The 57,671-nt window shown below is 47.8% G+C and carries 40 protein-coding genes, 4 tRNA genes, 1 pseudogene and 1 riboswitch; of the genes and pseudogenes, 23 read left to right on the plus strand and 22 right to left on the minus strand.

Annotation, left to right across the window (positions count from 1 at the left end; genetic code table 11):
• The 5 genes and pseudogenes from H9626_RS10230 to H9626_RS10250 all read left to right on the plus strand — a co-directional run bounded on the left by H9626_RS10230 (position 1) and on the right by H9626_RS10250 (position 2,644).
• A tRNA-Arg gene (locus H9626_RS10230) sits at positions 1–74 on the plus strand.
• 26 nt (positions 75–100) lie between these two features.
• Positions 101–174: transfer RNA gene (locus tag H9626_RS10235), tRNA-Arg, on the plus strand.
• A gap of 568 nt (positions 175–742) precedes the next feature.
• Positions 743–1,059 (plus strand): annotated as a pseudogene (locus H9626_RS10240) (type II toxin-antitoxin system RelE/ParE family toxin).
• 8 nt (positions 1,060–1,067) lie between these two features.
• On the plus strand, positions 1,068–1,403 hold the full coding sequence (locus H9626_RS10245) for a HigA family addiction module antitoxin (protein ID WP_191710439.1): 336 nt from the start codon (positions 1,068–1,070) through the stop codon (positions 1,401–1,403).
• A gap of 80 nt (positions 1,404–1,483) precedes the next feature.
• Positions 1,484–2,644, plus strand: coding sequence for a DUF4934 domain-containing protein (locus H9626_RS10250; protein ID WP_191710440.1), 1,161 nt, complete (start codon positions 1,484–1,486; stop codon positions 2,642–2,644).
• Positions 2,645–2,765: 121 nt separating this feature from the next.
• On the opposite strand, the gene H9626_RS10255 is transcribed toward H9626_RS10250, so the two are convergent.
• Positions 2,766–2,836: transfer RNA gene (locus H9626_RS10255), tRNA-Gln, on the minus strand.
• 54 nt (positions 2,837–2,890) lie between these two features.
• Positions 2,891–2,961, minus strand: a tRNA-Gln gene (locus H9626_RS10260).
• 251 nt (positions 2,962–3,212) lie between these two features.
• Here H9626_RS10260 and rsfS point away from each other — a divergent pair.
• From rsfS to H9626_RS10275, 3 genes are read left to right on the plus strand one after another with little or no spacing between them, the layout of a single operon-like run.
• A complete protein-coding gene (gene rsfS / locus H9626_RS10265; RefSeq protein WP_191710441.1) occupies positions 3,213–3,572 on the plus strand; it encodes a ribosome silencing factor in 360 nt (119 codons plus the stop codon).
• 21 nt (positions 3,573–3,593) lie between these two features.
• On the plus strand, positions 3,594–5,639 hold the full coding sequence (gene ftsH, locus H9626_RS10270) for an ATP-dependent zinc metalloprotease FtsH (RefSeq protein ID WP_191710442.1): 2,046 nt from the start codon (positions 3,594–3,596) through the stop codon (positions 5,637–5,639).
• An 18-nt stretch (positions 5,640–5,657) separates the two neighbouring features.
• Entirely contained in the window at positions 5,658–6,497 is an 840-nt protein-coding gene (locus H9626_RS10275) for a phosphatidate cytidylyltransferase (RefSeq protein ID WP_191710443.1), read from the plus strand.
• Positions 6,498–6,561: 64 nt separating this feature from the next.
• On the opposite strand, the gene H9626_RS10280 is transcribed toward H9626_RS10275, so the two are convergent.
• From H9626_RS10280 to panC, 5 genes are all read right to left on the minus strand, one after another.
• Positions 6,562–7,179, minus strand: a complete 618-nt coding sequence (locus tag H9626_RS10280; protein WP_178257109.1) for a LutC/YkgG family protein — start codon at positions 7,177–7,179, stop codon at positions 6,562–6,564.
• Positions 7,180–7,182: 3 nt separating this feature from the next.
• Positions 7,183–8,550: a lactate utilization protein B gene (locus tag H9626_RS10285; protein WP_178257108.1), complete on the minus strand. Its 1,368-nt coding sequence runs from the start codon at positions 8,548–8,550 to the stop codon at positions 7,183–7,185.
• The gene (locus H9626_RS10290; protein WP_178257107.1) at positions 8,547–9,287 is read right to left on the minus strand and encodes a (Fe-S)-binding protein; all 741 of its coding nucleotides are present in this window, start codon (positions 9,285–9,287) and stop codon (positions 8,547–8,549) included. Before H9626_RS10290 ends, H9626_RS10285 begins: the two co-directional genes overlap by 4 nt.
• Before the next feature lie 405 nt (positions 9,288–9,692).
• Positions 9,693–10,043 (minus strand): aspartate 1-decarboxylase, encoded by a 351-nt coding sequence (gene panD / locus H9626_RS10295; protein ID WP_191710444.1) that lies wholly within the window; start codon positions 10,041–10,043, stop codon positions 9,693–9,695.
• Positions 10,044–10,049: 6 nt separating this feature from the next.
• Positions 10,050–10,895, minus strand: coding sequence for a pantoate--beta-alanine ligase (gene panC / locus H9626_RS10300; RefSeq protein WP_191710445.1), 846 nt, complete (start codon positions 10,893–10,895; stop codon positions 10,050–10,052).
• 325 nt (positions 10,896–11,220) lie between these two features.
• Here panC and H9626_RS10305 point away from each other — a divergent pair, with 325 nt between their 5' ends.
• From H9626_RS10305 to H9626_RS10315, 3 genes are all read left to right on the plus strand, one after another.
• The gene (locus H9626_RS10305; RefSeq protein ID WP_178257104.1) at positions 11,221–12,042 is read left to right on the plus strand and encodes a glycogen/starch synthase; all 822 of its coding nucleotides are present in this window, start codon (positions 11,221–11,223) and stop codon (positions 12,040–12,042) included.
• A 23-nt stretch (positions 12,043–12,065) separates the two neighbouring features.
• On the plus strand, positions 12,066–13,526 hold the full coding sequence (locus H9626_RS10310) for a DUF4270 domain-containing protein (RefSeq protein WP_178257103.1): 1,461 nt from the start codon (positions 12,066–12,068) through the stop codon (positions 13,524–13,526).
• Positions 13,527–13,737: 211 nt separating this feature from the next.
• Entirely contained in the window at positions 13,738–15,240 is a 1,503-nt protein-coding gene (locus H9626_RS10315) for a glycoside hydrolase family 10-like protein (protein ID WP_178257111.1), read from the plus strand.
• Positions 15,241–15,352: 112 nt separating this feature from the next.
• Here H9626_RS10315 and H9626_RS10320 read toward each other — a convergent pair whose 3' ends face one another.
• The 5 genes from H9626_RS10320 to H9626_RS10340 form a co-directional block, all read right to left on the minus strand.
• A complete protein-coding gene (locus H9626_RS10320; RefSeq protein WP_191710446.1) occupies positions 15,353–17,602 on the minus strand; it encodes a S9 family peptidase in 2,250 nt (749 codons plus the stop codon).
• 82 nt (positions 17,603–17,684) lie between these two features.
• Entirely contained in the window at positions 17,685–20,093 is a 2,409-nt protein-coding gene (locus H9626_RS10325; RefSeq protein ID WP_191710447.1) for a glycoside hydrolase family 127 protein, read from the minus strand.
• 20 nt (positions 20,094–20,113) lie between these two features.
• Positions 20,114–22,522, minus strand: coding sequence for a family 43 glycosylhydrolase (locus tag H9626_RS10330; RefSeq protein ID WP_191710448.1), 2,409 nt, complete (start codon positions 22,520–22,522; stop codon positions 20,114–20,116).
• A 24-nt stretch (positions 22,523–22,546) separates the two neighbouring features.
• Entirely contained in the window at positions 22,547–25,267 is a 2,721-nt protein-coding gene (locus H9626_RS10335; RefSeq protein ID WP_191710449.1) for a retaining alpha-galactosidase, read from the minus strand.
• A 214-nt stretch (positions 25,268–25,481) separates the two neighbouring features.
• Positions 25,482–26,189, minus strand: a complete 708-nt coding sequence (locus tag H9626_RS10340) for a TapB family protein (protein WP_191710450.1) — start codon at positions 26,187–26,189, stop codon at positions 25,482–25,484.
• Between the two features lie 156 nt (positions 26,190–26,345).
• Here H9626_RS10340 and H9626_RS10345 point away from each other — a divergent pair, with 156 nt between their 5' ends.
• Positions 26,346–28,439: an alpha-L-fucosidase gene (locus tag H9626_RS10345; RefSeq protein WP_191710451.1), complete on the plus strand. Its 2,094-nt coding sequence runs from the start codon at positions 26,346–26,348 to the stop codon at positions 28,437–28,439.
• Positions 28,440–28,696: 257 nt separating this feature from the next.
• Here the strand turns inward: H9626_RS10345 and rfbB are convergent, their stop codons facing one another.
• The 10 genes from rfbB to H9626_RS10395 form a co-directional block, all read right to left on the minus strand.
• A complete protein-coding gene (gene rfbB, locus H9626_RS10350) occupies positions 28,697–29,836 on the minus strand; it encodes a dTDP-glucose 4,6-dehydratase (protein WP_191710452.1) in 1,140 nt (379 codons plus the stop codon).
• A 69-nt stretch (positions 29,837–29,905) separates the two neighbouring features.
• Positions 29,906–30,397, minus strand: coding sequence for a metallophosphoesterase family protein (locus H9626_RS10355; protein ID WP_191710453.1), 492 nt, complete (start codon positions 30,395–30,397; stop codon positions 29,906–29,908).
• Positions 30,398–30,416: 19 nt separating this feature from the next.
• Positions 30,417–30,968 (minus strand): IbrB-like domain-containing protein, encoded by a 552-nt coding sequence (locus H9626_RS10360; RefSeq protein ID WP_191710454.1) that lies wholly within the window; start codon positions 30,966–30,968, stop codon positions 30,417–30,419.
• Positions 30,959–32,266: a DUF3440 domain-containing protein gene (locus tag H9626_RS10365; RefSeq protein WP_191710455.1), complete on the minus strand. Its 1,308-nt coding sequence runs from the start codon at positions 32,264–32,266 to the stop codon at positions 30,959–30,961. The genes H9626_RS10360 and H9626_RS10365 overlap by 10 nt, the downstream gene beginning before the upstream one ends.
• Positions 32,247–32,672, minus strand: coding sequence for a hypothetical protein (locus tag H9626_RS10370; RefSeq protein WP_191710456.1), 426 nt, complete (start codon positions 32,670–32,672; stop codon positions 32,247–32,249). Before H9626_RS10370 ends, H9626_RS10365 begins: the two co-directional genes overlap by 20 nt.
• An 84-nt stretch (positions 32,673–32,756) precedes the next feature.
• Positions 32,757–33,770 carry an ABC transporter ATP-binding protein gene (locus tag H9626_RS10375; RefSeq protein ID WP_191710457.1) on the minus strand — a complete coding sequence of 338 codons (1,014 nt, stop codon included), beginning with the start codon at positions 33,768–33,770 and terminating at the stop codon, positions 32,757–32,759.
• 1 nt (position 33,771) lies between these two features.
• Positions 33,772–34,803, minus strand: a complete 1,032-nt coding sequence (locus H9626_RS10380; RefSeq protein WP_191710458.1) for an iron chelate uptake ABC transporter family permease subunit — start codon at positions 34,801–34,803, stop codon at positions 33,772–33,774.
• An 11-nt stretch (positions 34,804–34,814) separates the two neighbouring features.
• Positions 34,815–35,954 (minus strand): ABC transporter substrate-binding protein, encoded by a 1,140-nt coding sequence (locus tag H9626_RS10385; RefSeq protein WP_191710459.1) that lies wholly within the window; start codon positions 35,952–35,954, stop codon positions 34,815–34,817.
• Between the two features lie 10 nt (positions 35,955–35,964).
• Entirely contained in the window at positions 35,965–37,062 is a 1,098-nt protein-coding gene (locus H9626_RS10390; RefSeq protein ID WP_225230959.1) for a YncE family protein, read from the minus strand.
• Between the two features lie 11 nt (positions 37,063–37,073).
• Positions 37,074–39,086, minus strand: coding sequence for a TonB-dependent receptor plug domain-containing protein (locus H9626_RS10395; protein WP_191710460.1), 2,013 nt, complete (start codon positions 39,084–39,086; stop codon positions 37,074–37,076).
• A gap of 64 nt (positions 39,087–39,150) precedes the next feature.
• A riboswitch (cobalamin riboswitch) is annotated at positions 39,151–39,371 on the minus strand.
• A 796-nt stretch (positions 39,372–40,167) separates the two neighbouring features.
• Between H9626_RS10395 and H9626_RS10400 the strand changes: the two genes are divergently transcribed.
• The 11 genes from H9626_RS10400 (at position 40,168) to H9626_RS10450 (ending at position 57,452) form a co-directional block, all read left to right on the plus strand.
• Complete coding sequence (locus tag H9626_RS10400) at positions 40,168–43,098, plus strand: SusC/RagA family TonB-linked outer membrane protein (RefSeq protein WP_191710461.1); 2,931 nt, start codon at positions 40,168–40,170, stop codon at positions 43,096–43,098.
• 26 nt (positions 43,099–43,124) lie between these two features.
• Positions 43,125–44,642, plus strand: coding sequence for a RagB/SusD family nutrient uptake outer membrane protein (locus H9626_RS10405; protein ID WP_191710483.1), 1,518 nt, complete (start codon positions 43,125–43,127; stop codon positions 44,640–44,642).
• Between the two features lie 14 nt (positions 44,643–44,656).
• Positions 44,657–45,565 carry a DUF4984 domain-containing protein gene (locus H9626_RS10410; RefSeq protein ID WP_191710462.1) on the plus strand — a complete coding sequence of 303 codons (909 nt, stop codon included), beginning with the start codon at positions 44,657–44,659 and terminating at the stop codon, positions 45,563–45,565.
• A gap of 29 nt (positions 45,566–45,594) precedes the next feature.
• Entirely contained in the window at positions 45,595–47,568 is a 1,974-nt protein-coding gene (locus H9626_RS10415; RefSeq protein ID WP_191710463.1) for a DUF8476 domain-containing protein, read from the plus strand.
• A 30-nt stretch (positions 47,569–47,598) separates the two neighbouring features.
• On the plus strand, positions 47,599–50,337 hold the full coding sequence (locus H9626_RS10420; protein WP_191710464.1) for a DUF4458 domain-containing protein: 2,739 nt from the start codon (positions 47,599–47,601) through the stop codon (positions 50,335–50,337).
• Positions 50,338–50,351: 14 nt separating this feature from the next.
• Complete coding sequence (locus H9626_RS10425; protein WP_191710465.1) at positions 50,352–52,337, plus strand: hypothetical protein; 1,986 nt, start codon at positions 50,352–50,354, stop codon at positions 52,335–52,337.
• Between the two features lie 35 nt (positions 52,338–52,372).
• Positions 52,373–54,490, plus strand: coding sequence for a S8 family serine peptidase (locus H9626_RS10430; RefSeq protein WP_191710484.1), 2,118 nt, complete (start codon positions 52,373–52,375; stop codon positions 54,488–54,490).
• Between the two features lie 16 nt (positions 54,491–54,506).
• Positions 54,507–55,334, plus strand: a complete 828-nt coding sequence (locus H9626_RS10435) for a DUF1573 domain-containing protein (protein ID WP_191710466.1) — start codon at positions 54,507–54,509, stop codon at positions 55,332–55,334.
• A gap of 6 nt (positions 55,335–55,340) precedes the next feature.
• Positions 55,341–55,823, plus strand: coding sequence for a lipocalin family protein (locus H9626_RS10440; protein WP_191710467.1), 483 nt, complete (start codon positions 55,341–55,343; stop codon positions 55,821–55,823).
• A gap of 289 nt (positions 55,824–56,112) precedes the next feature.
• Complete coding sequence (locus H9626_RS10445) at positions 56,113–56,646, plus strand: peroxiredoxin family protein (RefSeq protein WP_191710485.1); 534 nt, start codon at positions 56,113–56,115, stop codon at positions 56,644–56,646.
• Positions 56,643–57,452, plus strand: a complete 810-nt coding sequence (locus H9626_RS10450) for an N-acetylmuramoyl-L-alanine amidase family protein (protein WP_191710468.1) — start codon at positions 56,643–56,645, stop codon at positions 57,450–57,452. The genes H9626_RS10445 and H9626_RS10450 overlap by 4 nt, the downstream gene beginning before the upstream one ends.
• The last annotated feature ends 219 nt before the right edge of the window (positions 57,453–57,671 follow it).

Consider the following 57,671-nt stretch of genomic DNA (forward strand, 5'->3'; position numbering starts at 1 on the left):
GGTTCCGTAGCTCAGCTGGATAGAGCAACGCCCTTCTAAGGCGTGGGTCCTGCGTTCGAATCGCAGCGGAATCACTGAAAGCTTTACAAATTACAGGGATGGTTCCGTAGCTCAGCTGGATAGAGCAACGCCCTTCTAAGGCGTGGGTCCTGCGTTCGAATCGCAGCGGAATCACTGGAGCAAAAGAAATCCGGTGCAGATGTGGCATGGATTTTTATCGGTGGAAGGCTGTTTCAAAGATGATTTGAAGCAGCCTTTCATTTGTTATGGTGGGGGCGTGAATTTCTTACCGGACGGTTAGGATTCCAGACGTATGGGCATAAAAAAAGGAGTACCGCTGTACTCCAACCTTTGTTAACCTTAAATCTAATACTATGAAAAACACAATGCAAAGATACGCACTTCCGCCAACGTTGCAAATATTTCCGCCCTAAAACTGTGTTTTATAACATGTTTTAAATGTTAGGTTGTTAAATTTAAGATAAACGCGCGCTTCGCACCCGGTGCCCGCCTCTCTTTCAACCCTATTTTCCAATCTGTTTCCAACCCATCCTCCCGACCGGAAAAATTCTACCGCTTAGACGGACGAGTCCTACGAATAGAATCGGATGGCTTAAGCGGTAGGATTGCAGGACGCAAGCCGTAGCGTTTCTTTGTGTTTTTAATGCAGGTATTTTTTTGAATGTTCGATTATTTGCGAATATCTGAAAAAAACTACCTTTGCATGTATAACGGACTGAGTATGTATATAGAATTTGATAAGGACTATTTGCGAGAGCTTTATACGGAAGGAAAGACGAATGATAAGAAATACCGCTATCAGCCAGAGGTAATAAAAGGTTATCAAAAGGTGGTTTTTGTATTGTTGTCGGCAAACACTGTTAATGATTTGTTTCGTTACAATTCTTTGAATTATGAGGTTTTGCAAGGTGATAAAAAGGTATTTCATCTGTTCGGATAAATCGTAAATACCGTCTTGAATTTACTGTTCGAGATATTATGGGAGAGCAAATAGTAACCGTGTGCCGTTTGTTAGATATTAGTAATCACTATAAATAACTGAGATTATGGAAACAGCAAGAAAAATTTATGCTCTGCACGAATTGCAACCGTCAGTGCCTATACATCCCGGTGAAATTCTTAGAGACGAATTGGAGGCGCGTGGGATGTCGCAAAGAAAGTTTGCCGATATCATCGGTGTTTCTTACTCTGTCCTTAACGAAGTGATAAACGGTAAACGTCCTATAACGACCGAATACGCACTGAAAATTGAGGCGGCTACAGGAACTCCTGCCTGTCTGTGGATAAACATGCAGTCTGCTTATAATATGCAGGTGGCACGCCGTGACAGCAGATTATCTGCAATTTTGGATAATATACGTAAGGCGGTTGCGGTTTTATAAGCAGGGACGGAAATGTCCCTCTACGAGTTCTGCTATAAATAGGGAGTGGAATCTATTATTAATTAAAACCATTATGTCTTATGAAAAAAGCAATTATTTCGGTGCTTTGCCCATTTCTTTTATTGGGACTGGGAATGACGGGATGCAAACAGGCCGATAAGACCGACACGCTCCTTACCGTGGATGTGAAAGCTGATTATCCGGAAAAGGAAGTGACCCTTCAGGAGTTTATGGACGTGGAATATATCCCGCTGGAAACGAACGATGAATTTGTGACTCAAGGTGCTGTAATGGCAATAGGCGATAAGTACATCTTGGTGAAAAACTACGCCAACGATGGGGATATTTATGTTTTCGACAGGGCAACGGGCAAAGGGATAAGAAAGATAAACAGAAAAGGACAAGGGGGTGAAGAATACCCTTTCATTGTCAGTGCTGTTCTGGACGAGGATAACGAGGAAATGTTTGTCAACTCTTCGCAAAAGATATTGGTGTATGATTTGTCCGGCAATTTCAAACGGAGTTTCAAACCCGTAGGAGGTGCTACTTATATGGATGTATTCAATTACGACAAAGACAATCTTATTTGTTATGATATGTCTGTATATTATAAAGACGGGGAAGAGAAGGATAAGGAATTTTATCACGCGGTCATATCGAAGCAAGACGGCAGTATTACGCGGGGGATTCCCATACCTTTCAAGACAGTAAACGCTCCTTATGTGCAGCAAGGGGATGTTGTAGCCGTGGCATCAGTGCGCTCGCTGATTCCGTGTCGGGATAGCTGGCTTCTTGTAGAAACCTCTTCCGATACGGTGTACAGTTATCAGCCTGAAAATAACCGGCTGACTCCTTTTCTTGTGAAGCAATCTTCGGGCGAACCTGAGGTGCTGATTACCATGGGCCCCGTAACAGAGCGTTATTGTTTTATCCGGACAATGGAAAAGAAGTTTGATGTTGCGAGTGGAAGGGGATTCCCTGTTGCGGATCTGATGTATGACAAGCAAGAAGATGCCTTATTTAAACCAGTGGTTATCAACGCCGACTATACCGGGAAGCAGGAGGTGGACTTGACGCGCAATGTCGGGAATGGGGAGGTTGCCACCTATCAGGCTTTGGCGGCCGACGGGCTTGTGGAGGCATATACGGATAACGGGCTGAAAGGTGAGCTGAAAGAAATTGCCTCTACGCTGGATGAGGAATCTAATCCGGTTATTATGCTGATGAAGTATAAGAAATAGAAATTGTAAATACAATACTGGTCAAGACTATTAACGTACAGATACAGTTATGGGGGCAAGGGGGAGTATACGCTCCTGCTCGCACCAATAACAAATAAAAAACATAGGGGAAATAAAGAAGTTGGGCTACTCGGACTCGAACCAAGAAAAACAGGACCAGAATCTGTTGTGTTACCATTACACCATAGCCCAAACTAACGGTCGGCAGTATTTTCTCCGTGAAAACTTCTGTCGCCATAAATGAAGTTGGGCTACTCGGACTCGAACCAAGAAAAACAGGACCAGAATCTGTTGTGTTACCATTACACCATAGCCCAAAATCATGTCAGCGTGTCATCTTTTTGAAATGACGGTGCAAAGGTACAACTTTTTTGGAACAAACAAAGGTTTTTCGGCTTTTTTATGCGAAAAAACCGTTTAAAAACTTTGCAAAGGCAGTATTTTTCTAATAAAAGCATCTAAAAAATACAAAAAGAGCGAGAAAACATCGGCTTTCTTTCGTGAAATGCAGAAAAGCAAGTATCTTTGCCCCACTAACGATTTCAATTTTATTTAAGATTTAAGAAGAATGAACGAAACGAATACACTGGTAAAAAAAATAACGGAAGGCATTCAGGAAAAGAAAGGGAAAAAAATAATCATAGCAGACTTAACCGGCATTGAAGATACGATTTGTAAATATTTTGTAATATGTCAAGGGAATTCTCCTGCTCAGGTTCTTGCCATTACCGATTCGGTGAAGGAATACGTGAGAAAAGAAACGGGAGACAAGGTTTCTGCAGTAGAAGGAACACGGAACGCCCAGTGGGTAGCGATGGATTACAGCGACGTGATGGTTCATGTATTCTTGCCCGAAATGCGCGAATTTTATAATTTGGAACATTTGTGGGCGGACGCGAAACTCACGTCAATCCCTGATATTGATTAATTTTATTTTGAAGAACAAACTATGAATCAAACTCCTAACAACTCTGATAACAACCCGAACAAACCGAAAATCAACGTGCCGCGCCCTAACTTGACGTGGCTGTATGTGGTGATAGCGCTGGTTTTCGCATTCCTTTATTTCTCCAGCGACGGAGGCAGTATGAGCAAAGAGGTTTCTTATACTGAGTTTAAGGAAATGGTGAGCAAGGGGTATGCAAGCAAAATCGTTGCTTACGATAACAATACGGTGGAAATGTATATCAAGCCGGAACATATCGTCGATGTGTTTCAGAAAGATGCCTCGAAGGTGGGACGCAGCCCTGCCGTAAAAGTACAGGTAGGCTCGATAGAAACATTAGACAAGTTTTTGGACGAACAGACCGCCAAAGGTAACTTTACGGGCGATATTAATTATGACAAGAAGGGTGATTACCTCGGTGCCATCTTCTGGAACATCATGCCGATTGTGTTTTTCATCGGACTGTGGTTCTTCCTCATGCGCCGCATGGGTGGAGGAGGAGGTGCAGGCTCGCCCGGAAATGTGTTTAACGTAGGGCGGAGCAAAGCACAGCTCTTTGAAAAAGGAGCTAACCGGATTACGTTTAAAGACGTGGCTGGTCAGGCTGCCGCCAAGCAGGAGGTACAGGAAATCGTAGACTTCTTGAAACAGCCTCAGAAATATACCGAACTGGGTGGAAAAATCCCTAAGGGAGCGTTGCTTATCGGCCCTCCGGGAACGGGTAAAACCTTGCTGGCGAAGGCGGTGGCAGGCGAGGCGGATGTGCCTTTCTTCTCGATTTCGGGTTCCGACTTCGTAGAAATGTTCGTAGGTGTGGGAGCTTCGCGTGTCCGTGACCTCTTCCGTCAGGCGAAAGAAAAGTCGCCCTGTATCATCTTTATCGACGAGATAGATGCCGTGGGGCGTGCGCGTGGAAAGAACCCCAGCATGGGTGGTAACGACGAACGCGAAAATACGCTGAACCAGCTTCTTACCGAAATGGACGGTTTCGGCTCGAACAGCGGGGTGATTATTCTGGCGGCTACCAACCGTGTCGACATCTTGGACAAGGCATTGCTGCGCGCCGGACGTTTCGACCGTCAGATTTATGTTGATTTGCCCGACTTGAACGAACGAAAAGAGGTGTTTGGCGTACATCTCCGTCCGCTGAAGTTGGATAGTACCGTTGATGTTGACCTGCTGGCACGGCAGACACCGGGATTCAGCGGTGCAGATATAGCCAACGTATGTAACGAGGCTGCCCTGATTGCGGCTCGCCATCAGAAAAGTGCCGTAGGAAAAGAAGATTTTCTGGCTGCGGTCGACCGTATCGTGGGTGGATTAGAGAAGAAGACCAAAGTGATGACAGCCGACGAAAAGCGTGCGATAGCCCTCCACGAAGCCGGTCACGCTACGATATCTTGGTTCTTGGAACATGCCAATCCGCTGATTAAGGTAACCATCGTTCCGCGCGGTCGTGCGCTCGGCGCTGCATGGTATCTGCCCGAAGAACGCCAGATTACCACCAAAGAACAGATGTTGGACGAAATGTGTGCCACACTGGGAGGACGTGCTGCCGAAGAGGTATTCATCGGACACATCTCTACCGGTGCCATGAACGACTTGGAGCGTGTTACCAAGCAGGCATACGGCATGATAGCCTACGCCGGCATGAGCGACCGCCTGCCCAACTTGTGTTATTATAATAACGACGAATACGCTTTCAACAAGCCGTATAGCGAACATACTGCCGAGGTGATAGACCAAGAGGTGCAGATGCTGATAAACGAGCAATATGCCCGTGCGAAAGCCTTGCTGAGAGAACATCAGGAGGGACATAACCAGTTGGCACAGTTGCTGATAGAAAAAGAAGTCATTTTTGCCGAAGACGTAGAACGTATATTCGGTAAACGTCCGTGGGCGTCTCGTTCGGAAGAAATCATGGCGTTAGAGGCAGCAGACTCGAAGCCGGAGGCATTGCCCGAACCTTCTCAGCCGTCGGATGGAGACACGAAGGAAGAAGAACCGGAGAATACGCAAGAAGGCGGTGAAAACGACATGAAAAAGTAACCATAAATACAGACGAAAGTGAAAAATAATTTCATCCAAAGAACAATAACGGGAATAGTTTTCGTTGCGGTGCTGGTAGGATGTATCTTGGGAGGTCCCATTCCGTTTACCATCCTGTTCGCCCTTATCTCTGCACTGACGATCCGAGAATTCGGAAGCATTGTCGGCAAAAGCGGTGAGGTGATAATCAACAAACCTATCTGTATGCTGGCAGGCGTGTTTTTGTTTTTTGGATTCGCTTACCTCGGCGTGGCGCCCGGCGATTCGTCGGTGTTGATACCCTACTTGTTTCTCGTCATTTACCTGCTGGTGAGCGAGCTTTATCTGAAGCGTAAGAATCCACTGCATAACTGGGCGTACACCATGATGAGCCAGATGTACATCGCCCTGCCGTTCGCGCTGCTTAACGTGCTGGCTTTTCATACCAACGTAACCGGAAGCGCATCGGAGTATAATCCGATACTTCCGCTGTCTATCTTCATCTTCAACTGGGTGAACGATACGGGTGCTTACTGTACGGGCGTGTTGTTCGGTAAACACCGTCTGTTCGAGCGTATTTCTCCCAAAAAGTCATGGGAAGGCTCGATAGGCGGAGCAGTGTTCTGCGTGATAGCCGCATTCGTGATGGCACATTTCTTCCCCTTCCTGAGTCTCGGCGTATGGGTAGGTTTAGGATTGGTTATCGTGGTTTTCGGTACGTGGGGCGACCTGACCGAATCATTGCTGAAACGCACGCTGGGCATCAAAGACTCCGGTAATATACTTCCCGGACACGGCGGAATGCTTGACCGATTCGACAGTTCCCTCATGGCGATTCCCGCTGCCGTGGTTTACTTTTACATTATTTCATTGGTATAATAAAATTCCCTTGCAGTTCAACGCATCTGCAAGGGAATTTTGTATCTGTATGTATCCTGCCTCCTTACACCAAAATCACCGTGACGCTGCGCGCTCCGTGCGCTCCCATCACCAATGCCTGTTCGATGTCGGCAGTTTTCGACGGACCTGAGATAAATACCCCGTAACCGTATTCGCCTGTGTCGATGCGCTTGTAAGCCTCGTGCATGTTGCTTACGAGGTTGCGGCGGTCGAGCAGAATCACCAACGCTTCGGATATGAAATAAATGGCACGCTGCTCTACGTCCTGCTGAATCCATACCGCACCGTTTTCGCCCACACCGATGCGTCCGTCGATGATGGCAAGGTCGGTTCCGTCCAGCTCGCCCGGAGTCTCCACGTCGTCCGGATGGAAAGTGGCGCAGGTGATAGCCAGCTTCTTCCCATCAGAGGTCGTTACCTCGTCGACGGTCGATGCGATGCGCCGTGCTTCAGGATATAAACTCTTGATTACTTGGTTGATGTCATCTCCTTTTTTCAGCGTGACAGCCTGTCCGCCTACCTGCGTCATGATTTCCTTGAAGCGAGCCTCCAAGTCGGGATACCGCGTAGCTTCTTCCTCTAACGGCGCATAGTCAGGCTTCTCATAGCGCACCCGCGTGTTCCGGCGGATGCTCTGTAATATATCTTCTCTGCTGCTCATGGTTTACTTCACTTTGTTTTTCTTCCACATATCGTTAAAGCTCTCTTTGGCAAAGCGGGGCATTTCGTGTTCCTTTCCCCAGTCGTTCAAGCTGTTATACAGCATCCAGCGAGGCATGGCGTTTACTATCGGCGCGTTTTTCAGAGCGAAGTTGAACAACTCCGGACGCTCCATCAGGAACTTCATGCCGCCCGACATGGTTTTCTTCGCCGAACTTGCCACGCCTAATGAGTCTAACTTCTGCCTCCAGCGGTAGATTTGGTCTGCCAAGTCCACCTTAGCCGGACATACGTTCTGGCAAGAGTGGCAGAGCGAACAAGCCGAAACATTGTCGTAATAATGCAAAGGAGCTTTCAGCATCCCCAAGTTAATACCGATAGGGCCGGGGATAAAGTACGTGTACGAGTATCCCCCGCTGCGGCGATACACCGGACAGGTGTTCATACACGCCCCGCAACGCAGGCAGTTCAGCGTTTTGATATGATCTTGTTCGGCAAGGATGCGGCTGCGCCCATTGTCAACGATGATGATGTGCAACTCTCCTCCCGGACGCGGCTTGCGGTAGTGCGACGTGTAAGTGGTAATGGGTTGCCCCGTGCCGGAACGAGCCAGCAGGCGGGTGAATACGCCCAGCGAATCGCGGTCGGGCACAATCTTTTCCATCCCGAACGCCGTAATCTGGAGCTTCGGTTGCGAAGTACCCATGTCGGCGTTGCCCTCGTTCGTACATACCACACACTCACCCGTCGATGCCACGGCAAAGTTGGCCCCCGTCATGGCAGCCTCCGCCTCGATAAACTTGTGGCGCAGGTTCTTGCGTGCGGCGTGCGTCAGATACGTCTGGTCATTGTTTCCCGGTTCGGTATTCATTTCGCGCACAAACAGTTCGCCTATCTCTTCTTTCTTTATATGAATGGCAGGCATGACGATGTGGCTCGGCTTCTTGTGCATCAGTTGGAGAATACGTTCGCCGAGGTCGCTTTCCACTACCTCTACGCCCTTTTCTTCCAGAAACTCATTCAGTCCGCACTCCTCCGCCAGCATCGATTTGCTCTTGATGAAATGCTTCACGTTATGCCCCTTCAGGATGTTATACACGATGGAACAATACTCCGTCGCATCTTTAGCCCAGTAGACATGCGCCCCGTTTGCCTGCGCATTTTTCTCAAACTCGGTGAGGAGTTGGTCAAGGTGACTGTTGCTGTACATCTTGATGGCACAAGCCATGTCTCGCAGGTGCTCCCATTCAGGAAGCTGCTTGCTCATCTTGTCACGTTTGGCACGCACCATCCACAGCGTTTCGTCGTGCCATGCCGCCAAGCCCTTGTTGGCTTGGAACTCTTCGGCTGCTTTTGAATGTTTCGTACTCATAGTCCTGAAGCTAATATTTCAACAACGTGTATGGTCTTTATCGGGAGATTTTCGCGTGCGATGATGCCACTCTGGTGCATGAGGCACGAGCTGTCGGCACCCGCTATGTATTCGGCTCCCGTGGCAATGTGGCGGTTTACTTTGTCGCGTCCCATCTGTCCCGAAACGGCATGTTCTTCTACGGCAAACATACCGCCAAAGCCGCAGCACTCGTCAGGGCGTTCCGGTTCAACTATTTCGATGTCTTTTACCAGCGACAGCAAGTCGCGCAGCTTGTTGTAATACGGGATGTTGAGTTCGCTGGGCGATGAAAGGTGCATCAGCCTCACGCCGTGGCAACTGTTTTGTATACTTACCTTGTGTGGAAACGATGCAGGCAGCGACGCGGGCTTTATCACGTCATGGATAAACTCGCAGATGTCGTAAATTTTTCCTTCGCTCTGGCAGCGATGTTGCTCATTGCTTAAAAGGCGTCCATAATTATCGCGTACGAAAACCACGCAGCTTGCCGAAGGGCCTACGATGTAATCGTATTGTTCGAACAGATGGTCGAATCGTTTCGCCAGTTTTACGGATTCGTCTTCAAATCCTGCGTTAGCCATCGGTTGTCCGCAGCAGGTCTGGTCTAAGGGGTAGTCAACGTTTACGCCCAGACTTTTCAGTAATTTATAAGAAGCAACGCCTACTTGCGGATAAACGGCATTGATGTAGCAGGGAATAAATAATCCTACTTTCATTAGTCTATCAGTTATTAGTTTTTCACTGACAAAAGTAGGGTTAATTCTCGAAAAAAGAAAGTATCGGTAAAGAAATATGCTGAAAAGAAGATTTTGTTCAGAGCGGGTTTCCGTCCGTGGCAGAAGCGGGGAGAGACGAAAAAGCTCCGCCCGGTGTCTTGCTCCCGATAGGGAAGGGCAGACGCTCGGCGGAGCTTTCTGTCATGGTTTTAAAGCCGATGGTTTGAATCAGCCGATAACTCCGGCTGCATGACCTGTGCTCAGATGTTTGAAACAGGTCGGTTTGTCGATGTAGGGGCGTATCGCATACGCCCGAAAACATCCACGGTGGATAAATAGTTGGTGTATTCAGGGCGTATGCGATACGCCCCTACGAGTATTTCTTTGGATATTACAGCCTCCTACTCAGAGCAACCGGTTGGTTTCGGTGTCGGGAAATATTACTGACGGTTTGAAGCTTTTCGCCTCCTCAAAGTCCATCAGCGCGTATGACATGATGATTACCACGTCGCCCACCTGCACCTTGCGTGCCGCCGCACCGTTGAGGCAAATGCAGCCCGAACCACGTTCGCCCTTGATGATGTAAGTTTCAAACCGTTCGCCATTGTTGTTGTCTACAATCTGCACTTTTTCGCCCGCAATCATGTTTGCAGCGTCCATCAAGTCCTCGTCGATGGTGATGCTGCCCATATAGTTCAGGTTCGCCTCGGTTACAGTCACACAGTGGATTTTCGATTTCAGCACCTCTATCATCATATCGCTTTACTCCTTGTATTTTATATTGTCAATCAATCGGACTTCACCGCAGAAGACGGTAATGCAACCTACTATGTACGCACTGTCTTCCCATTGCGTTACGGTTTGCAGCGTGTTGCCGTCTACCACTTCGAAATACTCCAGTCGCAGCCCTTCGGCGTTGTCGATGCGGTTTTCCACGTAGCGGCGCGTTTCCTCCAGTGTGTGTGTCCGGGCGTATTCCTTGCTGTCGAACAGCGTTTTCGAAATCTGCAAAGCCTGTTGGCGCTGCTCCGCGTTCAGTCGCGTGTTACGGCTGCTCAGCGCCAGCCCGTCTGCCTCGCGCACGATGGGGCAACCCACGATTTCTATCGCAAACGGATAGCGGCGCACCATTTCGCGGATGATGGCAAGCTGCTGGAAGTCTTTTTCGCCGAAGTAAGCACGTGTAGGTTCAACGATAAGGAACAGCTTGCTCACTATCTGGCACACCCCGTTGAAGTGTCCCGGGCGGTATTTGCCTTCCATCACCGTGTCTAACGGCGCGTAGCTGAACCGGCGTGTGTCCGGCTCGGGATAAATCTCCTCCACCGAAGGAGCAAACACGTAAGCCGCTCCGCACGCCTCAAGCAAGGCACAGTCGGCATCCAGCGTACGCGGATATTTCAACAAATCGTTTTGGTCGTTAAACTGGGTAGGATTAACGAAATCGCTCACCACTACTACATCGTTTTCTGCAACGGCACGTTTCACCAGCGAAGCATGACCTGCATGTAAAGCCCCCATCGTAGGAACCAGTCCGATGGTTTTTCCTGCTTTACGAAGCCCGTCCAACTCGGCACGCAACTCCTTAATAGTTTGAATTAACTTCATTATCTTTTTGGTTTTTAACCGTTTTAATTTTAAAGCGGCGCAAAGTTAAGTATTATTTTGTTACGATAACCTTGCAGGTGCCGAAATTTCTTTTTTGCCGGCTTCTGACGCTACGGCTACCGCAGTGAGACACATGCGGAAGTTTTCGTATGTTTTACCGCATGGAACGAGGGGTTTATCGCGATAAAATTATGATACATAAAACCCTGTATCATAATATATTAACAAACTATAAACATTTATTCGCAGACGCAAATGGGGGTTCGCGTCCATTTTTTTTATATCTTTGCACGAGTTTATATATAAGAGCAACAACTAATTAAAAATGAGCGCGAAGAAAGTTTTATTCATTACACAAGAAATTACTCCTTACGTACCGGACAGCGAATTGTCTGTAATCGGTCGTGATTTGCCGCAGGCTATTCAAGATAAAGGCAGAGAAATCAGAACCTTCATGCCTAAGTGGGGAAATATTAACGAACGCCGTAACCAGCTTCACGAGGTTATCCGCCTCTCAGGGATGAACCTGATTATCGACGACACAGACCATCCCCTGATTATTAAGGTAGCATCCATACAGGCAGCCCGCCGGCAAGTTTATTTCATTGATAATGACGATTATTTTTCTCATCGCCAGATGACTACGGACGAGGATGGCAATGATTACGACGACAACGGCGAACGGGCGATATTCTACGCACGGGGCGTATTGGAGACGGTAAAGAAATTGCGCTGGTGTCCGGACATCATCCATTGCCACGGCTGGATAAGCGCGATGGTTCCTTTATATATTAAGAAAGCGTATAACGAAGAACCCTCGTTCAGAGATTCGAAAGTGATATTCTCGGTTTACGGCGACGGATTCAAGTCTGACTTGGATGCCAACTTTACGCAGCAGCTTCTGCTGAAGGGAGTTACGCCGGAAGACGTGAATATGATAAAGACGCCGGTAAACTATGACGAACTGTGTAAACTGGCAGTGGCTTATTCAGACGGGGTGATACAGAACAGCGAAAACGTAAACCCGCAGGTGATGGATTACGCGCGTAGCTTAAACATCCCTGTGCTGGATTATCAGGCTGGCGATGCGTATGCCGATGCTTGCGATGCGTTCTACGACCAAGTGTGGGAAGCTGCTGCAAAATAATAATTCAACTAAAGAAATATAACATGAAATTCAAGTTCTTGGCGATAATCGGACTTACCGCCACTCTATATAGCTGCGACGACAGTACAACGGGTATTGGTGACTTTGTGGCTGATGAAGACCAGATAAAGGCATACGCCACTACGTATAACGTGGAAACCAAAACGGTGAAGGTGTCGGACATATCAGACGGGAGAGGTGTTTATTCACGTACGAGCAGTGCTTATCTGGGTAAGATTACCGACCCTGATTTTGGCGAATTTACCGCCGATTTCATCACGCAGGTAAACTGTCCGGAGGATTTTGCTTATCCGTCGACATTCCAGAAAATCACCTCAACCCAGCTCGAATTGTATTATATGAGCTATTACGGCGATTCGCTCGCACCGATGAAGGTGGGGATAAACCTGCTGAAAGACGATGTGGAAATCAACGACGACGGTAATGATGCGGATATTTATTACACAACGTACGACCCTTATCAGTACGCGCAGACTCAGGTTATCGGCGAGAAAGATTATGCAGCTTATGACAAGTCGGTAAGCGACTCAATCCGTAATGCCACGAACTCAAGCGGACAAAAGACTTATTATCCGAGCGTGGTTATCGATTTGGACAAGACCAAAGTGCCGGGAACGGACATGACTTTCAGCGAGTATCTTCAGGATATGTATGTAAACCATCGCGAATATTTTAAGGATGCCAATACGTTTATCAACAACGTGCTGAAAGGATTCTACGTCCACAATACAAGCGGAGAGGGAAGCGTGCTTTACATTCAGGACATCTGGCTGCGCACGTATTTCGATTATACCATCAAAGGTTCACAAGACCAAGACTCAACGGTTAGTTCGTATTATGCTTTCGCGGCTACGAAAGAAATTTTCATGAGCACCCGTCTGAATAACGATGAAAAGCTGGATGACTTTGTGACGGATGCCAACAAGACGAAAGATACTTACCTGAAAACGCCTGCCGGACTGTGGACGGAGATTACACTGCCTTTGGAGCAGATGTATGACGACTTGAAGACGGATACGCTGAACTCTGTGTCGCTCACCTTGACAAAGTATCGTAACACCATCGAAAACCGTGAAAACGGCATCGAAATGGGAACGCCCCAATACTTGTTGCTGTTGCGCAAGAACGATTTGAAGGAGTTCTTCGAAGGAAACCACTCGTACGACAACCGTACTTCTTTCCTTGCTACTTATAACAGCACTACCAACTCTTATTCGTTCTCATCGCTGAACCGTTTGATTAGCTACATCTTTGCCGAAATGAGAAACTCTGATGAACGTCCCGAAGGGTGGGATAAACTGTTGCTCGTTCCCGTTCAGGTAGAAAAGGACTCTCAGAACAAAGTGATTGGTATTTCGTCTCACGACCTTGAAGTCAATTCGGCACGTCTGTTTAAGGGTTCGGACGACAACCCGCTGCAAATTACGGTGATTTACACCGAACCGCATGGGCTTAAAGATTAGAGCGTTTAGAAACTGTTTCTGAAATTTATAATAATAATCTCCATAGTTGCGGGTTACCACTGACGGATATCGTTGTGGTAACCCGCTTTGTTTTTTGGGTATAGTCGTGCCGATATTTCCTTTTTTACAGATAAATCGGTAGCTGCTTTGGTTTTTTCCCTATCTTTGCCGTTATATATAAACTAAAAACAGATTTTTAAACCTATTCATGATGAAAACGAAAGTATTACTCTCATTCATACTTTTTATTTTTCTTGGTGTGACGGTCTCCCGTGCTTCCGAGCGATACCCCAAGCGGGAATTTCGCGGAGCATGGATTCAGTGTGTAAACGGACAGTTTCAGGGGATGCCTACGGAGAAAATGCAAAAAATGCTTATCTCCCAGCTCGATAACCTGCGTCAGGCAGGCATCAATGCCGTGATATTTCAGGTGCGTGCCGAGGCGGATGCCCTCTACCGTTCGCCCTACGAGCCGTGGAGCCGTTTCCTTACCGGCGTGCAGGGTAAAGCCCCTTCGCCTGCATGGGACCCGCTTGCGTTTATGGTGGAAGAGTGTCATAAACGCGGGATGGAACTTCATGCGTGGATAAATCCTTATCGTGCCAAGACGAAAGGAACTACCGCCCTCTCGCCCCTGCATCCTTATAAGAAGCATCCCGAATGGTTCGTAAGCTACGGAGGTCAGCTTTATTTCGACCCCGGACTTCCCGAATCCCGTCACTACATCTGTAAGATAGTGCGCGACATCGTGAACCGTTACGACATCGATGCCATCCACATGGACGATTATTTCTATCCCTATCCCGTGCCCGGCGAGTCGTTTCCCGACGATTTGAGCTTTGCGGCATACGGACGCGGTTTTATCCACCGTGACGACTGGCGGCGCGATAATGTGAATATCCTGATAAAAGAATTACACGAGGCTGTGCGCGAGGTAAAGCCGTGGGTAAAATTCGGTGTGTCGCCTTTCGGCATCTACCGCAATCAGAAAAGCGACCCGAACGGAAGCCGTACGCGCGGACTTCAGAATTACGACGACCTGTATGCTGACGTGCTGCTGTGGGTAAACAACGGTTGGGTAGACTATAACATTCCGCAGGTATATTGGGAAATAGGACATGCCGCTGCCGATTACGATACGCTGGTGCGCTGGTGGGCGAAAAACGCCGCAGCCCGTCCGCTGTACATCGGTCAGGACGTAGGGCGTACCGTTGCGGCTGCCGACCTTCAGAATCCTTCACAGAGCCAGATTCCCGCAAAGTTCAGTCTCCAGCGTTCGCTGCCCACCATAAGCGGCAGTTGCCTGTGGTATGCTGCAGCCGTGGTCGAGAATAAAGGACGCTACCGCGATATGCTTGTAAACAAGTATCATAAATATCCGGCTTTGCCTCCCACCTCACCTTTTATCGACGATAAGGCTCCCGGTAAGGTGCGTAAGGTAAAACCCGTTTGGACGGAAGACGGATACATCTTGTTCTGGACGGCTCCGAAGGCAAAGACCGAGATGGACCGCGCCGTACAGTACGTGGTTTACCGCTTCGACCGGAAAGAGAAAGTCAACCTGAACGACCCTTCGCATATCGTAGCCGTTACGCGCGATACATATTATAAACTGCCGTATGAAGATGGGCGGACGAAATACCGTTACGTAGTTACTGCACTCGACCGCCTGCACAACGAATCGAAGTCGGTATCAAAGAAAGTAAAATTATAATAGTCTGCCGGGTGCGATAAAATAACAAGAAGCCCGCGTCATGCCTGTCCGGAGAAATCCGGCGCATGACGCGGGCTTGCCGTTTCCTTGTGGGAGAGGAGAAAGCAGAACACTAACGGGTTCCGGTATTCACCTCGCTCCATGCAGGCGGATTAACTCCTATCAGATTCCGCACGAAGAAATCATAACGTTTGTGTTCGCCGAAATCTTCACCCATCGTGTGGTGTGCACCGGGGATAACCACCAGTTCAAAATCTTTGTTCGCCTTGATAAGCGCGTTGACCACCTGCATGGTCGAAGCCGGGTCAACGTTATCATCCATCTCGCCTACCACTAACATGAGCGGACGCTGGAGCAAGTGCGCATTTTCCATATTCGAACATTCCTTATACGAGTCGTCTACCGGATAACCCATCCACAACTCGTTCCACCAGATTTTATCCATACGGTTATCGTGGCAGCCGCAAGCCGAGTAAGCAGCCTTATAGAACTCCGGATGAAGCAGTACGGCAGTAGTCGATTCTTGTCCACCTGCCGAGCATCCGAAGATACCCACGCGGTCGATATCCATATACGGATACTTTTGGGCGGCAGCCTTTATCCATGCGATATGGTCGGGCAGTCCGGCGTCCTTCAGGTTCTTGTAACATACCTCTTCAAACTCTTTCGAGCGGAACGAAGTAGTCATGCCGTCTACCTGAACCACGATGAAGCCCAGTTCGGCGAGCGACGTCATCCACCAGTTATACGAAGAAAACGTTTTCGGAACATATTGGTCGCCCGGACCTGAATAAATATATTCGATAACCGGATACTTCTTTGCAGGGTCGAAGTTCGACGGGCGGTAAATGATGCCCCACATGTCGGTTTTTCCGTCACGCCCTTTGGCTGTAAACACCTCCGGAGCCTTCCATCCGTTGGCAGTCAGTTGCGCGATGTCTGCCTTCTCTAAGGGCATGACTATTTTCCCGTCGGCAGCACTGCGAACCACGGCAACGGGCGCTTGGTCTACTTTCGAGTAAACATCCACCAAGTATTTATAGTCCGATGAATACCAAGCCTTGTGCATTCCCTCCTCCGGAGTGAGCGCCGTCAGTCCCTTGCCGTCGAACCCGATGCGGTAATAATGAATCAGGTACGGGTCTTCATCCTTGTTCATCCCGTTAGCCGAGAAGTAAATCTGTTGGTTTTCCTCATCCACGTATTGCACCTCGCGCACATACCATTCCCCCTTCGTAATCTGATGCGTGGGGCGAGCCGTGGCACGGTCGTACATGTACAAGTGGTTGTAATTATCCCGTTCGCTCGACCAGATGATACGTTTGCCGTCTGCCAAAAAATGGCGGAAAATGCGCGGATAGTTTACATATTTCTCTTCTTTCTCTTCGATGAGCGGGCGCACGCTGCCATCCTCGGCAGAGACTTCGAGTACGCGGTAAACCTTATGTCCGCGTTCGTTATATTCGAAAGTAATTCCCTTGCTGTCGCTGTTCCACTGCAACGCATAGATTTCATACTGATGACTGAATAAATCAGTCGACGGAATCAGCCGTTTGCCATTCTCCACGCCATAGATGCAAGGCACTTTAAATGCCAGCTCATCACCCGGCTTTGCATACTCTTGCTTATGTAATTTCGGTTGAAGCTGATCGGCGGGCGAAGATTCCACATAATATACGTAACGCTTTTGGGCAGGACGGATGCGGAAAGCAGCCACCAGCTTCGAGTCGGGCGACCACTGAATGTACGATGAATAATAATTGCCCGGCGTTCCGTCTTGACTCAACTGCGTTTCTTTTCCGGTAGCCACTTCGCGCACGCAGATGTTATCATTTTTAATGAAAGCCACATACTTGCCGTCGGGCGATGTAACCGGCGCTCCGCCCTTCTCGTCGTCTACCTCCATCCAGTGACGCTGACGTCCCGGAGCTGGGAGCTGTCCCTCGTCCGTCAGGCGATTCCGGCGGATGTCGAAACACCAGCGTTTGCCCTCATACACAAAGCGCAGGGTGTCCGCCCCCGGCGTAACGTGGCAACGCTGGATAGGCAGTTGCATCGGGTCGATGTCTTTCCCCGTACTGCTTTCGAGGGCAGCCGATAGCTTCTGCTGGTCGAACAGAGCCGTTCGTTTCTGTTTGCCGGCATCTACCTTTACGTATTCATTTCCTTCGGGCGTATTACGCACATACCAGAACAGGTTTGTACCATCTATCCACTGCGGATTCACATTGCTGTAAAATACATGTTTCGAATTGTACTTTTCGCGCAGCTCGTATGCACGGTTGTAATCCTCCACCGTGCCCTGCGCCAGTGCCATGCCCCCGGTAAGAAGGGCAATTCCGATTGATGCGATATGTTTCATGCTGTTTTACTAAAGAATACCGATGATACAAAGAGTATTTTCGCTCATCTGTATCATCGGCAACATAATACGAATCATTTATTTATTTCACTTCCCATTCATAAAGTCCGGAAGAGTTCTTTTCAGGTTGAACCACCTCTAACTTCACCGCTTTCGTTTTTACAGGTTCAAAGTCGACAGTGTTCGGATTACCCTTCCGTACGCCATACTCGTTCAGATTATCTACCGGCGTCCAGTTGCCCGAAGCATCTTTATAGTAAATCTTCCAAGTCTTCGGAACACGGCATCCTCCCCACGGAGCATCGTCGTACCAGTAAACGGTAGCACTTGAAACGGTCATCTCTTCAGGAAATTCGTAGGAAATCCATTCCGTAGTGCCTTCTTTGGGCCACCAGTGATAGTAAGGAATGGTACGGTCGTTTTCATCTTTCGGAACCAGTCCGTCGGTAATGGATGACAATGACGATACCTTATGTGAAGCGTCTACCTTGCTCTTCGAAGCCAATGTAGGAATAGCCGTGGGGCGCGTAGCGCTTACCTCGTTGGGCAACCATACTGCCATGTTTCCCGCTCCCCGGTGCGCCCAAGCATAATACGGGATAAGTGTCAGCGTATGGTCTTTCGCTACGAGGCGTCCGTTATCGTCGTACTCCAGTGTCTGGGCTTGCGTCTTGATTTGGTTGATTCCGTAAAGCAGGTCGGGCTTGCTGACTACCTCAAATTTCGGTGTGCGGTTCATCAGTACGCTCAACACATCGAAATCGTTATCAGGCCATTCGGCACAGTAAACTATCGGACCTCTTTCTACCGAGATGCGTCCACGGTCGGCTTCCACCTTGTTATTGGCTTTCACCGTACGGGTTTCCATATCGAAATGCACCTCTACCTTGTCGCCTTTCTTCCATTTGCGGTCGATGGTGAAATAACCCTGTTGCAAATCGGCTTTCACTTCCTCGCCGTTCACCTTAACCGAATACTTCGGACGCAACCCGTCGGTGTACGTATAAAGGTCGCTTGGCACCACCTGATTCTGCACCCATCCCGGAATACGAATCTTCATGGCGAACTGTCCGGCAGCGTTACGGTCTACTTGGATAGCGATGTCGCCGTTCCACGGATACGATGTGGTTTGTTTCAGCGACACCTTCTTTCCGTTTACTTCGAGCGTAGCCTCGTTTGCCATAAACAGGTTTACATATACATTTTTGTCTTTAACTGCATACACGTATCCCGGCAGTGAAGGAATGAAACGGCAGATGTTAGACGGACAGCAGGCGCATCCGAACCACGGCTGGCGCTGATGCTGGCCCATTGACTCCAGCGGGTTGGGGTAGAAGAATCCGCCACCGTCGAGCGACACGCCCGAAATCAATCCGTTATACAGCGTACGCTCCAGTACATCGTAATACTTCGAATCGCCGTGAAGCAGGAAAAGGCGGTAGTTTACATACACGTTTCCGATGGCAGCACACGTTTCACAGTAAGCCGACATGTTAGGCAGTTCGTAGTTGGCACCAAACGCTTCACCGTTGCTGGTCGCTCCGATACCGCCCGTTATATACAACTTTTTGCCTACGATGTTATCCCAGATGCGGTCGATGGCATGTACGTACGACGTATCTCCCGTCAGTGCAGCCACGTCTGCCATTCCGGCATACATGTAAGCGGCACGTACGGCATGACCTACCGCTTCATCTTGTTCGACAACCGGTTTGTGAGCTTGGCTATACTCATCGCGGCGTGAAGTATATCCGCGTTTGTCGAGGAAGAACTTGGCCTGTTTCAAGTATTTCTCATCACCGGTTACAAGATAGAGTTTAGCCAATGCCATTTCAGCAATCTGGTGTCCGGGAACACGTACCACTTGGTTCGGTCCGTCGCCGATTTCACGGCACACACAGTCGGCATAACGGATGGCAATATCAAGGAAATTGCGCTTTCCGGTAGCCTGATAATGCGCGATGGCACCCTCAACCATGTGTCCGAGGTTATAAAATTCGTGGCTCAGTTCCTCCACCTTTTCCCAGCGTTTGCTGCCTGCCCATTCGTGCGGATGCTTCGGGTTCATGGTACGTGCCGTATACAGATAACCGTCCGGTTCCTGTGCGGCGGCTACGATAACCAATACACTGTCGATGTATTTCTGCAACTTCTTGTCAGGATAAGTCTGGAGCAGATAGCTCGCTCCTTCGATGGTTTTATATACATCTGTATCGTCGAACGAATATCCGGTCACTTTGTTCGATTCGCTGGGATGAGCAGCCATTTCGAAGTTTTTATAACGTCCCGTTTCCTCACACTTGCTGAACGCCAGCGGGATAGTGGTTTCGCGGCTCGCTTTCAACCGTTGTCCCCAAAACGAGTCGGTAACCTTTACCGAAGTAAAAGGCACGGGGTCGATGGGATAACCGTGAGCTGTGGTTTTCTTTTGTGCATATACTCCTCCGAACGTTATCGAGAAGAGCAAAGCTGAAATCATTAGTTTCTTCATGGTTAAATGGATTATAATAATTAATGTTCTTTCTTATAAGGAATGTATTCATCCCACAACTTGAGCGAATGCAGATAACCGCTGAAAGCCCATTCGCCTTCTGCATTTCGTCCCAAAGTTACAAATTGTATCGGTTTTATCAATAACTGGATGTCTTTACTGCTGATAAGTTTTCCGTTTACATAGACACATTCCGTTCGTCCGTCGAAACATACATACACGTGCAGCCATTGTCCGGCGTTTGCGGCAGCCTCCTTGAATCCTACGTCTTCATACCATCCGTAGTGGTTCACTATGCCGCAGCGGGGTTCTGTTCCGCTGATAAGCATGATTTTCTCTAATTCATCGTGACTGCTCGTAAAGTCTGCCACACATTCGTTTTCTGCCACTTCCGGATTCAGTATCCATGCTTCGAGCGTATAAGGCGCATTGTCGCGCAGCGTGGCGGGAAGCGGGAATCCGGAACGGAAATACTGCTTGCCGTCGAAACGGAAGGCTTTCTTGCCTTGCATCTCTTCTACCACGACAGGCTCGTTCTGCGATTCGAATACTCCCTCCATTCCCTTGTTGAGAATATACATCACGGTATCGCCGGCGGTAAAATCGTTGGCATCGACCGAAACCACCAATCCTTGTTTGTGGCGTGCCGAAGGCTCTATACGCACTAATCCCGTAGTAGCGTCATACTGCTTTTCTGCTTCCTCCTGTTTCCAGTTATAATATCTGAAGTTGGTCAGCGTCAGAGGCTCTGTCCCTGCTTCGATGCGAACTCCGTCCGTAGTCAGGTAACCATCGGCACTCACCGATGTCCATTTGCCGTTTTCGTGTTTCCATACGCTGGCAGTGTGTTCGCGGTCTTTCGTCAGGACCGGAGACGTATATTCCAACACGCTTCCCGGACTCAGAACGATAGCTTCCTGCCCGTCGATGCGTTGGAGGCTAACCTGTCCTGCTTTCAGTTGGAACGAACCGCCCAACATACCGCCGTCGTTCCGCCACTCCGTACCATTCCAGTCGGCTCCCGAAAGTCCCATCCACAGTTGCGGAGAAGAAGTCTCATAAGCCCCGAACACCTTGATGTTCCACAGCGCACCGGCAAATCCGTTTTTCTGTGTGCCCGTGGTGGTGAGACGCACGTAACGCGCCTTTACTTTCCCAAAGTCGACCATCGGACTGCCTGCCAAGTAGTTCGAACGGCGGTCGGCAAAGATGCTCCAATGTTTTCCGTCGGTCGATGTTTCGATAACATACTGATAATACGACGTGCCGTACTCGAATTGCGTCCAAACGGTACGGATGGTTTCTTCACGCTGCAAGTCGATTTCAATCCATTCCTGACCCATCGTGAGCGGACGCCACAGCGTTCCGTTATTATCGTCTACGGCATATTCGGGAAGGAAGTTCTCATCGTAATACGAAGAAGCCTTTACGGGCTTTCCGAATGCCAGATTCTTCGAGGTCAGCACACTCTTGGCAAACCGCCCTACGCCGCTGTGCGTTCCTTCGATGGGCTGAATCGTTCCGTCGGCGTTAAACGTCAGTCGGTCGATACATACCTGACGGTGGAATCCGCGTGTAGAGTGGGGGTTATCGTGGCGGTGATATACAATGTAGTAATCGTTTCCCTCTTTCAGTATGCTGTGATGCCCCGGTCCGTGAATCGTTCCGTCGGCAGAAGTTTTCAGTATCGTACCCTTATACGTGTAAGGGCCTAAAGGATGAGTAGCCGTGGCATACTGTACGTGATACGTACTGTCGTGACACGAGTCGGACGAATACATAAAATAATATACGCCGTCTTTTTTCATCACGAAAGGAGCTTCGAAAAAGTCGGTCACCTCGGTGTTCGGAATCAGACGTGTTTCGGTGAATCCCTTCAGGTCAGGAGTCATCTTTCCGGCTCCGCAGCCGAATCCCTTGTAAATGCCCCACGTACCCCAGTAAAGATACACCGACCCATCGTCGTCGACGAACGTCTGCCCGTCCAGCGTGATGGCATTCTTTACGAAACGGTCGGGAACCAGTACTGCCTCGCTTTCGCCCAAAATGTTTTTCCACGGGCCGCGCGGCGTTTCTGCCACCCCTTCGTAGAGGTTGCACGGCTGGCAGTAAAACAGGCGGTACGTTCCGTCGGTATGCTGCATTACGTCCGGCGCCCAAATCCAATGGCTGTCGGGCCAGTTCATGGGCATGAGCGTCCAGTTCTCAAAATCCTTGCTGCACCACAGTTGCGAAGGACCGAATCCCGCTCCGCTGCCGTCGGTGGTGGCATAGATATAATACGTGTCGCCGAACTTCTTCACCGTAGGGTCGGCAAAATAGCCGGGGATGAAAGGATTACCAGCTCCCGGCGTGTTCCATCGGATTTCCTGAGCCTGCGATGCAAGGAAACTACCCGTCAGGAAAAGCGTGTATATCAGTTTGTTCATAACAGTAAAGTTTTATCAATAGAGTTAAGGATGAACCTCGTTATACAGAGGCAAATCAAGTTCGTAGAAATATTCTTTCAGTAACTGGTACATGTCGGGGTCGTATGCTTTCAGCTTCGTGCGGCGGTTCATGGCGTTATGCACCCCGTCTGCCGGCTCGGCATAGCGGTTGCAGTTGAAAAACGACTGGACACACTCGGCAAAATACTCCTCCTTGTTGCTGATGCAGTACGTATCTTTCCACAACCCCTTGCGGATGGCATTCTGCCTGCACGCTTCCAAGCGTTCGTTAAAGTCCGGCTCTACTTCGGCGATACCCACCGTGTGGATAAGGTGAGAAAACTCATGCACCATGATGCTTTCGCCCTCGTAACGGTCGCCCGGCAATGCCAGTACGTTCTCCTCGCCGAAACTTGCCGACAGCGTATCTTCGGGTGCACCCCCGAATCCGCGGGCACGCTTGTTCCAGAAAGCGATGTTTTCGGGCGTGTCGCAGATGTGAGCATACTCCGGGAGGTCGCATACCTCTTCCTTTTCGCCCAATATCATGACGTGACAGCCCCGCTCCGCCATGTGTTTCTTTACGTCCGGACGTTTGGCAAGCATCAGTGATACCACCTCGTATGCTTTCAGTAAGGCTTCATCGCGCACCTTGTCTGATGAAACGATGTACAGCCCGTCTACATCTAAATATTTCTTGTAAAAATCCGGAATGTTTTTTCCTGCCGGAACTGCCGTCGGATGCGTATCGCTGACAAACTCAGGTTCTAACTTGAGAGCGAACCCACCGCCCGAAGCCAAATGAATATCCAGCCGGGTGTCGCGCGTTACGCTTATCTGCTGACATACGTAATCTTCTGCCTGCTTCGAAGCATTGATGCCGTCTTTTATCAGCGTGCAGCGGTAAGTCCTGCCTTCGGGGAGGAATGAAAATGCGACCGTTAGTGTTCGCTCATCCCAATTGGTCAACCCTCCCACATACCAGTTTAAATCTTTTTTTCTAACGGTAACAATATATTCACCCAGTTTGCCCGCTGCGATGAAGGTCGAGTCAACCTCTACCGGGAGTGAACTGATGAAGTCGGTACATTCCTGTTCGTTGGCGTAATTGGTAGGTGCGTCACACAGCATTATGAAAGGCGAATCGTGAACAATGTAGGAAGCCAGCTGGTGGGCACGTGTACCCATGCTCATGGGCGTGTAATACATCGGCTGGAAGTCGCGTTTCGTAGCGTTGCGCATGGCACCCGGCGTATAATCTACGTGTCCTGCCATCATGCGGATGTACGGGAAAGTAACATCGTAAAGCGGCATGTTTCTTTCTACCTTGCCCCATTTCACCTCTTCCATGCCGAATACGCTTTCGTAATTCACCACGTTAGGATACGTGCGGTTCATCCCCGTAGGCTTGTAGATGCCGTGATAATCAAGTATCAGTTTATATTCGGCAGCTTTTTCGGCAATGCGGTAAGCCATCTCCACGGCAGTCTGGTCATCGCGGTCAAGGAAGTCTACCTTGAATCCCTTGATACCCATCTCCGAATACTTCTTGCAGGCAGCCTCCAACTGGTCGTCTAATACGTTGAACACCGTCCACAATACGATTTCCACGCCTTTGCTCTTGCCGTAAGCCACCAGTTCGGGCAAGTCGATGGCAGGGATGGTAGTCAGCATGTCACCACTTTTCGGGTCGTACCATCCTTCGTCCATCACGATGTACTCCAGTCCCTGCTTCGATGCAAAGTCGATATAATATTTATACGTTTCCATGTTGATGCCCGTAGCAAACGGAACACCCTTCAGATTCCAGTCGTTCCACCACTCCCAAGCCACCTTGCCGGGCTTCACCCAGCTGTAATCGCCGATGCGGTTGGGCGAAGCCAACGCATACACCAAGTTGTTGACCGGCATCTCGGTATCGTTTTCCGTCACCGCCAAGATACGCCACGGATAGTCGCGCGTACCCCGTACGCGGGCAATGTAATTCTCTGTCCCGGTAACGTACTTCTGCTTCCGCCACGGATAATAATCATAACTTTTCGGATACGGAGCAAATACCCCTTTCAGCCCGTTCGTGCCCGTCGGTTCGACAAACATGCCCGGATAAGCCTCCAAATCCGACTCTAAAATCGTAACCTTCACTCCGTTGCAATCCACCGTTACGGGCAGAAACGCCAACTGTTTGCGTGCTTCCGACAGCGGTTTTACCTCGTAAGTATTCTGAAAAGCCATTGCCATCGGTTTTTCTTCATTGGTGGTATAAGGCAGGTAAGCTGTATAATCTCCGGCAAAGTTAAATTCGGCAGTCTCGCCGGCAATGATAATTTCTTTATTCTTTCCGGCAGTAGTATAAAAGCGGTAAGCCACCCCCTCGTTATACACCCTGAACACCACGCCGCAATCTCCTTTCAGCTTCAAGTTCATTTCGTTACATTCCGTACGAAACGACTTGAAGCGGTAGAAAGGCGATTCTATTTCCTGAATAACATTTTTCGACTTTTCGGAAACCACTTTTGCCACCGTCCCGGCGATAAGAGGCTCGTCAAGTCCTACTAAACCTATCTCGCAGTTTTTTACTATAAGAGAGTTTTTATGATATACGGAGTATGTCAGCAAGTCACCTCCGTCTGTCACTTCCACCTTCAGCTGTTTGTCGGGCGATGTTGCCGTGAAATTTTTTCCGTAAACAAAATTTCCTGTCCAGCAGGTAAGAATGAATGCGATAAATAAAAATGTCTTTTTCATGTTAAAAAATTAAGGAGTTGTTCTTCGTGTTTCCTTTATGCAAAACAAAAGAAAAGACTCTTATTCGGGTGCAATAAGAGTCTTAAACAATGCGAATATAATCCGAAAATAGGCGTTATACGCTTGTTACACGCCTATATTGGACTATTTTTATATTCTGATGGATTAAATTGTCATTCTCCGGCAATGCGTCGGAAGGGGATGCTGTCTTCCGTTATTTGATATTCTTCTTAACCAACATGGTTTTTGCTTTCAGTGCACCTTCCATATCGTACGTTTCCGATTTCACCAGTCCGATACCTTTGGCATACCACTCGGTAACACGCACGTTGGTCGATTTCAGAACAATCTTGGTACGTTTCAGATACGAAATCTTCACACAGTCGAACTTTCCTGCCGTGGTGCTTACCTGTTCCCGTCCCATATACGATGCGCCGGATATGGTTATTTCGTTTTTCAGCATGTTTTGTATAAGCTGGTAATGACGGTCGGGTATCGCTGTTCCCGCCTGTGCTTCGTTCAGTAAAGTAAACGAATTGTCACCCTTGAATTTTTTGTCCTCCAGCAATCCCAACCGTGCGGCTTCGTTGTATCTGGCAGGGTCGGAATCGGAAGCAATATAAGGTCCGTACATCAAGTCCTCGGTACACGTCGTTGCAGTTCCGTCGTAGCTCCAGTTAAAAAGCGTGTAGCTTGTGTTGTTTTTGGCTTTCGTGGTAACGATTTTGTCGTAGTAACTTGCCTTTACAGTGTTTCCTTCACGCTGTACGTTTTTTACTGTGATTGTTTCGTTTGAAGTGCTTTGTCCCACTTCATCGTAATTCACGTAATGCAGTTCGCTGCCCTCGCTGGTGCAAAAATATTGTGCTTGTGCTACGTGGCATATCAGCAAGGCAGCTACAAAAAACATAAGTTTTCTCATAGTGCTGTTTTGTTGTTTATAATTAGAATGTATCGCAAACTTACAATTTTTTTTCGAACACTTTTATGCTGCCTGCCGATATTCTGCATTATATTTCTATAATTAGTCCGATATCTTTACTTTTTTTATATTACCTTTGCAACAAAAGCAGACACCATGAAACGATTTTTTATCACGCTATGCGCTTTGTCTTTGCTTGTGGCAGTACAAGCGCAGATATCGCCGGAAGCCTTTCGGACGTGGCACGGAAGCAAGTATTCGATGTTTATTCACTTCGGACTTTACTCGTTGCCCGCAGGGGTGTGGAACGGACAGCCCGTTACGAGCGGGTATAGCGAGCAAATCCAAGCATTCGCACCGATAAACAAGGAAGACTACGAGGCGCTGGCAGAGCGTTTTAATCCCGTGGAATTTAATGCCGACTCTGTTGCTGCACTGGCAAAGCGGGCGGGGATGCGCTCCATCGTGTTTACTTCGAAACATCACGACGGGTTCTGTATGTTTCGTACTTCGACTACCGGATATAACAGCGTAGATGCTACTCCCTGTCACCGCGATTTTGTTCGTGAACTTTCAGAAGCATGTCGTCGGGCGGGACTTCGTTTCGGTTTGTATTATTCGCTTATCGACTGGCATTTTCCGGGTTCTTCCATGTCGGGACATAATGCCGATTTCATACCTCCTGCCCATCATGAGTTTTCGAAGGCTCAGCTCCGCGAACTGCTGACCAACTATGGAGACATCTCTGAACTGTGGTTTGACATGGGTTCGAACACGCCCGAACAGAGCCGCGAGTTATACCGGCTGGTACATGAATTGCAGCCCGACTGCATGGTGAGCGGACGCTTGGGAAACGACCAGTACGATTTTTGTGTGATGGGCGACAATGCTTATCCCGAATCGGCACTGCAAACCGCATGGCAGACGGCGGCTTCGATGTTTGACGAGACATGGAGTTACCGCTCGTGGCAGAAGCGGGGAGACGTGAAAGAGAAAGTGCGTGAAAAACTGAAAAGTCTGATAAACGTGGTTTCACACGGCGGAAACTTTCTGCTGAATATCGGACCGCGGGGCGACGGCTCGCTGGTTCCTTTTGAAGTGGAGGTGCTTACGCGCATGGGACGTTGGTTAGAGCGTAACGGATATGCCCTTTACGATACCGAAGCATCGCCTTTCAACGAATCGTTTGCGTGGGGAAGCGTGACACGGAAAGGAAATCATCTGTATCTTTTCTCCACGGGCGAGTATCCGGCTGACGGGAAAATACACCTCCACTTACCGGGATGTACTTTGAAAAAAGGCGACGGCAAAATGGCTACTTACCTGCAATACGGCGACGACATCGAACTGACCGTACCGGCTTCGGCATACAAAGATTCGGTATATCACGTATTGCGTCTGGAGTTTGACCGCGACGTAAAACCCCAGCCGGCAGGTATGGTGCGGAGCATGTCGCTTACCGCCCAAAACGCTACTCCGGCTTACAGCTACTCATGTTTTGATTATTACAGCAATTACCGCAGCACGATAGGGTACAGCTGGAATTTTGAACAGATTGTATTCAAACAGTTGGAACTGGTTTATACCGATGAGGAGGTGGGTAAGACAATCGACCTCTCTATCGACGGAAAGAATTACGAAGTGACGCTCGATAAGGGAAAAGTAGATGCGTTGCGGCTGTTTCCTGCCACCGAACTTACATGGGGGCAGCGCTACATTTGCAAGGAGGGTAGCGGACTGTTTGACTCTCCGTCGACGCTGACTGCCGATTTGCAGAATCCGCCCGTGCGGGGAGGCAAGTGGGAGCCGACAGACAAGGAACAAGACGAGTTTGATGCCGACATCCTGTCGTCATGTTTCGTCATGCAAGACGTACATGCCACTCGTGCCCAGCGCGTGGTGATGGAAGTAGGTGCCGGAAACGGCATTGAAGTATTCTTGAACGGCAAATTGGTGATGAAACATCTTAATCCCTACCGCTGCAAGTTCCGTAAAGAGAAGCTGGTTCTTCAGCTTGTAAAGGGCAATAACCGCATCGTGCTCCGCTCGTATAACCGTTTTGAGGACAAGGCGACGTATCTGTTGCGTCCGGCGGAAAAGCAAGTGGTTTACCGTCAAGACCTTACGCTTCCTGCGGCATTTACCGGAAAGCAACACACCATCCGTGTGAAGCGCCACGATGCGTCGTCGTCACATGCCGATGCTGAGCTGGCTAATCTGCGTATCCGCCTGCGCCGTCTTGCGCTTTAAGCATATCCCCGAAAACGCTTCGGTTAGGGTAGGGCATCCCATGCGGTAGGATTGACTGATTCTACCCGTAGCGCCAACCGGTTCAACCGTTAGAGTTCCTTAACTGTCTGACCATACCGGAAATGGTTGAAAATAAGCATCGTCAGTTTTAAGCACGGTGTCATGAAAAAGCGACCGGAATGAATATTTCTGTTTCTTCATTCCGGTCGCTTTTTATGGTGTATGTACCCAGTGTCGGCAGCTCTTATCCTCAGCCGTTATCGGTTTTTATACATGTTTTCGTAGTAATTCTGGTAATCGCCACTCGTTACGTTCTTCACCCACGCTTGGTTATTCAGATACCATTCGATGGTCTTCACGATACCGTCCTCAAACTTGGTTTCAGGATACCAACCCAGTTCGTTTGTAATCTTGGTCGGATCGATGGCATAACGTTGGTCGTGCCCCAGACGGTCTTTTACAAACGAAATGAGCGAATCGTTTATCCAGTCGATGTTGATTTCTCCGTTCTCGTTAAACTCCTTTTTCTTCAATATCTTGCGGTATTCCGGATATTCGGTCATTAACCGATGGATGGTGGCGATAGTCAGTTTGACGATTTCAATATTCTGCTTCTCATTGTGTCCGCCCACGTTATATATTTCGCCGTCCTTTCCCTTTGTTACCACGAGGTCAATCGCCTTGCAGTGGTCTTCTACGTACAGCCAGTCGCGCACGTTAGAACCGTCTCCATACACCGGAAGCCGTTTGCCTTCCAGAATATTTTTGATAATGAGCGGTATTAATTTTTCGGGGAAGTGATACGGGCCGTAGTTGTTAGAGCAGCGCGTAATCGTAACCGGCATTTTATACGTATCGCGATACGCCATGACGATGAGGTCGGCGCTTGCTTTCGATGCGCTGTACGGGCTGTGCGGACAAATGGGAGTATCTTCAGTAAAGAAGCCTTCCGCTCCTAACGAGCCATACACCTCGTCAGTAGACACTTGGTGAAAGCGTACGCCTTTTCTCCACGTAGGATAGCCGCTTTCATCTTTTCCTGTAACCCATGCCCGGCGTGCAGCGTCAAGTAAGTTTTGGGTTCCTAAGATGTTTGTTTGTAAAAATAATTGTGGCGTTTCTATGCTACGGTCTACATGGCTCTCGGCAGCGAAGTTTACGATGTAATCAAATTTGTATTCGCTGAAGAGACGATCTGCCAAGTCGTGGTCGCAGATATTGCCTTTTATGAAAAAGCAGCGTTCGTTATCAACGTCTTTAGCTATTGTTTCCAGATTGCCTGCATAAGTCAGCGCGTCGAGTACGACTATCTTGATATTGTCATATTTAGCCAACATGTATTTCAGGTAATTGGCTCCAATGAAGCCTGCTGCTCCTGTCACTAAATAAGTTTTCATATAGTAGGATTTCTCTTTTGGTCTGCAAATTTCGTAAAGTTTTTCGGAAGAAGCAAGAATTTTTTAGTTTTAATCGCTTAATTCGATAACTTCGAGGTCACTGAATGTGCCTGCATCGATGTTAAAACGTACCAAAGTGCGTACTTTGTGGAATCCGTATTTTCCGGCAGCTCCGGGATTAATGTGGAGCATCCCCAGCGTTTTGTCGTATTTTACTTTCAGGATGTGTGAATGTCCGCTTATGAAAAGTTTGGGCGGATGTACCAGCAGTGTCCCCCGGATGGAGGGGTCATATTTGCCGGGATAGCCTCCTATGTGCTTCATTATCACGTCAGCCCCCTCTACGGTAAAGCGGTCGGTTTCAGGAAAAAGGCGGCGGATGTCTTGTCCGTCGATGTTTCCGTAAACGGCACGCAAGGGGCGGAATGCCTGCAAGCGTTCCACGATGTCTATTGAGCCGATGTCGCCCGCGTGCCAAATCTCATCACAGTCGTTGAAATATTTCAAATACCGTTCGTCCCAATACGCATGTGTGTCTGACAGTAATCCTATTTTCTTCATGGTTGCGTGCCTTTCTGTTTTAGTCGTCGTTATCCTCCGGTATCTCTTCTTTGGGTTCAGGTATAGAGAAATCAGCGTGTGCGAATAGCGAAGCCAGTCCGGATACTTGCTTCAGGCGGAGCAGTTCGTCTTTGTCCATGCCGATGTTTTTCATGATCCATGCGTCCGACATGCCGGCGCGGGTCAGTTCAGCCACGATGTGGGTCATCAAACCGATGTCGTGCGTACCGCGGGCACGGTTGTGCCGGATCGTCGACCCCATGCGGTGCGATAAGTCCTTGTCGATAACCACTACCGGCAGTAACCCCTTTTCACGTTCGTAGATGCGCTTCGAGGTTTTCAGTACGGTGTAACGGTGAAATCCGTCTACGATGATATATTTATCGTTGTCTTTGTCGTAATAACATACGCAAGGCATTGTAAAACCGTCTTCCCAGATAGACAGCTCCAGCAACTTCATTTCGGGAGGAGCCACCACGTTGGGGTTGTAGTCGTTTGCCACTACTTTGTCTACCGGTACAGCGCGTACGTTGTATACCGGACTTTTTATATCTTCTTCTTTTACGTCCATATATCTTTATATTGTTTCAGAATATAGTCTTTCATTTTGCTTTCCTGCTTGGTCAGTGCAAAACCCATATACTTGCAGGCATGGTCGTTACGCAGGATACAAAGACACATGCGTTTGTAAGTAGGTATTTCGCGGAATTCCGGAATATTGATATCGTCCAGATACTCCATCATCACGGGTCTTTTGGTGGTTTTGTAATTCGAAGTATTACGTACTTCGATCGGAATCTTCAGGTCGATGAGTTTCTGTATGGTCTCGTCGCTGAGGCATCCTCCTTTCGTGCGCCAGAACTTGATGCTGGTGTGCAGCTTGCTCAGGTAGTTGCGGCGCGTTTCTTCGGGCAGGGTAGAGAGCAAGAATTTCATGTACGATTCCCATGTATGCCCTTGAGGTAGCTTCAGAGTACTTCGTCCCATGGCGTATGTCGTTCCGTAAATGCCTGTAAAGTTCACCCCGTTTACGCGGCTTATCATTTTTCCCCACGTGTCGGGGTCGATGCATTTATACAGGTGAAGGCTTTCGATTGCCTCGCTGATGAACGGGCTTGCCACACGCTGGCGCTCGATGTTTACCCCCGCCTGATAGTAAAGGTCATACAACTTGTTGTAATCCCATCCGAACCGTCCGTTTGCCGTCCATATATCCGTAGTTTTCCAGTCGAATATCGGATAAAAATTAAACACATCGTTGGCTATCTTGTAACTCCATTGATAATGGTGGTAAAGCTGTGATTTACTGCTGCCGTAAATGGTTCGCCAGCGGTTGTAACTCTCCTGCGTGCGGATGCCTACCAAGCAGGCGGTGCGTACTGCTTTTTTCTTTTTGTGGAGCCACGAAGCAAACTTCAGTTGGAATTCGTAATCCCACATTCTTTCTTTCAGGAACGGAAAATCTTTTTCCGTCATTACGTTTTTGGGCATCGGTCGTACCCACAGGTTTCTCATGCTTTCTTCCCACGGCCTCCAATACTTTTGGTACATGGAAGTACACGTCCGTACGCGAAACGGTACGCAAACACGGTATACGTCTAATATATCTTTGTTGGCTTCTAAAATACGGTCTACGTAATCAATAGTCATCTTATATTGTATTTCGTAGTCCAAATGAAACACGCCCAGCTTGGTTTTCAGATTATGTTTACGGATATAATCTATGCATAAATTAAGTAAAACTCCGCTGTCTTTCCCGCCGGAGAAAGAAATATACACATTATCAAATTCTTTAAAGATGATATCCAATCTTTCCTGAGCCAGTTCGTATACGTTTTTTTTTAGGGGATTACTGCTGTTCTGGTTCATCTTTTTTCTTTTTGGTATATATCATTTTGATATAGATTTTCCATTCTTTTATCGTTTCAAAATGTTGGTCGCTAAAATAGTTTTTATGTTGTTTCTGCACCACGGCAGTCAGTTCTTTGTCTTTCATCTTGAATTTGCCAATGGCTTTCAGCAGGGCTTTGAAAACTTTTTCTTCAGCTTCGGGATTAATATAATAGTTGTTGATAATCCATTGTTTCCCTCTTTCTTCCATGGGCATAAATCCAATGACTTCTTCATCGGAAAGCGCGATAAACCAGATAAATTTCTCTCCGGTCTTAAAGGGGTAGTCATTGTTATAGTTAAGAACTTTGGGGTTCATGACTAAGGGGGCGACTAATTCGTAGAGGTGTTTTTCTGTTCCGTTAACTTGAATGACTTTTATCATAAAAATCTCATTTTATGCAAAAGTAACAAAAGCTTTTGTTTCTGTCGTCTAAAAAAACAGAAAATTTATTTGGTGAGGGGAGGTTTACAGCGTTTGCAGGAGCTGGTCGAACGAGCGGAATACGATGGTCTGCCCCTCCACAGTCAGTTTGATACGCTGCGGAGAAACCACGGTTAAAAGCGGCAGGGAAGCATACGCAGTTTCGTCAGGCAGGCAGAAATAGTTGCGACGGTTCAGTGCGTTTTGTGTCCAGTGTTCCAACACTTCGTTTGCCGCATTCAAGCGAATGGATTTTTTCCCTCCGACAGTAGGAGAGAACACCCCATGCGTCAGGTCGAAACGGATGCGGCTGTTCTGTCGGGCAAAGAGTGTATCCATCCGGTTATTCAGTATCAAGTCCTCGGTTACGCCACACTCCATTCCGTTTTCGGGAGTGAGCAGCCAAAGGCGGTCGGCAAGTACAAGTGCCTGCTCGATGTCGTGGGTAGACAGCAGGATGGCTTTCTGCTCTTCTTCGGCAAGCCGGTGAAGCAAGGTCATGATTTCGATGCGGCTCACCACGTCAAGGAAAGCGGTAGGCTCGTCGAGCAAGATGAGCGGACACTCTTGAACCAACGCTTTGGCTATCATTACCTTCTGCCGCTCGCCGTCGGAAAGCTCCGCTGTGTATTGGCTGGCCTTATCGGTGATGCCCACAGCTTGCAGGGCATGGCGGATGATGTCTTTGTCTGTCTGCCGCAACCGTCCGAAGAATCCCGTGTGAGGTTGGCGTCCCAGTGCCACCAGTTCATACACGGTCAGTCCCCCGGCTTGCGTCTTGTCGGTCAGTACCACTCCGATGGTGCGTGAGCGTTCGCGTTCCGTGTATGCACCTATCTTTCTGCCGAGCAGGTTCAGTTCACCCCCCAACGCCGATTGCGCGGCAGCCAGCGTGCGCAGCAACGTCGACTTTCCCGTCCCGTTGGCACCCAAAAGGCAAGTCAGCTCACCCCGGCGCAATACGAAATTCAAGTGGCGGTGTACGTACTTCGTTACTTTCCCCTTCCGATACCCAATGCTGAGGTCTTTCCCCTCGATGACAATAGCCTGCTGTTCCATCTCAGTTGAAATATTGAATTTTGCGTTGGTTTACAATGACGTAGATAATGACCGGCGCTCCCAGTATCGGTGTCACGGCATTCAGCGGAATGATACCCGCCTCGCCGGGCAAGATGCAAACCAGATTACAGAGCAGGGCAACGGCGCTTCCGGTAAGCAGGGTGACGGGCAGCAGAGAGTTGTGGTTCGATGTCCCCAACATCAGTCGGGCGATGTGAGGCACGGCAAGCCCGATAAACGATACCGGACCGCAGAACGAGGTGGTAACCGCCGTGAGCAAGCCCGTAGCAATCAGCAGTAGGTTACGGACGCGGCGGATGTTGACTCCCAAGTTTTCTGCATAACGAGTACCCAGCAGCAAGGCGTTCAGCGGCTTGATAAGCAATACGGCTACGATGAGACCCGCCACGACCATTGCCGAGAAAGCCGGCAACTGCTCTAACGACACGCCTCCGAAATTACCGAGTCCCCATATCGTGTATGAGTGTACACCTTCCGCCGTGGCGAAAAAGTTGAGCAGCGAGATGAGCGATGAAGAAACATAGCCAATCATGATGCCTGCGATAAGCAGCATGACACTGTTTTTTATCACGGTAGACAGGAAAAGAATGATGCCGAGGATGCACGCAGCTCCGAGAAACGCACCCAGTATCACCGAAACAAATCCCGAAAGGGTGAATGCTCCCGTAGCAATGGTTCCGCCTCCGGCGAGCATCACTAACGCCACGCCCAAGCTGGCACCCGAACTGATGCCGAGGATAGACGAGTCGGCAAGCGGATTGTTGAATACCGTTTGCAGCATCAGTCCCGACGCCGAGAGCGCCGCCCCACAGAGCAATGCGGTGATACACTGCGGAAAGCGCGACTCCCACACGATGAAACTCCACGTTTCCTTTTCCGTCCCGCGTCCGCAGAGAATGTCTGCCACGGCACTCGCCGGGATGTCTACTGCCCCAAGCAACAGGTTGGCAGCCATCAACATAAGAATGATTCCGCAGAGTACGCCTCCGTATATGTATCCCTTGTTATTCATTGTTCGGTTTGTCAATCGGTGGCTAAATTACTAAAATATTTCGGTTCGTAACCTTCCAATAAGTCGGGATGCAGTATTTTCACAATATCTTTCAGTAATTCTTCGGGGTGGAAGGGCGATTCTTCATAATACGGGATTCTCCCGGTGTTACATCCGTAGATACGCCGTTCTTTGAAAGCCTTGAAGCGAGCGTAGGGGGCATAGTCTTGTTTCAGCTCCCGATATGTTTTGTCTGTTTTTTGATTATACTTGATAAACCAGTAGTCGGCATCCCCTCCCTTGTCGAACACCGCTTCAAACGCCAGCGGAACCGAACCGCTGTTCTGTAAATCGGCGAAGATATAGTTTGCACCCGCATCGGCATACAGTTTTCCGGTGGTGCTGTTTCCGCCCGCGATGTACCATGCCGAGCCGTAGCGCAGATCGCTCAACACGGTAGGATGCTTTTGGGCTTGCGCCGCCCGACGTTTCACATTCAGATACTCCCGTTCTACCGCCGTGAAAAGCGAATCCGCCTTCGCCTCTTTTCCGGTCAGCATTCCGTAAAAGCGCATCCATTCCGCACGTCCTAAGGGCGAAGTTTCCATGTAATCGGCACATTCGATGATGGGGATGTTGAGTTTCCCCACTCGTCCGTAGCCTCCGTTATTTTCGAAAGGCGAAAGCAGGATGCCGTCGGGGTTCAGTTCGATGATGCGTTCGATATCGGGACTCATGCTGTTTCCGCAGTCGGTGATGATACCCTCGCGGCAACGTTCCTGTACTTCAGGCAGTTTGAAATACTCCGAGTTGCACACGCCGCGTATGTTGTCGAGCGCACCCAACTCGTTAAGCAGACTTCCGTGGACTACCGAGTAAACCAATGTCCTTTCCAACGGCACGCGCACAACAGTGCCTTCCGGTACTGATTCGGGCACAGGCTTCGTCTTGTCGGTCAGTATGTAAGTATGCAGTGTTTTCAGTGTGTCCCACGGGTTACGCACTTCCGCCACGGTGTATTCGGAGTAATTTACGATGCGCAGATTCTCGGCATACCGCAGCTTCAAGGTATCGCCTCCCGCTGTAACGGAAGAAGTCTTGCTCCCTCCGCCGCAGGCAGAGCAAAGCAAGACTATGGTTACTATATAGGCAGATAGTAAAATTCGGTTCATACGCTTCGGTTTATTCGGCTACGAAACGCATGTTGGTAGTATACATGCCGGTTTCAAACTGAGTTTTTGCCTGTCCGTCTTTGCTGTATACATGAACTGTGTTCAAAGCTCCCCATACTTGGTCGCCGATGTAAATGTCTTCCGTGATAGGGTCTACTGCGATAAAGCCCGGACTGGTAAAGTCGTTAAGGTCTATCGGCAAAGTGGTTGAGGTGTTTGTTTTCAGGTCATAAACAAAACATTTTTTTGTTTCCGGAAGATAGTATTCCGAATAAAGGATATACATTTTGTCTCCCTTGTTGGCAATGTATGTAGCGTTGCAGATGCTGTCTACCGCATACGTGTTGGGGTTGATGCGTTGCAGGGTCTGGTACACCCATTGGTCTTCGGGAACTGATGCAGAACCGGCATAATTTCCGTTGGATACTACATACACGTATCCGTCGTTTCCAGTGATGCACTGCGTATAAGGATTTAGCTTTACCGTAATGTCTTGCAGTTTGGTCATTGATGCCGCATCAACCACTGCCACTTGGTTTCCTTTGCTATAGTTGGAGATGTTGACAAAAAGTTTTCCGTCGGCATAAGTCAATGCTTCGGGATATGCACCTACGGCTACGCTTCCCGTAACGGCTTGAGTCAGCGTATCGAGCTTGTTCACTGTTCCGTCGTAAGCCGTAAAGAAAACACAACCATCGCCCGCTGTGGCATAACGCGGCTGCATGGGCTGGTCGGCAGCAGTAGTCATTGGCAGACGTTTTATCAGTTTCCCGTTGTGCTCAAGGATTTCTATTTTAGAGGAAGTAGCAGAAATAGCATAAAGTTTAGACCCGTATACACATAAATCCTGCAAGTCTCCGATGCCTTGTCCGTTTTGTGCGGCATAGAGGTCATTGCCGGTGCTTTGGGTAGTTAAATCATACCATTGTATGGAGCCGTTGTTTGCATTATAATTTCCCGTATTGACAATGTAAGCGCCGAGGGTGGTAGTCGGTTCCGGATTAGGGACAGGCGTCGGGTCGTCGTTATTATCACAAGCCGTCAGTGCGGCAGCCAGAGGCAAAGTGGTGAAAGCCAAGTAAAGCCAGTTCTTTTTCATTACGTTCATGGTCTTTTAGTTTATAAATAGTAATTAATAGAGATTTTGTAGTTTCGTCCCGGCATGGGGTAGAAACGGATTATCTCATAGTTCTTGTTCGAAAGATTGAGGGCATCAGCCTGTATGCGCAGGCGGTGATGTTTCCACGTAAATGTGTGCGACAGCGAAATGCCGTGGTCGGTATAAGGAGCAATGCGATACTCCGGCAGATTCTGCGCCAGCGTATAACGTTCCGAGGCATACGTTAGGTTATACGATACGTTTACCCACGGTGTTTCCAGTGTAAGGTTTCCGCTTCCCGAATGGCGGGGCGTATAAATAATCTGGTTGCGCCATGTTTTCGAGTTGCGGTCGGTTACATCTTCAGCCTGCATGAAATTATAATTTCCCGTGAGATACCACTTGAAACGCTCGTTGAGGCTGTATTCGGCAGACAGATTGACATCCACCCCGATGGTTTCCACCTTGCCTACGTTCATCATCCGCCATACAAACATCGTGGGCACGGCTACTATCTTGTCGGCTACCTTATTATAATAAGCGTCTGCCGAGAGGCTGAGGAAATCGAAGCAGGCGAAACCGGACTGGCTCCACGTTACACCGAAGTTTCCCTGCTTGGTGGTTTCGGGGCGCAATCCCGTGTTTCCGATAACCAAATAATATAAGTCGTTAAACGTAGGGGTTCGGAAGATGTCTTTGTACGAAGCTCTGACCCTCAGACCGGCATTTTCAAATGGTTTCCAAGAGAGGCTGAAGGCAGGAGACAAGCGTTTGCGGTCATCAGCCGCCGTACCAATCCGCACATCTTCGGTGATAAACGTGTTCAGCAGCGATGCCGTAGCCGAGAACTTCCGATGCTCATAGCGGGCAGCGACGGCGGTAAGCAGGGTGTAACGTTGCGGAAACTGACACTGGTCGAGTGTGGTATGCAGGTAATTATAAGCAAAATCCTGTGCCACGGAGAGCGAAAAGTGTTCTACCGGTTCTGCCCACAGCGTTGCCGACACGTAAGTCTCCGTCTGTCGGTAACGGTCGTCGGTAATGCCCGACGCCTCGTTGTTATAATCCTTGTTCCAACTGTAATTGAACTTTCCGAGGGCTTGCAGCTTTATGCGGTCGCTGAAACGGTTCTCGTAACGGAACTGTCCGAAATAGTTCTTGTCGGAGAGACGTTCGGCTGCGTATGGATTATCATAGATTACCCCTCCCGGAAGTCCGCGTTCCGAGTCGAACAGATAAGCCTTTACCTGTAAATCCTGCCGGGGAGTAAAAGCCGTGTAAAGCGTGGCTTCCGCCCGGTAAGTACGGATGTCGCTGTTATTCCGCTTGCTGTCTATCAAGTGGTTTCCGTTCCACATCTCAAACGGGTAATTCCCGTCTGCCCGCAGGAAGTCGCCATATACGCTCAGTGCCGTTTTTCGGGTTAGTTGCCGGCTGTACAACACCGAAGGGTTCACCATTCCGAACGAGCCGGCTTTCAGATTGGCATATACATGGTAAGGGCGGTCTTTGAAGTCCGGGCGTGCCGTCTGTATGCTGAGAACGCCTGCCGAAGCAAACGCGCGTGCCGTTTGATAAATATCGTCCGTCTGTCCGATGGTCATCGTCAGTTGCGACACATTGTCAAGCGAGAAACGCGATATGTCTATTTGTCCCGACTGGCAGTCGCTCACGCTCACTCCGTCATAGATAACCCCCGTATGCTGCGCTCCCATGCTTCGTACAGAGATTGTTTTCAGTCCGCCTATCCCCCCGTAATCTTTCACGCTTACTCCCGAAAAATGACGCACGGCGTCTGCCACTTCGTACACTCCGAGCCGTTCCATTTCCGCCTTTCCCATTACTTGCAGCGGAGAGGCAGACGTAAGGGCAGGGGGCGTGCGCCGCGCGCTCACCGTTACGCTCGGAATATCGTGAACACGTGTAGTCATGCTGTCGGTCGCCACCGTCTGAGCTTCGACGGAAACAACTGCCAGCACCGATACGGCTGCGACGATGCACACGCCTGTACTACGGGGATGCTTGATGCTCATAAAAACGAATATAATATAAATGTATAACGTTGCATGACCTTGTTCTTCTTTCCTCGAGAAGCGCAAGCACGGCTTTTGTTTTGCAGGTCTTCTGACTTACTCCGGTTTGCTTTGCCTTCCCACCCTCTAAAAACAAGTTCAGGGCAGTGGCTGAAGAAGTAGATAAGCAAACCTCTTTTCATGGAGCTCACAGCAGCGGGACTGTCCGGGACTTTCACCCGATTCCCTTTTCATCCGCGGCCTCGCTTGGGAAGCCTGTACGGAACAAAACGTTGCAAAGATAAACATTCTTTTTAGAAATCAAGCTTTTTCAGCGGAATAATTGAAAGTTAAAGGAGTCACTTCAATCAAAGTTTAAACAGGCTCTTAATCTGTTTGTCTCCTGTTTTTTGTGAAAAATTTGAAGCGAATTGATAATTTAATATCGAAATTATGAAGTTGAAAAGTAAATATTTTTTAGATAAAAGAAGTCGTTTCCCGTTGTAATGGAGAAGGACGGAATGTTGTTTTTCAGTCTTGATTTATTTGTTTTTTTCTTTCCCCAAACGCTACCGCATGTTTTAGTGAAAACATGCGTACAAGTTAGATGACACAAGCGGTAGAAAGCAACCGTTCTAACGGTAGCGTTTGGAGGGGGGAAATTGGTCGGAAAAACAGGGATGTAAGGAGGCTTCGGAGATTGAACGGGTTGCATAAATATGCGAGTGAAATACGTAAAAATCTGTTTGTTTTGAAAAAAATGTTTTCCTTTAAGCTGAACTTGTTGCTTTTTATAAGCTAAAAATTATAAATTTTGTTTTTATTATGTGTTAATGAATAAAATATACAAAAGGAAAATAAAATAAAATCGTATTTTTGCGCTCGTTTAAAAATAAATCCTAACTGATGATTAACTTTGTTATTGTAAATAGAACATTTTTTAATTTAGACATGGTTTTGCGTAATGTAAAATCACGCGATCCTTTTAGTCATATTTATTCGTAAAGTTTGCTCTGGCAACCTTTCTTTTTATGGTGTTAAAAAGAATTGGTTGGATTCTTTTGATTTTTTTATTCACTAATATATTTTTACGGACAAAGAGATGAGAAGATTATGTCTTTGGTTGGTCTTTTTTGTCATGTTGGGTATTCAATCGGCTTTTGCTCAGTTTGTCGTGAAAGGAACGGTGGTTTCTAAAGCAGACAATGAGCCGCTGATTGGCGTATCTATTATGCAAAAAGGAACAACGAACGGTGTGGTTACCGACATCGATGGTAACTATGAGTTGAAAATTCAAGGAGGAGATGCCGACTTGGTATTTTCGTATATCGGTATGCGCTCGCAAGAGTTTCGGGTGAATGCGCGTACCGGAGTGTTGAACGTGGCGCTGGAAGATGATTCACAAATCATGAATGAAGTGGTGGTGGTGGCTTACGGCGTACGAAAGAAAGGTACGATTGCCGGTTCGGTTTCGTCGGTAAAGGCTGAGAAGATGGAAAATGTGCCGGCACCGAGCTTCGACCAAGCGTTGCAGGGACAGGCTGCCGGTTTGTCGGTGGTTTCTGTTTCCGGTGAGCCGAGCAAGGCGGCTGTTTTCAAAATCCGTGGTACGAACTCTATCAATTCGGGTACGGCGCCGCTGTTTATCTTAGACGGTGTGCCCATCGAAAGCTCGGATTTCAATACCATCAGCCCGGGCGATATTGAGTCGGTATCTGTGTTAAAAGACGCTTCGTCTACTTCTATTTACGGTGCGCGTGCTGCTAACGGGGTAGTGGTTATCACTACGAAACGAGGCTTGTCGATGGACAAGGCGAAGGTTACTTTGCGTGCGCAGTACGGTACGTCGCAGTTGGCGCGTACGGAATGGAACATGATGAATACCGCCGAACGCATCGAATTCGAGAAATTGGTTGGTTTGGATAACGGGCAGGATTACGACTTGCTTTCGCAGGTAGACGTAAACTGGATGGATGCCATCTTTAAAGACAATGCTCCGCTCCAGAACTACGAACTATCTGTTAACCGTGCTACGGATAAAATGAATTATTACGTGTCAGGAAGTTTCTATGACCAAGACGGTATCGCACCGGGGTCTTCATTCCGTCGTTATAACATCCGTGCCAATGCCGAAGTTAAGGCAAGCAACTGGCTGAAGTTAGGAACCAACACGATGGCCGCCTATGAGGAAATAGAGCAGACAGTAGAAGGTTCACCCAGTCTGTCGAGTCCGATTTTCGCCTGCCGCCTGATGCTTCCTTATTGGAATGCGTATAACGAAGACGGTTCCATCGCTTCGCAGACCGACGGTACTTGGAAGGGTACGGGGCAGAACCCGCTGGAGTGGTTGGCGAACAATCCGGTGACCAACAAGAAATACAAAGTGCTTTCTACGGTATATGCTGAAATTACTCCGATTGAGAACCTTACCATCCGTGCGCAGTTTGGTGCGGACTTCTCTCATTCTACGGGTTCTTCACAGTCGTTCCCAAGTTATATTCTGAATGCCGGACTGGGCTCGGCAGGACGCAGTTCGTATGACACGATGAACCTCACGGAAACTACTACTGCCAATTACCGCTGGACTTATAAAGAAGACCATGCTTTCAACTTCATGTTGGGTCAGGAAGCAGTGAACTACGATACCGAAGGATTCCAAGTTTATACAGAGGGGCAGACGAACGATTTGCTTACCGACCTGTCTTCGGGTGTGCGTGCATCGTCATGGATGAACTCGGCTACGTCGTACGCTTATCTGTCGTTCTTCGCCCGCGCCGAATATAACTACAAAGATTTATATTATGCCGATTTCTCGGTGCGTGCAGATGCTTCTTCGCGTTTCGGTAAAAACAACCGCTGGGGAGGTTTCTGGTCGGTTGGTTTGATGTGGAACATCAAAAACGAAAAGTTCTTGAAAGATGTAGAATGGCTGACCAATGCGCAGATTGCGTTAAGTTCCGGTACTACGGGTAACTCTTTGTTGCCGAGCGATTACTACCATTTGGCTTTAGTGGCGGGAGGTCCGAGTTATAACGATGAGGCAGGTATCTATCCGGCGCAGAGCAGCAACCCCGATTTGAGTTGGGAAACCACATGGGCTACCAATCTGGCTTTCCATTTGGGATTCATCGACCGCATCAATGTGGATATCGAGCTGTATAATAAGCGGACGACTGACATGTTGATGGAAGTGCCTGAGTCGTATGCCATTACAGGCGAGGGTGTACGTTGGGAAAACATCGGTGTGATGGCAAACCGCGGTGTGGAAATCAGTGCAAATGCCGATGTGCTTCGTCTTAACGACTTTACTTGGAATCTGAATGCAAATATCTCTTATAACAAGAATGAACTGAAAGAACTTTATAACGGTGTAGATGAGTATGTAAACTCTACTACGGGTATCCGTTACGAGGTAGGACGTCCTATTAATGAGTTTTTCTTGAACCGTTATGCTGGTGTGAATCCGGCAAACGGCGAACAGTTGTGGTACACGAAAGACGGTGAGCTGACTAACGAGTTCCGTGAAGAAGACCGCGTGATGACCGGAAAAACCTTCGATGCTCCGTGGATGGGAGGTTTCGGAACCACATTCTCATGGAAAGGCTTGTCGCTGTCGGCACAATTCAGTTGGCTTGCCGACCGCTGGGTGATGAACAACGACCGTTACTTTGAAGAAAATAACGGCGGATTCTCCGGTTACAACCAGTCGAAACGCCTGTTGTACGATGGATGGAAGAAGCCGGGCGACGTGACAGACATCCCCCGTTACGGAGAAATAGCCCAGTTGGACGACCGTTTCTTGGAGAATACCTCATTCCTGCGTCTGAAAAACGTCACGCTGTCGTATTCATTGCCCCGCTTGTGGTTGGAAAAGAGCAAATTCTTTACAGCGGCACGGGTATATGTACAAGGACAAAACCTGCTGACGTTTACAGGCTTTACGGGTTTCGACCCCGAATATTCCGGAAACGTATATTTGGGAGTATATCCTCCTTCACGCCAGTTTACCTTCGGCGTAGAAGTTTCATTCTAATATATATAAATGTATAGAGAAAGATGATGATTAAAAAAATACAATTATATGCGGTGTTGGCTGCGATGGCATTGTCCTTCACTTCTTGCTTAGACAAGTATCCGGATAATGCGATAGAAGCAGATAAGGCGGTCAATACCCCTGACGATGTGAACCAGTTGGTGATGGGAATCTATGCTGCGTTCAAAGATGGTGCGCTGTATTCCGGCAATCTGACTTTGCTGCCGGATATTCAGACCGACTTGGTATACGGCGTAACGGGAAATACGAATGTTTATGGAGATATTTGGCGTTGGAACGACATCAAACCTACCAATACAGATATCGAAGATGTGTATGCGGCTCTGTATACGGTGGTTAACCGCTGTAATTTCTTGCTTGACCATGTAGAGGCGGTTCGGGCGAAAACTACGGACGATGATGACCTTGACCGCTTGGACCAATATTGCGGCGAAGCCTATTTCGCACGTGCGCTGGCATACTCTGAGCTGGTAAAGCTGTTCTGTAAAGCATACGAAAGCGAAGAAGATGCAGCCAATCAGTTGGGCGTGGTGATAAACGAACATTACGATAACCAAGAGCCGATGAAACGCGCCACACTGCAAGAATCTTACCAGTTTATTATTGACGACCTCGACCGTGCAGAAGACCTCCTTCAGCTGGAAGAAGACTTCAATCCTTCTGTCGACGGCTCTTTGTATGACACGGTATATTTCAACGAATATACGGTTTACGCCTTGCGCGCTCGTGTAGCTCTTTACATGAAAAACTGGAAAGAGGCGGAAGAATACGCCGGAAAGGTTATCGACAGCGATTACTACATGCTGTCAAGCTGTAACCAGCAGATATCATCGGGCGTGAGCTATTATAAATACATGTGGACGAACGATCACAGTACAGAAGCTATCTGGAAAATTTCGTTTACCGTCAGCTCGTATGGCGGTGCGTTGGGACGGGTATTTTTCAATTTCGACCAGTCGAACGTGCGTCCCGACTACGTGCCGGCTCAGTGGGTTTTAGGTCTGTATGCTGCCTCTGATTTGCGTTATACAGATATCTTCCAGTCGTATACTACGGCATACGGTTTGATGTGGCCGTTACTTCAAAAGTATTTTGGTAACGAAGAATTTCAGGCGTATAACATCTACCATGTGTGTATGCCGAAAGTGTTCCGTCTGTCAGAGCAATATCTGATTCGTGCCGAGGCGCGTGCCCAGCAAGGCAATTACGGAGGAGCAAGCGAGGATATAACCGAACTTCACAGTGCACGCTATTCGGCAGGTGGAGCAGTATCCTTGAATGCTGAAACGGCAATGGATGTCATCGAAGAAGAGCGAGTAAAAGAACTTTATATGGAAGGTTTCCGCCTGCACGACCTGAAGCGTTGGCACAAAGGTTTCGAGCGCACGCCGCAAGACCAGTCGCTGGATAACGGCAGCAGTCTGAAAGTGGCAGCCGACGACCCGATGTTCGTATGGCCGATACCGCAGCATGAGATTGAAGCTCCGGGCTCGCAGATTGAACCTAATGAAAGTAATAAATAAAAAACATTATGGTGATGAAGAAAATATTTATAGGAGCTATCGCGGCAGTAGTCGTGGCAATGATCTTTTCGGGATGCGAACCGAACAGAGTGAATTATAGCGGACCCAATTATCTTATGTTTTCCGACACGCTGTATCATTACGGCGTAAAAGAGTCGGGCGAGGTGTTTAATATTCCTGTCTCGGCTACACGGGCTGCCGATTATGACCGTACGCTTGCTGTGGAAATTATCGACCAAGAAAGCAATGCGGTGGAAGGCAAACATTATAATCTGCTGTCGAATACCGTAACGATAAAAGCGGGCGAACTGGCTACGGATGTAAAAGTTCAGGGTATCTATGAAAATATCGCGAATACAGACTCGCTGGGTTTTGCCTTGAGACTGGTTATTCCCGATGAAGATAAGTGGGACTTGTATGGTACGGAAGCGAAAGTGGTGCTTCAGAAAGTCTGTCCGTTTGACATCAATAACTTTGCGGGAAACTGCGTGGTTACTTCGACTTTCTTTACGAGCGACAACTGGACCGGGACTACTACCATGCGTTTGATTACTACCGATGTTGCGGAGGATGAAGAAAACACGATTGTACTTCATGACCTGTATTACGACGGTTACGATATCAAACTGAAATTTAATACAGACGACGCTTTGGAACCGCTGGTTGAGATGGACGAACAGTTGCTGGCTACCACAGCCGATGCCTTTTTGGGTAACATACATGGCAATGGAGATTTGATGATAAGCCAGCCTACGGCTTACGTATCTTATTACAGTACCTGCGAAGATTTTGTTCTTCAGTATGTTACGCTTAATGTGTATAATGATGACGGTTCGATCTATGGTACAGTGGGTACGTATGTGAACATTTTGGAATGGATTAGCGAAGGCGAAGCCGAAGATTTAAGAGAACAAGGATATTAAAACACACAAATAAAAATAGAATAAAAAGTATGAAACATCTCGATTTGATACCAGTTGCAAATACTTGCAAGAAGATGTTGTATAAGGGATGTCTGTTGGTTGGTTTGGTTGCAGCATGTAGCCTTACAGCATGTTCAGACGATGACGAGAACTCGGTAGCTCCGGTTTTTCCGGAATTGCAAACCATAAGCTGTAACGCCGGAGAAACAAAGGAGTTTACTTTTGAGGCGAATACTAATTGGAGCTTGGCTTCAACCGAACTGTGGTGTAAGTTCGTGAAAGACGATGTTGAATCGTTCGTATTGTCAGGAAAGGCAGGTACACAGAACATCACTATCCGTGTAACAGACGAAGCTGCTACCGTGGATGAGGCAAGCGTAGCGAAATTAGAGTTGACTATGGGTTCGCAAACCATTGTTATCGGTGAGGTGACCCGTTCGGCTAAAGGCAGCGAGCTGAAAATCTATGATATGGAAGGTAACGAACTGGAAGCTCTTACCGTAGGATACGATGATTTTGAACCCTTTAAAGTGAAGGCAAACTTCCATTTTGCCGTAACCGGAACTCCCAATTGGGTGGAAGTAGAAGGTGGTTCGCTGGTTGGGGTTTCTAATCAGGAAGTAGCAGGCGGATTGAGAGTGATTCAAGACGGAACGGTTGAAAAATATCCGGTAGCCGCAACAGATAACAAGATGATTGTGTTCAGTGCAGAAGACGGAAAGGCTTCTTTCTCATTCCCGCTGATTTATGCGGGTATGGACCCGATGGATATTGATGTAACAGCTCCTTCTGCCAACAGATACGGTTGGACGGTTTCGATGGACGGAAAGAGCTTTGCTCAAGAAGGCGGACAAGGAACTTCCGGAGGCGGCAGTACTTATACTAACAGAATTCCCTTTACGGTTAAGGTGCTGAACGATGATTATGAGTTTGTTTATTTGGAAGAATGGGAAGATGTTTCCGGCACGAAAAATATTTCTCTGATTGATCCGTCTATGTTGTGGTTGCATTGTGAAGGAGAAAAAGGTGATATCTCTTTGCGTGTTGATGAAAACGAGCCTCAGTATGCAGGAGTTCCGGCAGAAGAAAGAACGGGTTATGTCTTGGCTTTCTCGCGTGCGGAATATGAAAGCATAAAAGAAAATCTGGAAGCAAATATTGTAGAAAACGGAGATATTAAATATGCTTACCAGCAGAGCAATCTGTTGATTCAGATTACCCAGAAAGAACAGGAAACAACTACCGGCGAACAGTTGGTTAATAGTGTGACGAGCGGCGACGGTTCTACTGTTATCGATTTCGTAGCATATACCGGAGAAAATCTTAGTCATTATCAGTCAACTTACGGCGTACAGTCTGTTACTGAAATCAACAAGCCTGCAATGAATACATTGATTACGTTTGCTTTTGAAGGAGTAAACATTGAGGCGTATGATTTATCAACGGAAGAGCCTGTTGAAGTAGGAGGTTTTGAACTGTCGGGAAATTATGTGGGAGTTGATGCTTCTATTGTTGGTAAAAAAGATATCTTCTTTGTTGTAACAGAATGGGTGGAAGCCGGAACTCCGAGAAAAGCAATGGTTATTATACATTTGTCGAATGTAGAAGAAGGCGGTAGCGAAGAACCTTCTGAAGGCGTATTCTCTATAACAAATGCTTCTACGGCTTCTTCTGTGGCATGTACGGAATATGCAGGTCCAAGTCTTGACTGGTTTAAGCAGAATTATGGTGTTGAAAGCATCTGGCAGGTAGAAAAACCAACTGGCAGTTTGGATGTTGCGTTGAGTACCTTAGGTAAAACGATTGCTTCATGGGATTGCTATGATTTTGCAACTGAAAGTCCGATATCACTCACAGATGAGATAACGGATGTAAATGGCGATGGTTCTGTCATCAATATATGGATTGGTGGCGCTTTCGTTGAACACGATGTTGTATTCATGGTAATAACGGACAATTCGGGGGTTAAATACGGTTTAATCGTAGGTACTCCGGCTGAGTAATAATATTGTTTCTTAAAACACAAAATTGAGATGAACATATATAAATTATATTCCAAATACTTTTTATCGCTCCTCGTCAGTATGCTGGCGATGGTAGCGGTGACAAGTTGTTCGGACGATGACGAAGATTTGGCACAGAGCGGTTACGGTTACGTACAGTTCAAGCTGACCAAAAGCTCTTTTGAGTCTGCGCCCGAAACAGAAGAACCCGCTTCGCGTGCGATGACGGACAAACTGGACAAGCTGGCGGATGCGAAAAAAATACAGGTGGTGTTGCTTCACGATGGCACTACCGTATCGCAGACCTTGCTTCTGAATAGCTACAATGATGAAAATGCGGAATTTGGTCTCCGCAGTGATAAACTTCAATTGGTGGCAGGAGCTTATAAGGTAGTGGGCTATTATCTGTATGATGCAGTAGACGAGCAACTTTATGCGGGGGGCTCCGGAGATAATAGCGATTTCACTGTGGTAAGCGGCGGATTATATGTACAAGAGCTTTCTGTAGATGCCGTATCTCGCGGTATGGTGAAGTTTCAATTAGAGAAGCAAGTGCTTTCACGTGCAACGGAAGAAGGTTATCTGTTCAATGCCATCGCAGAGATAGATGTAACGGTAAAAAACATGTTTACACGTGAGGTAACTACTTTCGAGAAAATGAAAGTAACGTATGAAACCGATTACGAAGAGTCTGTAGGAACTGATAATCCTGACGACCATTATAAAGAAGTAGGTAAGGCTTCCTGCGATTCGCTGGTATGGCTTCCTGCCGGAACTTATCAGGTAACTTCTTATACTACTTACTCAAGAAGTGGTGTGAGCCGTACGGAATTGGAAACTCAGGTTGTAAAAGGAGAAAGTTTTGTTGTGTCAAACAATGAAGTGACAGAAAATGCTTTTGTTCCCATACTGCTTTCTGAAACCTCGGAAAACATTAAAGACTACAAGGCTTTGAAAGAAATCTGGGATAAGATGGGCGGTAAAAACTGGAGTTATTACGGTGCTGAATATCCTGAAGGTACAAATTGGAACTTTAATAAAGATATAGATTTGTGGGGAGAACAGCCGGGAGTGACGCTGGGTAATAACGGGCGTGTAACAGGTTTGGTTTTGTCCGGTTTCGGTATAAGCGGATTTGTTCCCGATGCCATCGGTCAGCTTACGGAAGTTCAGATTTTGGCACTTGGTTCGCACGATGAAAAAGTAGGAGGCAAGTTGTTTAGCTCTGAAGGCATTACGGTGGGTATGAGCGAAGAACATAAGCAGAAAATGCGTCATCATTATGAAGAAATGTTCTTGAAATATGATGTGCGCGAAAATCTTTCCGAGATGCTGCAAGATGTTATCAACAATGATCCGAAGCAATCAAAAATAGTAAAGAGCAGCCGTATATCATTGAAAGATACTCAAATAGGTGGAACGACCAGCCGTTTGGACGGTATATCAAAAGCGGTGATGCGCTTAACCAAACTTCAGCAGCTTTATATAGCAAATGCTCCGATAGCTTGTGTGCCGGGAGGTGTTGATAACTTCTGTACCGAATGGGAAGATTCGAACTCGGAATATGCGAAGCAATACCAGCAAGAGGAAGACGAAGGCAAGCTGAGCTGGAGCAACATGAAAGAACTGACCGATGTTGAGGTATACAACTGTCAGAATGTAAAAACACTTCCTGCATTCTTGTATCAGTTGCCTGAAATCCAGTTGCTGAACATTGCATGTAATCGGGGTATTGAGGCAGAACAGTTGAAAGCCGACTGGACAGCTTTGGCTAAATCGGATATAACCGGTCCGAAGATTCAGATTCTTTACATGGGATATAACAACCTGAAAGAATTCCCCGATGAAGGTGCCGATGCCAACGGACAAGGTGGCGTGCTGACCAATATGAAGAAACTTGGACTGCTCGACTTGACCGATAATCAGGTGGAGAAAGTAACAGCCTTTGGTACAGATATTAAGTTTGCAACTGTATACCTTCAGAATAATCGGATAACCGAGATTCCTGCGAACTTTTGTGGATTCACCAACGAAATGGAAACGTTCAATTTCTCGAATAATCTGTTGACAGAAGTTCCCGATATTTTCGATGCGAAGTCGGTATATGTGATGGGGTCGGTTGATTTCTCACACAATAAGATAACGAAAGTGCAAAATGGTTCTGCTTTTAAAGGTATCAATGCGAGTACGGTTTCGCTGGCAAACAATTTGATTGAAGAGTTTCCCAAAGAATTGTTTGCTGCCGGTTCACCTATCCAGACATTAGACATAAGCGGAAATAAGTTGACAAAAGTTCCAAAGGGTTCGCTTACCGGAGAAAAAGCTCATCTGTTAGAGAACATTGATTTGCGTTTCAACAGACTGACTGAATTGTCTGACGATTTCCGTGCTACAACGATTCCTTATTTGCAGGGCATTGATTTGAGTTATAATAGTTTCTCTAAATTCCCGACCGAACCGTTGAACGTTTCTCAGCTGAGAGCGATTGCAATTCGCCATCAGCGTGATGACAAAGGCGAACGCTGCTTGCGCGAATGGCCGGAAGGAATCACCACTTGCCCCAGTCTGTATCAGTTCCAGATTGGTTCGAACGATATCCGCAAGGTGGAAGAAGTCATGACTCCTTATATCTATGTTTTGGATATCGCAGATAATCCGAATATTACAATAGATTTGTCTGGCGTATGTTCGGCTATCTCTCAGGGACTTTATTACTTGTTCTACGACAAGACACAGGATATACGTGGTTGTGATATATTATTCGAATAAAAACAGATACTTTTATGAAATATATAAATAACATAACATGGGCACTGATACTTTGCATGGGACTGGTGGTTTCATGTAAAGACGATGACGAACCCGGCACGTCGGAAGCGCTTACGCTTGATAAGACAGAAATTACGATGGGACCTGAAGGAGGAACGGAACGAGTACAGGTTACCTCTAACCTCAGCTGGGTGTCCAGTGTTTCCGGACCGTGGGTCAGTGTTTCCCCTGCCAACGGAATCGGGTCGGCTGAATGTATATTGTCGGTCGATTCAACTTTGGAGAATACTTCGCGTACGCTCGAAATAAAGTATGCTCCTCAGGGACAGCAACCTCAGACATTGACGGTGACTCAGTTTGGTTTCGGCAAACAGATTTTGATTAAAGACCCTGAAGTGGAGCTTGAAAGTTCGGCAAACTATGATGACCGCTATTTCGATGTAACCATCTCGACGAATGTGGAGCTTAAGATAGACATGGATAATATTGATTATTCATTTGCCGAAGGAGAACCTTCTGCCGAAGATGAAGAAGAAGCCAATTCGCAAAAGACCGGTTGGATAGAATTGGAAGGAAGCAATACGCCTGTGGTTGATTTAGACCGAAAGGCTCGTCCGCGTACGGTAAAAGTGCGTTTCCGTTGGGATATGAATACGATTGCGTATACGCGCGTGGCGAAAGTGAGCTTGGTTCCGCTTCATCCGGAAGAAGACCAGTTGGTGGATAACGACGGAAACCCGATAGAAAAAGTAACGTTGACCGTAACTCAAGAAGCTGCACCGAAGATTACAGACGACCGTGCCGGCGATTCATTGGCTATCATAATGATTTGTGAAAAGATACAGTCGATGGTATCTTATGACCCGAGTGAAAACATGCGTAACTGGGATGGTGTAACGTTATGGGAGCGTACTGACGATTTCCCCGAAGGAATGGATAAAGAAGCGGCGATAGGCCGTGTACGTTCGGTTAATTTCATGGGATTCGATATCAAAGAAGGCGAAGATTTCCCGCGTGAAATCCGTTATCTGAAATATCTTGAAGGTTTGTATATACAGAGTAATACGAACCGTCAGAGCCGTGAAATGCACTTTGGTGAGGATATCTGCGATTTGATATATTTGAAAAACCTGAATATCACTTCTTATGGATTGGTGGATTTGCCGGAAAATATTCAGAATCTGAAGAGTCTGGAGTCGTTGGTGCTGAGCAGTAATAACTTCGCTTCATTGGCTGATTTGACGGCTGTTATCAACAAAGATAATTTCCCCAATTTGAAAATGCTTGATTTGTCGGGCTGCCGTCGTTCGGATGCTTTTATTGATTTAAGTGCAACTTCCGACAATACTTATAATGGAGTTCCGCTTGGGTTGTGTATCAATATCGGTAAGGTAGGAACGGTTAACCCCGAACGGCAGGCACTTATTGACTTGCTGTCGTGGGATAACTTGACTTCTTTCGGTTTGTCGTACGGATACATTGAAGGCGAACTTCCTTCGGATGAAGAAATGGTTGCGGCTCTCGGCGCGAAGGCTCATTATTCTGAAAGCGATTTCTTTGAAGGAGGAGCAGCGGCTACAGACTGGGAGTATAAGATTTCGAAAGATACCTGCCAGTGGTTATTGTCTGATGACCGGCCGATAACGAATGCCCTGTCAAGCAATGTACGCGGAACAGATGTACCTCGTGTACTTCCGTTCGCACGTGTGTTCTCTATTAACTTGAATTTCCTGACCGGTCCGATGCCTAATTGGATTATGTTCCATCCGTATTTCGTAGAATGGAATCCGGGCAGCATGGTGTTAAACCAGCAAGAAAAAGGAAAGAATAGCGACGGGGTTATCGTAGGGTTCGATAATATATCACCATACGACTTTAATTATTCTTATTATTATGGTAAAGACCGTCCGGACATGAGCGACCCGAGTACGTATGAAAATGTAGCTTATCCGCTTTACTATTTCAGGTATGTAGCCTTAGATGAGGATGCCAGTGAATAAAGCAAACAACAAAAAATAAATATTAGAAATTAATGATGAAGAAAAGATTTTTATATACAGCCTTGTTCGCATTGACTTTATCTGCATGTGCCGATGAAGATTGGGTAGACCAGCCTTCCGTGCCTTCAGGCAGTGAAGAGGTAACAGTGCCGGAAGATGCAGCCGATGGTGAACTGTTGATTAAGTTCGACCCGAAAATGACGGATATACTTGACCAAACGTTCACTGTTGTTTCGCGCAGCGGAGGAGTAGCAAGCCGTTCGGGTATTCCCTCTACCGATGAAGTGTTGGATATTTTGGGGGCATATTCTTTCGAACGTATTTTCCCGGTTGATAAGAAGAACGAGGAGCGTACCCGTGAAGCAGGTCTGCATTTGTGGTATCGGGTGAAATTTGATGAAAACACCGATTTGCAGGAGGCATTTAACCGCCTCCGCAAATTGGGCGAAATTTCAAAGATTCAGGCAAACAGCCGTATCAAACGTTCCTACGACATCAATCAGAAACGTATTTATATGAGTACGGCAGCCATACAGCGTACAGCGTTGACCCGTGCGGGCAGTGACGCTCCTTTCAACGATCCGGGGTTAAGCTGCCAGTGGGGATACAATAATACGGGCGATTATGATTTTGCCAATGCCAATTTAGACAGAGGGTTTGAATCGCCGGCAATAGCCGATTGTGATGTAAACTGTTTTGATGCTTGGAAATTGTGTACCGGCGACCCGTCTATTATCGTAGCCGTGCTTGATGAAGGTGTCATGAATACGCATCCTGACTTGCGGAACAACATCTGGATAAATGAAGGCGAAGAAGAATATGCCGGAAAAGATGCCGACGGTAACGGCTACAAAGATGATAAATACGGTTATAATTTTGTGACCGATTCGGGTGTCATTACATGGTCGGATGCAGAAGATACCGGACACGGTACACACGTAGCCGGAACGATTGCTGCCGTAAACGGCAACGGTGAAGGCGTTTGCGGTATCGCGGGAGGCGATGGCAGTCATCCGGGTGTGAAAATCATGTCGTGTCAGGTCTTTGCCGGAAGCGGTGGAGTAACGTTGGATAAAGAAGCACAAGCCATCAAGTATGCTGCCGATAACGGAGCTGTTATCTTGCAGTGTAGCTGGGGGTATAACTCCGGAGCTGCAAATGCGGTAGATGGTTATGTTCCCGGTCCTACGTCTGAAAAAGAATGGGCAGAACTTTATCCGCTCGAAAAAGAAGCGCTGGATTATTTCATCAACAATGCCGGTTCGCCTAACGGGGTAATCGACGGGGGTGTAGCCATTTTCGCTGCCGGAAACGAGTATGCCGCTCTTCCGGGATACCCCGGAGCCTATTCGAAGTGCGTCAGCGTTGCTGCGTTGGCTGCCGATTACACTCCGTCGAGCTTCTCTAACTACGGAGAGATTGTTGCGCTGTCTGCTCCGGGTGGGGATACGGAATATTACGGAAAAATAGGTGAGGATGAAACCGAATACTGGACTCCCGGATCGGATTTGCAGGATGGTGAAACAAATAAGGCGATGGGTTCTATACTGTCTACACTGATTCGGAACGGACAGCCCGCTTATGGGTACATGGAAGGTACTTCTATGGCATGTCCTCATGTGTCGGGGGTTGCAGCATTGGGATTGTCGTATGCGGTGAAACAGCGTCGCCATTTCAAAGCTGCCGAATTTGTAGATTTGTTGAAACAGTCTACCAGAGATGTCAACGGTTATTACGCCGGTGGTGTGATTAAAACCTACTTCCGTAACCATACGTATGCATCGCCTTCGACTACTCAGATGAACTTGGGCGATTATGTAAACAAGATGGGTAGCGGTATCATCGATGCCGGCTTGTTGCTGAATAACATCGCCGGTGCAGGTACTGACATGAAAGTGCCCAACATGTACGTGGCAGAAGGAACTTCGTCGGCAATCGACTTGGCTGCTTATTTTGTGGATGGTGAAAACCTTACTTACACTTGTACTTCTTCTGATGAGGCGGTGGCAACTGTATCTGTCAATGGAACGATGATGTCGGTAACCGGTGTCAAGACGGGAGCGGCACAGGTAACCGTACAGGTAAGTAACGGCGCTTCACAAACCATCGTGGTTACGGTGCGCGATAAGGCAAACGACAGCGGATGGATGTAATTTTTTGAAAGTATAAATGAAAATCATTGCTTGCATACTGATTTTTACTGTTTTCGCGGCAGGCGGACTGAAAGCTCAAGCGCAGGATGTCCGCTTCCGTTCGCGTGCCGAAATCGACTCGTTGCTTAATCCGCCGTTGTTGCAGAACGCTGAAACCATTCTCCGTTTTGATGAAACGGTACAAAGCGTAGGAACCTTGACGGAAGACGATGAACCGGTGGTTCGGAAGTTTGTTTGTACGAACATGGGCAGTCAGGCGGTTGAATTGGTACGGGTACAAACCACATGTAGTTGTATGACTGCCGGTTATGCCAAAGGGGTGATTCCTTCGGGCGGACAGCGGGAAATAACATTGACCTATTTTCCGAAAAACCATCCCGGTACGGTCGATTCGAATGCGTTTGTTTATCTTTCGCTTTCACCTGAAACGCCCGTTGCGCGGCTGACGCTGATTGGCAATGTGATACCGGGTGCAGACGAGTGGGGGAGGTATCCTTACTTTATGGGGAAATTGCGCCTGAAACAAAAACAACTGACCCTTGAGGTGGAAGAAAGCGAGGTGGTGACCGGACGTATTCTTTGTGCCAACAGCGGCGAGAAACCGTTGCGCCTGTCGGCTTTGATGATTCCGGAGTTTGCAGATTTTCATACCGAGCCGGAAGTGATTCATCCGGGCAGTGAGGCAGACCTTGTAATCAGCATCCGGAAATCGATGTTGCCTGCAAACAGAAAAGCAAGCCTGACGTTTTCCGTTGTAGTCGAGGGAGTAGACGGACGACCTTCCGACCGTACTTTGAAAATAACGGTGAAAACTGTATCGAGTGATAATTTAAATAAAGAATAAAACGATATGAAGAATATTTTTAAATTAATGTTTCTGCTTACGCTGTTGTGCGGATTTTCTTCGTGCAGCGATGACGATGAGCCGGTAGTTCCTACACTGGAGGTAACGCCTGCCAACCTGAACGGAACGTGGCAACTGGCAGAATGGAACGGACAACCTTTGGCAGAAGGAGTTTATTGTTATGTCGTGTTTAACCGCCGCGAGCAGACTTTCGAGATGTATCAGAAATTCGACAGCATGTATGCCCGCTACATTACAGGCAGTTTCGATATTGAAGACGACCCCTATCTGGGTTCGGTAATCAGCGGCGAATACGATTATTGGAACGGCGACTGGAATCATGAATACATCGTGACCGATTTGTTGGAAAGCGGTTCGATGATATGGACGGCAAAAGACAACGAAAACGACGTCAGCAAATACGTGCGTTGCGACAAAGTGCCCGATGAAATCGTAGAAGAGGCACGCATAGAAAATGCCGGCAATTAATGGCAGGGTAAGAAACGTTCCTTAACAGACATTTGTTTTCTCATCCGGTATGGCTGGAGACCTCGCAGGATAATTCCTGCCACGAAGTTTTCGGCTGTACCGGATGATTTGTTTTCTATCCCTATCCCCTCCCGAAAAAGTAATGAAATGATACTGTTCTAAAAAGTGTGTCTGAGATAGAGTTTTCGCAAAAAAAATTAACCTTCCTCAAATCTGCATATTTTCAGCGGTTTTTCCATAGATTTTCTCTAACTTTGACGCATTATAAATAACCATATCTGAAAAAATGATGAAGAAGTGTATGATTTTGGCAGCCTTTATCGGCTGTCTGCTTGCCGCTATGACGGTTCAGGCACAAGTTACCCCCGATGCTGCGGGGTATATCGTGAAAGTGGGCGACACGGCTCCCGACTTTGAAATGACGCTTACCGACGGACAGCAAGTTAAACTCTCTTCGCTGCGTGGAAAGGTGGTGATGCTGCAATTTACGGCAAGCTGGTGCGGGGTATGCCGCAAAGAGATGCCGTTCATCGAGCGGGATATTTGGCAGAAACATAAAGATAACGACGGGTTTGCACTGTACGGCATCGACCGTGACGAACCGTTAGAGCGCGTAAAGGCTTTTGCCGAACAGACGAAGGTGACTTACCCGTTGGGGCTCGACCCCGGAGCAGATATTTTTGCACTGTATGCCGACCGCAAGGCGGGCATCACCCGTAACGTGTTAATTGACAAAGAGGGGAAAATCGTGATGATGACACGCCTGTATAACGAAGAAGAATTTGCCGCGCTTTGTAAAAAAATAGATGAACTGCTGAAATGAATAAGGTAAGGTTTTTGATTGTTTTGCTTTGCTGCCTGATGGCGCTTCCGGCGTTTCCCCGTAAGAAGAAACGTGAGAATTACGAGCCGCTGTTTGGTAAAGCGCTGGCTTCTTATTCTGTAACGTCCAGTTCGCTGAAGGGAGCGACGTTTTATTTGGTAAGTGGTCACGGAGGTCCTGACCCCGGATGTATCGGGCGGTATCAGGGGCATAATTTACACGAAGATGAGTATGCTTACGACATCATCCTGCGCTTGGGACGCGAGTTGCTGAAACGCGGTGCGGAGGTACATTTTATCATTCAGGATGCGAAAGACGGCATACGCAACCAAGCTGTTTTAAACAACAGCAAGCGAGAAACGTGTATGGGGAAGGCTATTCCCTTGAATCAGGTTGCCCGCCTGCAACAGCGTTGCGATGCCATAAATCGCCTGTATCATAGCGATAAAAGCCGTTATAAACGTGCCGTATTCATCCATGTGGATAGCCGGGAACGCGGAAAGCAAACCGATACTTATTTTTATTATGCTCACGGCAGCCGATACGGAAAGCGTTTGGCTCAGGGAATCAGGCAGACTTTTAAAGCAAAATACGATTATCATCAGCCGACCCGAGGTTTCCGGGGAACGGTGAGTGAGCGTGATTTGTTTGTGTTGAATAAAACGGCTCCGGTAGCGGTTTTCTTGGAAGTGGGAAACATCCAGAATGCACAAGACCAAAAGCGGTTGGTGATAGCCGATAACCGTCAGGCACTGGCAAACTGGATTACACTGGCTATCGAGGCGGATTATAAGAAGTCGAAATAAGCTAACTGTCGTAAAGAAAACAGGTAATGGTTTCTGCGGGAATGCCATCCGAAATTTATGCGGATGCGTCAGGTAACGCAAGCCGACAGACCGAGGAAAACTAACGCTTGCGTCGATAGACTTATCCGTATGCGTTGAGAGGATATGAATTACCCGGAATTTCGTGAAAAGTCAAGGCTGTTCAGTCACGGAATTCCGGGTATATTTTTACGGATGTCT

Source organism: Phocaeicola faecium (assembly GCF_014837055.1).
Lineage (GTDB): Bacteria > Bacteroidota > Bacteroidia > Bacteroidales > Bacteroidaceae > Phocaeicola > Phocaeicola gallinarum.

Excerpts from the sequence above, each read along its gene's own strand:
- H9626_RS10245 (WP_191710439.1), top strand. The coding sequence starts at position 1,068 with ATGGAAACAGCAAGAAAAATTTATGCTCTGCACGAATTGCAACCGTCA.
- H9626_RS10250 (WP_191710440.1), top strand. The coding sequence starts at position 1,484 with ATGAAAAAAGCAATTATTTCGGTGCTTTGCCCATTTCTTTTATTGGGA.
- rsfS (WP_191710441.1), top strand. The coding sequence starts at position 3,213 with ATGAACGAAACGAATACACTGGTAAAAAAAATAACGGAAGGCATTCAG.
- ftsH (WP_191710442.1), top strand. The coding sequence starts at position 3,594 with ATGAATCAAACTCCTAACAACTCTGATAACAACCCGAACAAACCGAAA.
- H9626_RS10280 (WP_178257109.1), bottom strand. The coding sequence starts at position 7,179 with ATGAGCAGCAGAGAAGATATATTACAGAGCATCCGCCGGAACACGCGG.
- H9626_RS10285 (WP_178257108.1), bottom strand. The coding sequence starts at position 8,550 with ATGAGTACGAAACATTCAAAAGCAGCCGAAGAGTTCCAAGCCAACAAG.
- H9626_RS10290 (WP_178257107.1), bottom strand. The coding sequence starts at position 9,287 with ATGAAAGTAGGATTATTTATTCCCTGCTACATCAATGCCGTTTATCCG.
- panD (WP_191710444.1), bottom strand. The coding sequence starts at position 10,043 with ATGATGATAGAGGTGCTGAAATCGAAAATCCACTGTGTGACTGTAACC.
- panC (WP_191710445.1), bottom strand. The coding sequence starts at position 10,895 with ATGAAGTTAATTCAAACTATTAAGGAGTTGCGTGCCGAGTTGGACGGG.
- H9626_RS10305 (WP_178257104.1), top strand. The coding sequence starts at position 11,221 with ATGAGCGCGAAGAAAGTTTTATTCATTACACAAGAAATTACTCCTTAC.
- H9626_RS10310 (WP_178257103.1), top strand. The coding sequence starts at position 12,066 with ATGAAATTCAAGTTCTTGGCGATAATCGGACTTACCGCCACTCTATAT.
- H9626_RS10315 (WP_178257111.1), top strand. The coding sequence starts at position 13,738 with ATGAAAACGAAAGTATTACTCTCATTCATACTTTTTATTTTTCTTGGT.
- H9626_RS10320 (WP_191710446.1), bottom strand. The coding sequence starts at position 17,602 with ATGAAACATATCGCATCAATCGGAATTGCCCTTCTTACCGGGGGCATG.
- H9626_RS10325 (WP_191710447.1), bottom strand. The coding sequence starts at position 20,093 with ATGAAGAAACTAATGATTTCAGCTTTGCTCTTCTCGATAACGTTCGGA.
- H9626_RS10330 (WP_191710448.1), bottom strand. The coding sequence starts at position 22,522 with ATGAACAAACTGATATACACGCTTTTCCTGACGGGTAGTTTCCTTGCA.
- H9626_RS10335 (WP_191710449.1), bottom strand. The coding sequence starts at position 25,267 with ATGAAAAAGACATTTTTATTTATCGCATTCATTCTTACCTGCTGGACA.
- H9626_RS10340 (WP_191710450.1), bottom strand. The coding sequence starts at position 26,189 with ATGAGAAAACTTATGTTTTTTGTAGCTGCCTTGCTGATATGCCACGTA.
- H9626_RS10345 (WP_191710451.1), top strand. The coding sequence starts at position 26,346 with ATGAAACGATTTTTTATCACGCTATGCGCTTTGTCTTTGCTTGTGGCA.
- rfbB (WP_191710452.1), bottom strand. The coding sequence starts at position 29,836 with ATGAAAACTTATTTAGTGACAGGAGCAGCAGGCTTCATTGGAGCCAAT.
- H9626_RS10355 (WP_191710453.1), bottom strand. The coding sequence starts at position 30,397 with ATGAAGAAAATAGGATTACTGTCAGACACACATGCGTATTGGGACGAA.
- H9626_RS10360 (WP_191710454.1), bottom strand. The coding sequence starts at position 30,968 with ATGGACGTAAAAGAAGAAGATATAAAAAGTCCGGTATACAACGTACGC.
- H9626_RS10365 (WP_191710455.1), bottom strand. The coding sequence starts at position 32,266 with ATGAACCAGAACAGCAGTAATCCCCTAAAAAAAAACGTATACGAACTG.
- H9626_RS10370 (WP_191710456.1), bottom strand. The coding sequence starts at position 32,672 with ATGATAAAAGTCATTCAAGTTAACGGAACAGAAAAACACCTCTACGAA.
- H9626_RS10375 (WP_191710457.1), bottom strand. The coding sequence starts at position 33,770 with ATGGAACAGCAGGCTATTGTCATCGAGGGGAAAGACCTCAGCATTGGG.
- H9626_RS10380 (WP_191710458.1), bottom strand. The coding sequence starts at position 34,803 with ATGAATAACAAGGGATACATATACGGAGGCGTACTCTGCGGAATCATT.
- H9626_RS10385 (WP_191710459.1), bottom strand. The coding sequence starts at position 35,954 with ATGAACCGAATTTTACTATCTGCCTATATAGTAACCATAGTCTTGCTT.
- H9626_RS10390 (WP_225230959.1), bottom strand. The coding sequence starts at position 37,062 with ATGAACGTAATGAAAAAGAACTGGCTTTACTTGGCTTTCACCACTTTG.
- H9626_RS10395 (WP_191710460.1), bottom strand. The coding sequence starts at position 39,086 with ATGAGCATCAAGCATCCCCGTAGTACAGGCGTGTGCATCGTCGCAGCC.
- H9626_RS10400 (WP_191710461.1), top strand. The coding sequence starts at position 40,168 with ATGAGAAGATTATGTCTTTGGTTGGTCTTTTTTGTCATGTTGGGTATT.
- H9626_RS10405 (WP_191710483.1), top strand. The coding sequence starts at position 43,125 with ATGATTAAAAAAATACAATTATATGCGGTGTTGGCTGCGATGGCATTG.
- H9626_RS10410 (WP_191710462.1), top strand. The coding sequence starts at position 44,657 with ATGAAGAAAATATTTATAGGAGCTATCGCGGCAGTAGTCGTGGCAATG.
- H9626_RS10415 (WP_191710463.1), top strand. The coding sequence starts at position 45,595 with ATGAAACATCTCGATTTGATACCAGTTGCAAATACTTGCAAGAAGATG.
- H9626_RS10420 (WP_191710464.1), top strand. The coding sequence starts at position 47,599 with ATGAACATATATAAATTATATTCCAAATACTTTTTATCGCTCCTCGTC.
- H9626_RS10425 (WP_191710465.1), top strand. The coding sequence starts at position 50,352 with ATGAAATATATAAATAACATAACATGGGCACTGATACTTTGCATGGGA.
- H9626_RS10430 (WP_191710484.1), top strand. The coding sequence starts at position 52,373 with ATGAAGAAAAGATTTTTATATACAGCCTTGTTCGCATTGACTTTATCT.
- H9626_RS10435 (WP_191710466.1), top strand. The coding sequence starts at position 54,507 with ATGAAAATCATTGCTTGCATACTGATTTTTACTGTTTTCGCGGCAGGC.
- H9626_RS10440 (WP_191710467.1), top strand. The coding sequence starts at position 55,341 with ATGAAGAATATTTTTAAATTAATGTTTCTGCTTACGCTGTTGTGCGGA.
- H9626_RS10445 (WP_191710485.1), top strand. The coding sequence starts at position 56,113 with ATGAAGAAGTGTATGATTTTGGCAGCCTTTATCGGCTGTCTGCTTGCC.
- H9626_RS10450 (WP_191710468.1), top strand. The coding sequence starts at position 56,643 with ATGAATAAGGTAAGGTTTTTGATTGTTTTGCTTTGCTGCCTGATGGCG.